The organism is Actinoplanes ianthinogenes, from assembly GCF_018324205.1.
Classification (GTDB): domain Bacteria; phylum Actinomycetota; class Actinomycetes; order Mycobacteriales; family Micromonosporaceae; genus Actinoplanes; species Actinoplanes ianthinogenes.
The window spans coordinates 5,222,150-5,276,889 of the sequence record NZ_AP023356.1 but is presented as its reverse complement, the minus strand read 5'-3'; the positions used below and the strand labels follow the sequence as shown (position 1 = coordinate 5,276,889).

General features: G+C 70.8%; 57 protein-coding genes and 1 riboswitch (2 of these 58 running past the window's edge). Of the genes, 32 read left to right on the top strand and 25 right to left on the bottom strand.

What is annotated here, in order from left to right:
* Window positions 1-233, bottom strand: partial view of a hypothetical protein gene (locus Aiant_RS23815; protein ID WP_189329078.1) — the 5' portion only. Its footprint begins 82 nt before the window's first position; the window shows 233 of its 315 coding nt (coding positions 1-233); the start codon lies at window positions 231-233; the stop codon falls past the left edge of the window.
* Between the two features lie 328 nt (window positions 234-561).
* Here Aiant_RS23815 and Aiant_RS23810 point away from each other — a divergent pair, with 328 nt between their 5' ends.
* Both Aiant_RS23810 and Aiant_RS23805 read left to right on the top strand, forming a co-directional pair.
* Window positions 562-1,350: a lantibiotic immunity ABC transporter MutE/EpiE family permease subunit gene (locus tag Aiant_RS23810; RefSeq protein WP_189329077.1), complete on the top strand. Its 789-nt coding sequence runs from the start codon at window positions 562-564 to the stop codon at window positions 1,348-1,350.
* A gap of 2 nt (window positions 1,351-1,352) precedes the next feature.
* Window positions 1,353-2,063, top strand: coding sequence for an ABC transporter ATP-binding protein (locus Aiant_RS23805; RefSeq protein ID WP_189329076.1), 711 nt, complete (start codon window positions 1,353-1,355; stop codon window positions 2,061-2,063).
* A gap of 340 nt (window positions 2,064-2,403) precedes the next feature.
* Here Aiant_RS23805 and Aiant_RS23800 read toward each other — a convergent pair whose 3' ends face one another.
* The 7 genes from Aiant_RS23800 to Aiant_RS23770 form a co-directional block, all read right to left on the bottom strand.
* On the bottom strand, window positions 2,404-2,895 hold the full coding sequence (locus Aiant_RS23800; RefSeq protein ID WP_189329075.1) for a helix-turn-helix transcriptional regulator: 492 nt from the start codon (window positions 2,893-2,895) through the stop codon (window positions 2,404-2,406).
* Window positions 2,896-3,191: 296 nt separating this feature from the next.
* Window positions 3,192-3,554, bottom strand: coding sequence for a DUF2511 domain-containing protein (locus tag Aiant_RS23795; RefSeq protein ID WP_212846510.1), 363 nt, complete (start codon window positions 3,552-3,554; stop codon window positions 3,192-3,194).
* Window positions 3,551-4,435 carry an ABC transporter ATP-binding protein gene (locus tag Aiant_RS23790; RefSeq protein WP_189329074.1) on the bottom strand — a complete coding sequence of 295 codons (885 nt, stop codon included), beginning with the start codon at window positions 4,433-4,435 and terminating at the stop codon, window positions 3,551-3,553. Before Aiant_RS23790 ends, Aiant_RS23795 begins: the two co-directional genes overlap by 4 nt.
* Before the next feature lie 52 nt (window positions 4,436-4,487).
* Entirely contained in the window at window positions 4,488-5,279 is a 792-nt protein-coding gene (locus tag Aiant_RS23785; RefSeq protein ID WP_189329073.1) for a hypothetical protein, read from the bottom strand.
* A 1-nt stretch (window position 5,280) separates the two neighbouring features.
* Window positions 5,281-5,826, bottom strand: coding sequence for a hypothetical protein (locus tag Aiant_RS23780; protein ID WP_189329072.1), 546 nt, complete (start codon window positions 5,824-5,826; stop codon window positions 5,281-5,283).
* A gap of 32 nt (window positions 5,827-5,858) precedes the next feature.
* Entirely contained in the window at window positions 5,859-6,722 is an 864-nt protein-coding gene (locus Aiant_RS23775) for a hypothetical protein (protein WP_189329071.1), read from the bottom strand.
* 26 nt (window positions 6,723-6,748) lie between these two features.
* Window positions 6,749-7,303, bottom strand: a complete 555-nt coding sequence (locus tag Aiant_RS23770; protein WP_189329070.1) for an RNA polymerase sigma factor — start codon at window positions 7,301-7,303, stop codon at window positions 6,749-6,751.
* Between the two features lie 244 nt (window positions 7,304-7,547).
* On the opposite strand from Aiant_RS23770, the gene Aiant_RS23765 reads away from it, so the two are divergent.
* The 9 genes from Aiant_RS23765 (at window position 7,548) to Aiant_RS23725 (ending at window position 16,675) form a co-directional block, all read left to right on the top strand.
* Window positions 7,548-7,727 carry a gallidermin/nisin family lantibiotic gene (locus tag Aiant_RS23765; protein ID WP_212846509.1) on the top strand — a complete coding sequence of 60 codons (180 nt, stop codon included), beginning with the start codon at window positions 7,548-7,550 and terminating at the stop codon, window positions 7,725-7,727.
* A gap of 83 nt (window positions 7,728-7,810) precedes the next feature.
* Window positions 7,811-10,954 carry a lantibiotic dehydratase gene (locus Aiant_RS23760; protein ID WP_189329069.1) on the top strand — a complete coding sequence of 1,048 codons (3,144 nt, stop codon included), beginning with the start codon at window positions 7,811-7,813 and terminating at the stop codon, window positions 10,952-10,954.
* The gene (locus Aiant_RS23755; RefSeq protein ID WP_189329068.1) at window positions 10,951-12,345 is read left to right on the top strand and encodes a lanthionine synthetase C family protein; all 1,395 of its coding nucleotides are present in this window, start codon (window positions 10,951-10,953) and stop codon (window positions 12,343-12,345) included. Before Aiant_RS23760 ends, Aiant_RS23755 begins: the two co-directional genes overlap by 4 nt.
* On the top strand, window positions 12,345-12,893 hold the full coding sequence (locus Aiant_RS23750) for a flavoprotein (protein ID WP_189329067.1): 549 nt from the start codon (window positions 12,345-12,347) through the stop codon (window positions 12,891-12,893). The genes Aiant_RS23755 and Aiant_RS23750 overlap by 1 nt, the downstream gene beginning before the upstream one ends.
* On the top strand, window positions 12,890-13,813 hold the full coding sequence (locus tag Aiant_RS23745; RefSeq protein ID WP_189329066.1) for an ABC transporter ATP-binding protein: 924 nt from the start codon (window positions 12,890-12,892) through the stop codon (window positions 13,811-13,813). Before Aiant_RS23750 ends, Aiant_RS23745 begins: the two co-directional genes overlap by 4 nt.
* Complete coding sequence (locus Aiant_RS23740) at window positions 13,813-14,604, top strand: ABC transporter permease (protein ID WP_189329065.1); 792 nt, start codon at window positions 13,813-13,815, stop codon at window positions 14,602-14,604. Before Aiant_RS23745 ends, Aiant_RS23740 begins: the two co-directional genes overlap by 1 nt.
* Before the next feature lie 2 nt (window positions 14,605-14,606).
* Window positions 14,607-15,632, top strand: coding sequence for a DUF6895 family protein (locus Aiant_RS23735; protein ID WP_189329064.1), 1,026 nt, complete (start codon window positions 14,607-14,609; stop codon window positions 15,630-15,632).
* Entirely contained in the window at window positions 15,613-16,347 is a 735-nt protein-coding gene (locus tag Aiant_RS23730; protein ID WP_189329063.1) for a hypothetical protein, read from the top strand. The genes Aiant_RS23735 and Aiant_RS23730 overlap by 20 nt, the downstream gene beginning before the upstream one ends.
* A gap of 10 nt (window positions 16,348-16,357) precedes the next feature.
* Window positions 16,358-16,675 (top strand): MoaD/ThiS family protein, encoded by a 318-nt coding sequence (locus Aiant_RS23725; RefSeq protein WP_189329062.1) that lies wholly within the window; start codon window positions 16,358-16,360, stop codon window positions 16,673-16,675.
* Window positions 16,676-16,824: 149 nt separating this feature from the next.
* Here Aiant_RS23725 and Aiant_RS23720 read toward each other — a convergent pair whose 3' ends face one another.
* The 3 genes from Aiant_RS23720 to Aiant_RS23710 form a co-directional block, all read right to left on the bottom strand.
* The gene (locus Aiant_RS23720; RefSeq protein WP_189329061.1) at window positions 16,825-17,379 is read right to left on the bottom strand and encodes an RICIN domain-containing protein; all 555 of its coding nucleotides are present in this window, start codon (window positions 17,377-17,379) and stop codon (window positions 16,825-16,827) included.
* Between the two features lie 312 nt (window positions 17,380-17,691).
* Window positions 17,692-18,114, bottom strand: coding sequence for a contact-dependent growth inhibition system immunity protein (locus tag Aiant_RS23715; protein ID WP_189329060.1), 423 nt, complete (start codon window positions 18,112-18,114; stop codon window positions 17,692-17,694).
* Complete coding sequence (locus tag Aiant_RS23710; RefSeq protein ID WP_189329059.1) at window positions 18,111-18,800, bottom strand: alpha/beta fold hydrolase; 690 nt, start codon at window positions 18,798-18,800, stop codon at window positions 18,111-18,113. The genes Aiant_RS23715 and Aiant_RS23710 overlap by 4 nt, the downstream gene beginning before the upstream one ends.
* A gap of 111 nt (window positions 18,801-18,911) precedes the next feature.
* On the opposite strand from Aiant_RS23710, the gene Aiant_RS23705 reads away from it, so the two are divergent.
* The 10 genes from Aiant_RS23705 to Aiant_RS23660 all read left to right on the top strand — a co-directional run bounded on the left by Aiant_RS23705 (window position 18,912) and on the right by Aiant_RS23660 (window position 28,329).
* On the top strand, window positions 18,912-19,739 hold the full coding sequence (locus Aiant_RS23705) for an SAM-dependent methyltransferase (protein ID WP_189329058.1): 828 nt from the start codon (window positions 18,912-18,914) through the stop codon (window positions 19,737-19,739).
* A gap of 153 nt (window positions 19,740-19,892) precedes the next feature.
* Window positions 19,893-20,078 carry a hypothetical protein gene (locus Aiant_RS23700; RefSeq protein WP_189329057.1) on the top strand — a complete coding sequence of 62 codons (186 nt, stop codon included), beginning with the start codon at window positions 19,893-19,895 and terminating at the stop codon, window positions 20,076-20,078.
* 34 nt (window positions 20,079-20,112) lie between these two features.
* Window positions 20,113-21,318 carry an MFS transporter gene (locus tag Aiant_RS23695; protein ID WP_189329056.1) on the top strand — a complete coding sequence of 402 codons (1,206 nt, stop codon included), beginning with the start codon at window positions 20,113-20,115 and terminating at the stop codon, window positions 21,316-21,318.
* Window positions 21,299-22,339, top strand: coding sequence for a thioesterase domain-containing protein (locus Aiant_RS23690; protein WP_189329055.1), 1,041 nt, complete (start codon window positions 21,299-21,301; stop codon window positions 22,337-22,339). Before Aiant_RS23695 ends, Aiant_RS23690 begins: the two co-directional genes overlap by 20 nt.
* Window positions 22,340-22,358: 19 nt before the next feature.
* Entirely contained in the window at window positions 22,359-22,838 is a 480-nt protein-coding gene (locus Aiant_RS23685) for an SAM-dependent methyltransferase (protein WP_189329054.1), read from the top strand.
* A 20-nt stretch (window positions 22,839-22,858) separates the two neighbouring features.
* Window positions 22,859-24,322 (top strand): radical SAM protein, encoded by a 1,464-nt coding sequence (locus Aiant_RS23680; RefSeq protein ID WP_189329053.1) that lies wholly within the window; start codon window positions 22,859-22,861, stop codon window positions 24,320-24,322.
* A gap of 11 nt (window positions 24,323-24,333) precedes the next feature.
* Window positions 24,334-25,332, top strand: coding sequence for a PLP-dependent transferase (locus tag Aiant_RS23675; protein ID WP_189329052.1), 999 nt, complete (start codon window positions 24,334-24,336; stop codon window positions 25,330-25,332).
* Complete coding sequence (locus Aiant_RS23670; RefSeq protein WP_189329051.1) at window positions 25,332-26,294, top strand: OsmC family protein; 963 nt, start codon at window positions 25,332-25,334, stop codon at window positions 26,292-26,294. Before Aiant_RS23675 ends, Aiant_RS23670 begins: the two co-directional genes overlap by 1 nt.
* Window positions 26,284-27,024: a class I SAM-dependent methyltransferase gene (locus Aiant_RS23665; protein WP_189329050.1), complete on the top strand. Its 741-nt coding sequence runs from the start codon at window positions 26,284-26,286 to the stop codon at window positions 27,022-27,024. Before Aiant_RS23670 ends, Aiant_RS23665 begins: the two co-directional genes overlap by 11 nt.
* Before the next feature lie 24 nt (window positions 27,025-27,048).
* Entirely contained in the window at window positions 27,049-28,329 is a 1,281-nt protein-coding gene (locus Aiant_RS23660; protein ID WP_189329049.1) for an ATP-grasp domain-containing protein, read from the top strand.
* A 4-nt stretch (window positions 28,330-28,333) separates the two neighbouring features.
* On the opposite strand, the gene Aiant_RS23655 is transcribed toward Aiant_RS23660, so the two are convergent.
* Window positions 28,334-29,365 carry a LuxR C-terminal-related transcriptional regulator gene (locus tag Aiant_RS23655; protein ID WP_189329048.1) on the bottom strand — a complete coding sequence of 344 codons (1,032 nt, stop codon included), beginning with the start codon at window positions 29,363-29,365 and terminating at the stop codon, window positions 28,334-28,336.
* A 142-nt stretch (window positions 29,366-29,507) separates the two neighbouring features.
* Between Aiant_RS23655 and Aiant_RS23650 the strand changes: the two genes are divergently transcribed.
* The 3 genes from Aiant_RS23650 to Aiant_RS23640 all read left to right on the top strand — a co-directional run bounded on the left by Aiant_RS23650 (window position 29,508) and on the right by Aiant_RS23640 (window position 32,337).
* Window positions 29,508-30,941, top strand: a complete 1,434-nt coding sequence (locus tag Aiant_RS23650; RefSeq protein ID WP_189329047.1) for an amino acid adenylation domain-containing protein — start codon at window positions 29,508-29,510, stop codon at window positions 30,939-30,941.
* A gap of 21 nt (window positions 30,942-30,962) precedes the next feature.
* Entirely contained in the window at window positions 30,963-31,538 is a 576-nt protein-coding gene (locus Aiant_RS23645) for a nucleosidase (protein WP_189329046.1), read from the top strand.
* A 355-nt stretch (window positions 31,539-31,893) separates the two neighbouring features.
* Window positions 31,894-32,337 (top strand): hypothetical protein, encoded by a 444-nt coding sequence (locus tag Aiant_RS23640; protein ID WP_212846508.1) that lies wholly within the window; start codon window positions 31,894-31,896, stop codon window positions 32,335-32,337.
* Between the two features lie 93 nt (window positions 32,338-32,430).
* Here Aiant_RS23640 and Aiant_RS23635 read toward each other — a convergent pair whose 3' ends face one another.
* The 6 genes from Aiant_RS23635 to Aiant_RS23610 all read right to left on the bottom strand — a co-directional run bounded on the left by Aiant_RS23635 (window position 32,431) and on the right by Aiant_RS23610 (window position 38,518).
* A complete protein-coding gene (locus Aiant_RS23635) occupies window positions 32,431-33,624 on the bottom strand; it encodes an ABC transporter permease (RefSeq protein ID WP_189329044.1) in 1,194 nt (397 codons plus the stop codon).
* Window positions 33,614-34,339, bottom strand: coding sequence for an ABC transporter ATP-binding protein (locus Aiant_RS23630; RefSeq protein WP_229829870.1), 726 nt, complete (start codon window positions 34,337-34,339; stop codon window positions 33,614-33,616). Before Aiant_RS23630 ends, Aiant_RS23635 begins: the two co-directional genes overlap by 11 nt.
* Window positions 34,336-35,865, bottom strand: coding sequence for a peptidoglycan-binding protein (locus Aiant_RS23625; RefSeq protein WP_189329043.1), 1,530 nt, complete (start codon window positions 35,863-35,865; stop codon window positions 34,336-34,338). The genes Aiant_RS23630 and Aiant_RS23625 overlap by 4 nt, the downstream gene beginning before the upstream one ends.
* Window positions 35,866-36,786, bottom strand: a complete 921-nt coding sequence (locus Aiant_RS23620; RefSeq protein ID WP_189329042.1) for a hypothetical protein — start codon at window positions 36,784-36,786, stop codon at window positions 35,866-35,868.
* A gap of 74 nt (window positions 36,787-36,860) precedes the next feature.
* The gene (locus Aiant_RS23615) at window positions 36,861-37,991 is read right to left on the bottom strand and encodes a hypothetical protein (RefSeq protein WP_189329041.1); all 1,131 of its coding nucleotides are present in this window, start codon (window positions 37,989-37,991) and stop codon (window positions 36,861-36,863) included.
* A 2-nt stretch (window positions 37,992-37,993) separates the two neighbouring features.
* Window positions 37,994-38,518, bottom strand: coding sequence for an RNA polymerase sigma factor (locus tag Aiant_RS23610; RefSeq protein ID WP_189329040.1), 525 nt, complete (start codon window positions 38,516-38,518; stop codon window positions 37,994-37,996).
* Window positions 38,519-38,733: 215 nt separating this feature from the next.
* On the opposite strand from Aiant_RS23610, the gene Aiant_RS23605 reads away from it, so the two are divergent.
* The gene (locus Aiant_RS23605) at window positions 38,734-39,237 is read left to right on the top strand and encodes a SigE family RNA polymerase sigma factor (RefSeq protein ID WP_189329039.1); all 504 of its coding nucleotides are present in this window, start codon (window positions 38,734-38,736) and stop codon (window positions 39,235-39,237) included.
* A gap of 9 nt (window positions 39,238-39,246) precedes the next feature.
* A complete protein-coding gene (locus tag Aiant_RS23600; protein WP_189329038.1) occupies window positions 39,247-40,446 on the top strand; it encodes a hypothetical protein in 1,200 nt (399 codons plus the stop codon).
* A 28-nt stretch (window positions 40,447-40,474) separates the two neighbouring features.
* Here the strand turns inward: Aiant_RS23600 and Aiant_RS23595 are convergent, their stop codons facing one another.
* Entirely contained in the window at window positions 40,475-40,846 is a 372-nt protein-coding gene (locus Aiant_RS23595; RefSeq protein WP_189329037.1) for a winged helix-turn-helix transcriptional regulator, read from the bottom strand.
* A gap of 98 nt (window positions 40,847-40,944) precedes the next feature.
* Between Aiant_RS23595 and Aiant_RS23590 the strand changes: the two genes are divergently transcribed.
* The gene (locus Aiant_RS23590) at window positions 40,945-41,310 is read left to right on the top strand and encodes a DoxX family protein (RefSeq protein ID WP_189329036.1); all 366 of its coding nucleotides are present in this window, start codon (window positions 40,945-40,947) and stop codon (window positions 41,308-41,310) included.
* A gap of 8 nt (window positions 41,311-41,318) precedes the next feature.
* On the opposite strand, the gene Aiant_RS46595 is transcribed toward Aiant_RS23590, so the two are convergent.
* Entirely contained in the window at window positions 41,319-43,058 is a 1,740-nt protein-coding gene (locus tag Aiant_RS46595; protein WP_189329035.1) for an ATP-binding cassette domain-containing protein, read from the bottom strand.
* Between the two features lie 154 nt (window positions 43,059-43,212).
* Window positions 43,213-43,932, bottom strand: a complete 720-nt coding sequence (locus Aiant_RS23580) for a GntR family transcriptional regulator (RefSeq protein WP_189329034.1) — start codon at window positions 43,930-43,932, stop codon at window positions 43,213-43,215.
* A 70-nt stretch (window positions 43,933-44,002) separates the two neighbouring features.
* Between Aiant_RS23580 and deoC the strand changes: the two genes are divergently transcribed.
* From deoC to Aiant_RS23565, 3 genes are all read left to right on the top strand, one after another.
* A complete protein-coding gene (deoC, locus tag Aiant_RS23575) occupies window positions 44,003-44,698 on the top strand; it encodes a deoxyribose-phosphate aldolase (protein ID WP_189329033.1) in 696 nt (231 codons plus the stop codon).
* Window positions 44,699-44,881: 183 nt separating this feature from the next.
* Complete coding sequence (locus Aiant_RS23570) at window positions 44,882-46,180, top strand: VWA domain-containing protein (RefSeq protein ID WP_425322711.1); 1,299 nt, start codon at window positions 44,882-44,884, stop codon at window positions 46,178-46,180.
* Window positions 46,180-46,956: a peptidase gene (locus Aiant_RS23565; RefSeq protein ID WP_189329031.1), complete on the top strand. Its 777-nt coding sequence runs from the start codon at window positions 46,180-46,182 to the stop codon at window positions 46,954-46,956. The genes Aiant_RS23570 and Aiant_RS23565 overlap by 1 nt, the downstream gene beginning before the upstream one ends.
* A 309-nt stretch (window positions 46,957-47,265) precedes the next feature.
* Here Aiant_RS23565 and Aiant_RS23560 read toward each other — a convergent pair whose 3' ends face one another.
* Complete coding sequence (locus tag Aiant_RS23560) at window positions 47,266-48,261, bottom strand: ribonucleotide-diphosphate reductase subunit beta (RefSeq protein ID WP_189329030.1); 996 nt, start codon at window positions 48,259-48,261, stop codon at window positions 47,266-47,268.
* The gene (locus tag Aiant_RS23555) at window positions 48,261-50,690 is read right to left on the bottom strand and encodes a ribonucleoside-diphosphate reductase subunit alpha (RefSeq protein WP_189329029.1); all 2,430 of its coding nucleotides are present in this window, start codon (window positions 50,688-50,690) and stop codon (window positions 48,261-48,263) included. Before Aiant_RS23555 ends, Aiant_RS23560 begins: the two co-directional genes overlap by 1 nt.
* A 112-nt stretch (window positions 50,691-50,802) precedes the next feature.
* Window positions 50,803-51,008: riboswitch (cobalamin riboswitch) on the bottom strand.
* Window positions 51,009-51,480: 472 nt separating this feature from the next.
* On the opposite strand from Aiant_RS23555, the gene Aiant_RS23550 reads away from it, so the two are divergent.
* Window positions 51,481-52,479: a hypothetical protein gene (locus Aiant_RS23550; protein WP_189329028.1), complete on the top strand. Its 999-nt coding sequence runs from the start codon at window positions 51,481-51,483 to the stop codon at window positions 52,477-52,479.
* A 22-nt stretch (window positions 52,480-52,501) separates the two neighbouring features.
* Window positions 52,502-52,750: a hypothetical protein gene (locus Aiant_RS23545; protein WP_189329027.1), complete on the top strand. Its 249-nt coding sequence runs from the start codon at window positions 52,502-52,504 to the stop codon at window positions 52,748-52,750.
* A 49-nt stretch (window positions 52,751-52,799) separates the two neighbouring features.
* Here Aiant_RS23545 and Aiant_RS23540 read toward each other — a convergent pair whose 3' ends face one another.
* On the bottom strand, window positions 52,800-53,987 hold the full coding sequence (locus Aiant_RS23540) for a glycosyl hydrolase (protein WP_189329026.1): 1,188 nt from the start codon (window positions 53,985-53,987) through the stop codon (window positions 52,800-52,802).
* Between the two features lie 128 nt (window positions 53,988-54,115).
* Window positions 54,116-54,740, bottom strand: partial view of a sugar isomerase domain-containing protein gene (locus Aiant_RS23535; protein WP_425322613.1) — the 3' portion only. The gene runs 140 nt beyond the window's last position; 625 of the gene's 765 nt are visible here — the last part of the coding sequence; the start codon falls outside the window, past its right edge; its stop codon occupies window positions 54,116-54,118.

Genomic DNA, 54,740 nt, shown 5'->3' with positions numbered 1-54,740 from the left:
GCCTGCTCGGTGTTGCCGCTGCCGTCCGCCCGCTCGTAGGCGACGACGTTGTTGTCGCTGATCCGGACGATCTGGCACTGCACCGTGGCGTGGTAGGTCCGCAGGATGCTCACGTCGGTGGCCGCGGCCGCGGCGCCGGCGGACGTGGTGGTGCTGGCCATGGCGGCCGGGGCACCGATGCCGGTGAACGCGAACGCGGCGATGGCGATGACGGCGGCGCGACGCATCTTCATGGTTCCTCCGTGCTGGTGGATGAGGCCGCCGGGGCCTTTTCGCTCGGCTTCCCGTACGGCTTGCTCGATGCCGATGACCATTGCAGACCAATCGCCGCATTCGCATCTGCTGACAGGTTTACTGGCAGTCCCGTGTCAGCGCCCGGCGGCAGCTTTTCGCCGTATTCACCTCGCCTTATCGGGGTCGGCGTCGGGCGGGTGATCGGGGCGTCGGGCGGCAGGTCCCTGCCATAAGGATTCTTTGTTCCGAGAATCCGTGAACCTGTGCCGTGCGGCCGGCTACGTACATGCCGACACCGTTTCTTGCGTACCGGAAAGTGAGTTCGTGATGACCGCTTCTGCAGCCCTGCGAGGACGGCGGGACAACCCGTCGGTCTGGGTGGTGACCAGTACCGAGCTGACACGGCTGCGCCGTGGATTCATCGCCTGGTACGCGCTGCTCGCGCCCGTCGTGATCGCCGTCCCGCTGTTCATGGGGTCGCTGTTCGCCCCGGACGGGCCCGGCGAGCACACCTGGAAGGTGTTCAGCACCTCCACGCTGAACCTCTGGGGAATGTTGGTGCCGATGAGCGCCGGCCTGCTTGCGGCGTTGTCGATCCGCTCCGATCAGGACTCCTGGCGACTGATGCTGTCGTACGCGGTGCCGCGGCACCGGTACTTCACCGGCAAGGTGGCGGCGCTGTCGCTGCTCGGCCTGGTCTCCAGTGTCGTGCTGTTCGCCATGCTGCTGCTGGCCGCGGCGATCAACGGCCAGCTGGCCGACGCGGTGGGGCTGGCGGCCGGGGCGGCGTTCCTGCCCTGGCTGGTGGGCCTGGCCACGACCGGTATCGCGGTCCTGGTCGCGGCCGCCTGGGGCCTGGGTCCCAGCATCGCGGTCGGGGTGGTCGGCATGTTCGGCGGCCTGATCGTGGCCGACAAGTCGTTCTGGTTCGCCGTGCCGTTCAGCTGGCCGATGCGCATCCTGCAGTCGGTGGCCGGGGTCGGCACGAACGGTATCCCGCTGCCGGGCGGCGGCTCGTCCGGACATGCCATCCCGGTGGCGGTGGCGCTCTCTGTCGTGGTCCTCGTGCTGGTGCTGCTGGCCGGTGGCCGTCTGATGACCCGTAAGGAGGTCTGACCGTGCTCGCGTTGGACATCAAGAATCTGCACAAGCACTACGGCGCGCACCACGCTCTCGACGGCGTCGACCTGGCGGTGCGCGAGGGCGAGATCTACGGTCTGCTGGGCCCGAACGGGGCCGGTAAGACGACGCTGATGAAGACGGTGCTCGGGTTGCAGCGGCCGACCAGCGGGTCCATCACGTTGTTCGGTGAGCCGCACAGCCGGGCGCTGCTGGCGCAGGTCGGCGCGCTGATCGAGATGCCCGGGCTGTGGTCGCACCTGGACGCGGTGACCCACCTGCGCCTGCACGCGAAGCTGCGCGGGGTGCCGCTGGAGCGCATCGAGACCGTCATCGACCAGGTGCAGCTCGGCGAGGTGCGGCACCGGCGGGTGGCGAAGTACTCGCTCGGCATGCGCTGGCGCCTGGGCATCGCGATCGCGCTGCTGGCCGACCCGCGGTTGCTGATCCTCGACGAACCGACCAACGGTCTCGACCCGATCGGGGTCCGGGAGATGCGCGGGATCATCCGGTCCCTGGCCGCGGCCGGCACCACGGTCCTGATCTCCAGCCACCAGCTGTCGGAGATCGCGCAGATCTGCGACCGGGTCGGCGTGGTCGTGGCGGGCCGGACCCGCTATGAGGGCTCACTGCAAGGGTTGGCCGCCGGTGGTGATCTCGAGGCTGGCTTCTTCCAGCTGGTCGAGGTGGCCGGCGCAGGGGTCCGCTGACCGCGCAGTGAGGCAGGCGGTGCTCAGATTCCTCCTCTGAGCACCGCCTTTGCCGCGTCTGCGGCCGAGCTCACCACGAGGCGGCCGCGCCGGGGTGGTCACGGGTGCGGCGGTGCCGATGGGGGGCTGTACCCATGGACCGGATCTCTTCACGGTCCACGCGGACGGCAACACTGAACACGGAAGCCGGTGACTGAACCAGTGCGCCACGAAGCTCCGCCGGAGCCGCTGCCCATGTCAGACATGAGAAGCTCGATGCCGGTTCGTGAACGTGGCTCGACGCGATGGGGGCACGACAAACCCTGCGGGACCGCGAAGGGTCACCGCAGGGCTGGGAGGATCACGCGGCGGGGTGCACCCGGTGGGTGGTCTCGGCGAGCACCACGCGCAGTTCGGTACGGCCGGGGACCTCGAAACGGTCGTAGAGCTGGCGGACCCGGCGGTAGATGGAGCGTTCCGAGCAGTAGAAGCTCTTGGCGATCACCGACATGGTGTCGTTGCCGCACAGCAGCTTGAGCAGCGCGCGCTCCTCGCGGCCCAGGTCGGAGAGCACCTGCCGCGGCTGCCTGTCCGCCGTCGGCAGGGCGACCAGGCCGGCGCGGGGCTGCGGCACCCGCGCCAGGGCCGGCTGCCCGGCGCTGAACAGCACCGAGCGCAGCGAGTCGGCCTGCTTGTCGGCCGGCACCATAATGTTGAAGACACAGGTGGCGCCGTGCTTGATGGCCATGTACGTCTGGTAGCCGTTGACGTCGTTGACGATCGCGATGATCGGCGTCATGCAGGCGCTCTGCCGGATCGTGTGCACGAACTCGGCCTGGAACTCGTTGGTCACCGGCACGAAGATCGGCCACGGGTCACCGCCGGGCTGAGGCAAGGATTGCGGATCTACGAATTCGAAGAACACATCGAGGTCATCGAATGGTTCCTGACCCTCGTTAATGATTCCCCGAAGCCCGTTGTGTATGCGCACTCTGACTGTGCCGCTCAACGAAACTTCCCCCGTTTCGCACAATTTACAGCTTTGAGGATCCGCGATCCTCGCTTACCCTTCTTGACGAATCTTATCGTAAATGAGCGATATTCGCTGCTGCTGATCTCAACGAATGTGTGATTTTATTGCCGATTATGTCAGCACAGTTTCATGGCCTGGGTGAGCAGGGCGCCCGTGCTGACGTCGCCGGCGCCGCTGCCCTGGGCGCGGATGTCGTCCACGCTGCGGATCCCGGCCTGTTCGGCTTTGCCGTTGAGCGCGTACTCGGTGCCGTCGGCGGTGACGAAGACGGCCTGGGTGCCGGGGCGGCACTCGATGGTCCCGTGATCGACCGACAGCGGCCAGAGGTGCCCGAAGTTCTCGGCGGCGACCTGCTGGGTGGTCGAGCTCGGCGCCGGCAGCGGCACGGCGGGATCGGCGTCACGGGTGCCGGCGCCGCAGCCGGCCGCGGCCAGCAGCACGGTCGCAGCAGCGGCGGTCACCATGGTGGTCTTGATCATCGGTGGGTCTCCTGAGTCTCGCGATGGGTTTGCAGCAGTGCCACGTAGCCGTCTTCGAGGGTGGGTTCCACACGGCGGGCGCCGGCCGGGGGCGGGTCGCCGACGATGCGGTACTCGGTGCCCGTGGCCGTGGTGGTGGCGTTGACCACGGTGCAGCCCTCCGGCGCCGGCCCGTCGGAGTGCACCAGATAAGTCCGGTCCTCGGCGGCGTCGGTCAGTCCGGTGGTGCTGCCGAAATAGACCAGCCGGCCGGTGTTGAGCACGGCCACCTGGGGGCAGCTCTGCGCGACATCGGCCAGGATGTGGGTGGACAGCAGGACGGTCCGGTCCCCGCCGAGGCTGGCCAGAAGCGTACGGAAACGCATGCGTTCTTCGGGGTCGAGGCCGCTGGTGGGTTCGTCGACGATGATCAGGCGCGGGTCGCCGAGCAGGGTCTGTGCGATGCCGATGCGGCGTTTCATGCCGCCGGAGTAGCCGCCGATGCGCCGGTTCGCCTGGTCGCTGAGCCCGACCCGGTCGAGCAGCAGGTCGATCTGCCGACGCCGGGCGCCCTTGTCGTCGATGCCTTTGAGCAGGGCGATGTAGTCGAGGAACTCACGGCCGGTCAGTCCGGTGTACAGGGGAAGTTCCTGCGGCAGGTAGCCGAGCATCCGTTTGACGGCGGTGCGCCCGGCGGAGGTCGCGAGGTCGTGACCGCCGATCGTGATCCGTCCGGAGGTGGGACGCAGGACGCCGGCGAGAATCCGCATCAGGGTGGTCTTGCCGGCGCCGTTGGCGCCGAGCAGCCCGATCATGCCGGTGCCGACGGTCAGGTCGATGCCGTCGAGGGCCCGGTGACCGCCCTTGTAGTCCTTCGACAGGTTCTCGATCGTGACGTTCATCAGTGTGCTCCGATCCCGGATGTGCCGGATGTGGCGGACTGAGGCCGGCCGGTCATGGCCGCCGGCCGGCCACCAGCCGGGCAATGGTGAAGAAGGCCGCGGCCAGCAGCAGGACCAGGGCGAGGTTGGCCAGGATCGCCGGGCCGGTGACGGCCGGGCTCAGCGGGCCGTCGTGGAAGCGGTGGGCCCAGACGGGGTCGGCGTGCAGCCAGCCGGCGGCCGGGTACCCGCCGGCCGGGGACAGCAGGCTGCCGGTGATGGTCGGCACCGGCACCAGTGACGGGGTCAACACGGTCGCCCAGAACCATGTGACGACCACGATGACGCGGGCCACGACCGCGGGCAGCAGCAGACCGAGCAGGGCGGCGAGGCTGGTCAGCGCCAGCGCGCCGGGCAGGATCACGGTGAGCACGGCAGCGGCGGCGGCCAGCAGCGGCGCCGGGGTCGCCGCGGTGATGCTCCACCAGACACCCAGCAGGATCAGCATCAGCGCCGCCGGGGCCAGGACCACCGCCAGCGGACCGGCCAGGGTGCCCAGCATCCGGGTGCCGCTGCCGGCCGGGGTGGCGTCGAGCAGGTCGGCGATGCCCTGACGCCGCATGACGGCGAACCGGTCGGTGAGGGTGACGGCCACGCCCGGGGTACCGAAGATGCTCAGCACGAGCGCGGTGGTGCCGATCCGGGCGACCGGGTCCGCCAGGCCGGCCACCTTCTGCGACACCAGGACCAGCAGCAGCATCAGCATCGTCAGCGGGATCAGCGACAGCCACAGTCCGCGGCGGCGCATCACCAGCCGGGTCTCGTAGCGCAGGGTGCCGGTCACCGCGGTCGGGAGCAGCGTCATGTCATTCACCTTCCTGGTGGATGAGGGCCTCGCCGTCGCGCAGCCGCAGCACGGTCAGCAGGATCAAGCCCGCCGCGGCGACCAGCAGCGGCACCGGTTGCAGGCCGCCGGGCAGCATCCGGTCGACGACGAGCAGCTTGCCGAGCCAGACACCGAACACCGCGGTCGAGGCGGTGCTCACCGAGCGGGTCGCCACCGCCGTGTACGCGGCAGTGGCGATCAGCAGCGCGGCGGTGGCCCACACGTAGTCGCGGACCGCCAGCAGGGTGGTGGCCGCCAGCAGCAGCCCGGTCAGCAGGATCAGCCGGCGGCCGAGGGTGCGGGCCAGCGAGGTCGGCAGGCTCAGGTGCAGTTCGGCCAACGGCTCACGGGCGACGATCGCGGCCGCGCACAGTGCCGCGGCCAGCGGCACCAGAGCGGCGGTGAGCCAGGAGCCCCAGTACACCAGCGGGGCGGTGAACCACAACGCGGCGGTGACGGCCAGCAGCACGCACAGCTGCCGACCGCACCGCCGCGTGTCGTACCACCAGAGCAACCACCCGTCCATGCCTAGTAGGTAGCGGCCGGGGCGGCGAAGGTTCACGCCACAGAGGGCTCGAGTTGCGGAGATTTCATCGCCCGCAGCGCCACCGCGATCAGGGCGGCCGAGGCGACCAGCGTCCACGGCGTGGTTCCCCAGATCTGCGACACCACCGGCTGCAGGCGTTCGGCCAGCACCCCGCCCGGCATGGTGAGCACCGAGCCGGTCAGCCACAGCGCCGCGCCGGTGACCGCTCCCCACGCCGCCGAGCGCCACACCGTCACCGCCACCGCGGCCGCGCTGGCCAGCAGCGCCTGCCCGAGCCAACCGGACACGATCGCCGCCATGCCGGCCCCGGCGCCGGCGGCGGCCGCACCGGCGGACGCGGCCAATGCCATGGTCAGGCTGCTCAGCAGGGCCAGGACCAGCCGGGCGCCGAACACCGCGCTCGGCGAGACCGGCAGGGTGAACGGCAGCTCCATCCGCGGGTCGCTGCGCCGGGAGCAGGCCACGGTGACGCTGAGCAGGATCACCAGGGTGACCACCGAGGCGAACAACCGGTTGGCGGTCTCCGGCACGCGGGTCGCCGCGGCGACCGCGACCGCGGCGGCGAGTCCGGCGGCGGTCAGCGGCAGCAGGCTGCGCGGCACGAGCCGCCACTGCGCGGCCACCAGCGAACCGGCCAGCCGCCAGGACGTACCGAAGCCGGGCCGCACCACCGGGACAGGCTGCGCGGCCGGCCGGGCCGGCAGCATCCCGCCCAGCAGGGCGTCGAAACCGGGGACCGCGACCGGGCCGGTCATCTCGTCGGCGGCGACCCGGGTGGCGGTGGCCAGCTTGGTCCAGGCGGATGCCTGCTGCCGGCACTGCGCGCACTCGCTCAGGTGGGCGGCAGCCGCCGCGTCCGACGCCTGCCCAGCCATCGTGAGCTGCTCAAAGGCGAGGTGAGTCATCGTTCGCCAACTCTCTCCGAGACGGTCGTCAGTACGGCTGCCAGCCGCTTACGGGCATGCGACATGCGGCTCTTGACGGTGCCGACCGGGATGTCCAGGGCGGCAGCGACTTCCTGGTACGGCAATTCCTCCACCAGCACCAGCACCAGCACCTCGCGCAAATGTTCGGGCAGGTCACGGATCGCGTCGGCCACCTGCTCGGCACGGGCCTGCGCCAGGACCTGCTCCTCGACGCCCGGGGCGGTGTCCGCCGCGTCGGTGCTGTCGTTGAGCTCCACCGTGGTCAGGCTCGCCTTGCGCAGCCGGTTGTGGGCCTGCCGCCGGGCCACCCCCAGCAGCCAGCTGCGCACCGGTGCCTCGCCGCGGAAGGTGGCAGCCGACTGCCACACCGCCAGCCAGCTCTCCTGCAGACACTCCTCGGCGACGCCCTGATTCTGGGTGAGCCGGCGGATGAGTCGCAGCATCACCGCGGCGTGCCGTTCGTACAGCACCCGCAGGGCGTCCTGATCACCGCCGGCGACCGCGCTCATCAGCATCTCGTCTTGCTCCACACGATTGTGTGTAGCAGGCGGGGGCGCCGAGGTTCACAACGGACGCAATCTCTTTCGCCGGCCCCGGTCCGCGGGCTTCCGTACGGCCTGTCACGGCCCCTGCCGTTCCTGCCACAGTTGCGCTCATCGATTGCCTGATCGCGGCGGGAACTGGTCTGGTGGGTCTCGGCCGGGGAGCACAACGGTTCACCGGCCCCCAACCACCGCACGGTCCCATCCCGGGACCCGATCAAGGAGGAACACCTTGTCCATCGACCTGATCACCAAGCCGCAGACCGACATCACCGTGGACGACCTGTTCGACCTGGACGTCGACGTGAACATCGAGATGACCACCGCGTCGCCGATGATCACCAGCGTCTCGCTGTGCACCCCGGGCTGCACCAGCGCGGGTGGCGGCTCGCAGTGCAGCTTCTGCTGCTGACAAACCCTTGCCGGGGTCGGGGCTGGCAGGCCCCGACCCCCGGCACCACCTTGTCTCTGTTCAGGTTACCGGGGGTGTGAACGATGTCTACCCGAGCGCTGCGTGCGTGGGACAACTTTTTGGTACGGGCGCCGCTGGCGGCAACGTCCGCCGCGACCGGCCTCGAGCAGAACACCGACCCGGCCGACGGGCGCGCCGGCTACCTTGCCGTGCTGCACGCCGCGAACCGCGACGCCCGGCTGGTCGAGGCGCTGACCCTGGCGACTCCCACGCTGACCGCGGTCCTGGACCGGGTCGCCGCCGGGCAGGCCGACACGCTCAAACTCACCCAGCTGCGCCGCGCGGCCCTGGCGGTGCTGCGCTACGACATCCGGATGCGGACCCGGCCCACCCCGTTCGGCCTGTTCGCCGGCGTCACCAGTGGACGCTTCGACACCACCGCGAAAGCCGAATGGCATGAGCGGCACCGGTCCCGCACCCACGCCGACATGGGCTGGCTGCTGAAACTGGTCCGGCGCTTCGAGACCGACCCGGCGATCCTGCGGTATCTGCCGCTGCAAGCGCACCAGGCGCTGGTGCGGCGCGGGGACCGAATCGTGCTGGACGTCCCGTCGACCCCCGGGGTACGGCCCGGCGAGACCAGCCGCGCCTCGGTGTCGATTCGCAACTCGCCGATCGTCGACGCCGCCGTGCGGAGCGCGCGCCGGCTCATCCCGTTCGCCGATCTGAGCGCCGCGCTGGCCGCCGAGTTCTCCTCCGCGCCCGCCGAGCGCATCGACGCACTGCTCATCACGCTGGTCGAGCAAGAGGTGCTGATGACCGGGCTGCGGCCGCCGCTGGACGGCGGCGACCCGCTGGAGCACGTCATCACCGTGCTGGAGCGAGCCGCCCCGGCCGCCGCCGCGCCGCTGCGCGCGTTCGACCAGCGCCGCCGCGCCTACGACATGGTGGCCGTCGGCGCGGGCCGCGACGCGCTCACCGGACTGCTCCAGGCCGCCGAAAGGTTGCAGGAGCACACCAATCCGCTGCACATCGACCTGGCCATCGACGCCGACTTCCGCCTGCCCGAGGCGGTGCGCGCCGAGGTGGAGTCGGCCGCCGACCTGCTCTGGCGCATGTCGGCGCCCCGGCTCGGGATGCGGCCGCTGCGGGCGTACCACATGCGGTTCCTGGAGCGCTACGGCGCCGACCGGGTGGTGCCGCTGCTCGAACTGCTCGACGGCAACCGGTCGCTGGGCGCGCCGGCCGGGTACGAGTGGCCGGCCAGCGAGGCCCCGGCCGACCCGCCGGACGAGCCGGTCTCGATCGCCCGCAACCGCCGGATCACCCTGCTGGCCGCGGAGGCGATCCGGCAGCGCCGCCGCGAGATCGTCCTGGACCCGGACAGCGTCCGCGATCTGCTGCACGACGACGCCGACCCGGCCGACCTGCCCAACTCCTGCGAGCTGTACGTGCACGTCGTGGCTGCCTCCCAGGACTCGCTGGCCGGTGACGACTTCCGCGTCGTACTGTCGCCCAGCCCCGGCTCGCACCACGCCGGCGCCACCATGGCCCGGTTCGCCGACCTGCTGCCCGACAGCCGGCAGCTGACCGATGAGCAGCGGCGTCGCCCGCAGCACGTCGCCGGGGCGATCACCGCCGACCTGGCGTTCACCCCGCGTTCCAGCCGGGCGGCGAACCTGGCGCACACCACGGCGCACACCGGCCGGCGCATCAGCGTCGGGCTGCCGGACGCCCCCGGGGTGGAACAGATCGCCCTCGACGACATCGGCGTCGCCGCGACCCTCGAGCGGATGTGCGCCATCCACCTGCCGACCGGCCGCGAGATCATCCCGCAGCTGCCCAGCATGGTCAGCCCCGCCGTGCAGGCGCCCAACGCCGCCCGGCTGCTCTACGAGATCGGCCTGGAGGGTCAGCGGCTCTGGGAGCCGTGGAACTGGGGGCCGATGGCCGACGCGCCGTACCTGCCCCGGGTCCGCTACGGGCGTACCGTGATCGCGGCCGCGACCTGGCGGGTCGACCCCCTGCGCGCCGACCTCGACGACCCGGGTCGCTGGGCCGCGGCCGTCGAGGCGTGGCGGCAGGCGTGGGACGTGCCGCGCCGGGTCATGGTGGTCAGCACCGACCAGCGGCTGGTGCTGGACCTGAGCAACCCCTGGCACCTCGAACTGCTGCGCGACGAGGTCCGCAAGGACGCCGGTCTGGTGGCCCAGGAGGTCGCCGGGGAGTACGAGGGCTGGCTCGACCACGGCACCGGCGGGCACACCGTCGAGATCGTCGTGCCGCTCTCGCGCCGGCGCACCCCGCCGTCGCGTCCCGGGCACGTGGCCCACCTCGACGGTGACCGCACCCCCGGCCCGGCCACCGGGGAATGGCTCTACTTCCAGGTGTACGGAACCCGCCGCGGCCAGGACGACCTGCTGCGCGAGCAGCTGCCCGCCCTGGTGCAGACCGCCGCTCAGCACGGCGCCGACCGGTGGTTCTTCATCCGCTACACCGACAGTCAGGGCCACCACCTGCGGATCCGGCTGCACGGCACCCCGTCGGCGCAGTGGGCGCAGGCCGGCACCGCGGTCGGTGACCTGCTCGCCCAATGGCAGCACGCCGGCATCGCCGGCGGGCACCGCCTCGACCAGTTCGACCCGGAACTGGAACGCTACGGCGGCGCGGCGGCCCGCGACGCCGCCGAACTGATCTTCCAGCAGGACAGCACCGCGGCGATCAACCTGCTGCGGCTGGCCAAGGACCCACATTTTCCGTACACCCTGGACGAGCTGACCGTGTTCTCCACGGCCGCGCTGGCGCAGGCGTTCGGCCTGCCGCTGCCCGGCGCGCGCTGGGTGGATGAGCAGTACGCCGACGACCCGGCCGCCGCCTGGCTGTCCATCACCGGGTCCCGGCGCGACCTGCCCGACGCGTTCCGCAAACGGGCCGGCTGGTGGCGCCAGCGGGTCGACCCGGACAGCGGGTTCACCGCCCTCGCCGGTGAGCCGGCCGGGCAGAGCGTGCTGCGGGTGCTGCACCAGCGCGACGAAGCGGTCCGGGCGTTCGCGCAACGGCTGCGGGACACCGCGTCACGCACTCCGCAGGCCCGCGTCGCCGGCAGCCTGCTGCACATGACATGCAACCGGCTCATCGGCGGTGACTCCGCCCGCGAGCAGGAGATCCTCGGCATCGCCCGGGGCGCCGTGCAGGACAACCACGCCCGCAGGAGGCACACCCGATGACCGTCACCGACCTGCCCACCCCGCCGGTGACGGTGCTGCCCCGGGCCCGTGAGGCGGTGCTGCTGGTGGCCGACCGGCTGGCCGACCCGGACACCGTGGCCGCGATCGCCGATGACGACGGCAACCGGGAACCGATTTTCAACGCGTCGCTGTGGGGGCCGCTGACCCTGTCCAACGGCCTGCCCGGCGTCGCGCTGCTCTACGCCGAACTGGCCCGCACCGACGCCCGATGGTTGTCGGTCGCGCACCGGCACGTGCAGCGGGCCGCGCAGCTGATGTCCTCGTCCCCGGCACGGGGCCTGCACGCCGGGCCCGCCGCGCTGCTGACCGCCGCACAGAGCTGCGCCGCCGCCACCGGCAGCGGGCAGTATGCGACGCTGCGCCGCAACCTGGCCGGCTGGCTCGCCACCGACCAGCAGCGCCGCCTCGACGAGTTCGCCGCCCGCACCGACCACGGCGTGCCCTGGGCCGCCTACGACGTGATCAACGGGATGTCCGGGACCGGCCGGCTGCTGCTGGACGTGGTCGACGACCCGGCCGAGGACTCTCCCACCGCACGGCGGGCCCTGGACCGCACGCTGCGCCACCTGGTCCGGCTCAGCGAGCCGATCACGGTCGACGGCGTCGAGACGCCCGGCTGGTGGGTCCCCGCCGACCTGCAACCGATCAAGCAGGACCAGGAGACCTACCCACGCGGCGACTTCAACCTGGGACTGGCGCACGGCGCCGCCGGGCCGCTGACCCTGCTGGCGCTCGCCGCCCGCCGCGGCCACGAGGTTCCCGGCCAGCGCGCCGCCGTCGAGCGCATCGCCACCTGGTTCACCGGCTGGACGCTGACCGACGAGCACGGCGCGTACTGGCCGTGCCGGGTCTCCTGGGACGAGCAGGTCGCCGCCGACCGGCCCGGCACGGCGTTCACCAGGACGGCCTGGTGCTACGGCGCCCCCGGCGTGGCCAGCGCCCTGTACCTGGCCGGCGACGTCTACGCCGTCGACAGCTGGCGGCAGGCCGCCGTCGCGGCGCTGCACGCGGCACTGGCCCGGCCCGAGCAGCGCTGGCATCTCGACGGCCCGACGGTGTGCCACGGCTCGGCCGGGTTCGCGCAGGTGCTGTGGCGCGTAGGCACTGCCTCGGGTGACCCCGGGCTGCTCACCGGCGCCGCCCGCGTCGCCCGCCGGACGCTGGAGTTCCTGGACCCGCAGGCACCGTTCGGCTTCGCGCACCTGGTGCCCGACTCGCCGCGCGGCTGGCAGGACGCCACCGGTTACCGGTCGCTGAACGTGGCCGGCGCCCTGGAGGGCGCCGCCGGGGTGGCCTGCACCCTGCTGCCGTTCACCGGTGACATCCCGGGCACCGACCGTGCCTGGGACCGCTGCCTGGCGCTGAGCTGATGTCCGCGGTCACGCTGCCGCAGCGGCTGCTCATCGGGGTCAGCGGATCGGTCGCCGCGCTGAACCTGCCCGCGTACCTGCACGCCCTGCGCGTCGCCGGCGTCCAGCAACTGGTCGCCGTCCTCACCCACACCGCGCAGCAGTTCACGCCGCCGGCCACCCTGAAACTGATCTGCGACGCCGTCTACACCGACGACGACCACGGCCGCGGGCACGTCGCCCTGGGCCGGTGGGCCGAGCAGATCGTCGTGCTGCCCGCCACCGCGCACCTGCTCGGCTGCCTGGCGCACGGCCTGGCGCCGAACCTGCTGGCCACCACCCTGCTGGCCACCGACGCCCCGATCACCCTGGTCCCGGCGATGAACGAGGTGATGTGGCGGCGCCCGGCAGTACGCCGCAACGTCGACACGCTGCGCGGTGACGGTCACCGGGTCGTCGAGCCGCTGCCGGGCAGCACGTACGAGGTGGCCAGCCGGTCGATCGTGGCCGGGCTGACCACTCCCCCGCCGGAATCACTGGTCCAGCTGCTGGGCGGGGTGACCGCGTGACCGCCGCCTTCGACATCGACACCCTGCGGGTCACCTACGGCGAGGTGGTGGCCGTCGACGGGATCAGCCTGCGCTCCGCACCCGGGCGCATCACCGCGCTGCTCGGGCCCAACGGCGCCGGCAAGTCCAGCCTGCTGCAGGCGCTGTCCACCGCGCTGACGCCGGCCGCGGGCAGCATCACCATCTTCGGGCACGACGTACGGCAGCAGCCGGCCCTGGCCCGGCGCCGGCTCGGCCTGGTCTTCCAGGAACGCACCCTGGACCAGGACCTGAGCGTGTGGCAGAACCTGTGGTTCCACGCCCGCCTGTTCGGCCTGTCCCGCCCCGACGCCCGACAGGCCATCACCCGGCTGCTGGAGCAGTTCGGCCTCGCGCACCGCGCGGGCGACCCGGTCAGCGCGCTCTCCGGCGGCCTGTCCCGCCGGGTGGAGATCATCCGGGCCCTGGTGCACCAGCCCAGCCTGCTGATCCTGGACGAGCCGACCACCGCCCTGGACCCGCAGGCCCGCCGGCAGGTGTGGGACGACCTGCGCCGGCTGCGGGCCGAGGCGGGCACCACCATCCTGTACTCGACGCACTATCTCGACGAGGCCGAGTACGCCGACGACGTGGTGATCGTCGACGGCGGCACGGTGGTCGAACAGGGCTCCCCGGCCGTACTGAAAGCGGGTCTTGGCTCTTCGCGGGTTTTGCTGTCCACCGGCGACGACACGCTGGCGCTGACCACGCTGACCGCGGCCGGTTTCGACGCCGTGCCGCACGGCGGCGGGATAGCCGTGCCCTGCGCCGAGCCGGAACGCCGGATCGCCGCGATCATCGCCGCGCTCACCGTGCCGGTGCTGTCGGTGTCGGTGCAGCACCCCTCCCTGGACGACGTCTTTCTCGCGCTCAGCGCCGCCGGCGCGGAAGTGAGGCTGTGATGGTCACGACCACGGCGGTCGCCCCCGCCGGCGAAGCCGCGCTGGTCACCAGCGCCCGCGCCATCCTGATCATCGCCCAGCGCGACCTGTTCCGGCAGGTGCGCCACCCCGGCGTGCTGGCCGCCCAGGCCGTCCAGATCCTGTTCTTCGTGCTGGTCTACGCGGTCGGGTTCGACGGCATGATCGCCCCGGTCGACGGTGTCGCGTTCAGCGCGTACGTCTATCCCGGGATCATCGCGGTGCAGGTGGTGACCGTCGGGATCAGCTCCGGGCTCACCTACGCCTGGGATCGCGACTACGGGGTGCTGCGCGAGATGCTGGTCGCCCCGGTGCCGCGGATCTGCCTGCCGCTGGGCAAGGTCGCCGCCACGGTCGCGCTGATGGCCGCGCAGAGCGCCGTCATGCTGGCCGTCGCACCGCTGCTCGACCTGCCGCTGAGCGTGCTCTCGTTCGCCGCCGGCGTCGGCGTGTACGCGGCGACCGCCGCGGTGTTCAGCGTCATCGGCCTGCTGCTGGCCACGGTGATCGCCTCGGTGCAGACCTTGCAGGCCGCGGTCCAGATGGGCATGTACCCGCTGCTGTTCCTGTCCGGGTCGGTGTTCAACCCCGATCAGGTGCCGTCCTGGCTGGCGACCGCGATGGCGATCAACCCCATGACGTACGCGGTGGACCTCGCCCGGCACGCGCTGCTGGCCACCCCCTCCGGGCTTCCGGTATGGCTGGACCTCGTCGTGCTGGGCGCACTGTTGGCTATCGCGGGCACCGTCCTGCGCGCCCGAGTCGGGAGCTGACCATGAGCGAGCTGAGCATGCCGGACAGCAGTCTGCGCGGGCAGGTCATCGGCCTGCCCGCCTGGCCCGCGCTGATCCCGGAACTGCCCGCCACCCCTCGCGGCCAGGCCCCGGCGGTGATCCTCGACCAGGCGCTGACCTGGCTGTCGGGCAACCTCGGCTGGCTCGACCCGCACCGCTGGGAGCAGCACCTCCGGGCCCGCCCGTTCCCCGGCACCACCGTGCTGGAACTGCTGGTGCTGTGCCGGCGGCTGCCCGCCGGGCCGCTCACCCGCCGGGTCACCGAGCAGTGCCTGGACGCCGCGCAGGCCATCACCGCGGAACCGGACTTCGTCGCCGGCCTGTACCGCACCGACCCGGTCTTCACCTACCGGGTCTGGCTGCTGGCGCTGCTGTCGGAGTTCGGCCGCCCGGTCCACGAGCTCAACGACGCCGTACAGACCCTGCTCGACACCGGATGCGGCGACCTGACCAACCTGGGCCGGCAACCGTTCGCCGCCCTGGAGCTGCGCTACGCCCTGGACCTGGGCGGATTCACCAGCACCCTGCCGGACCTCAAGCAGCTGTACTCGCGCACCATGCTCGCCCACCGCGCCGACCCGCTGTACGTCAGCGACACCGAGGCGTACGCGATCACGCACATCCTGTTCTACCTCAGCGACTTCGGCCGCCGCGCCCCGTTCGTCGGTGACCCCGCCGGCCTGGCCCGGCTGCGCGGCCTGATCGGCACCCTGCTCGGCATCTACCTGGCCCGCAACGACCTCGACCTGAGCGCCGAACTGATGCTCTGCGCCCAGCTGGTCGGCATGGGCGAGCACGAGCTGGTCCGGCACGGCTGGCGGCGCCTGGCCGACGCCCAGCGCGACGGCGGGCAGATCCCCGGACCGCTGTACCGCCAGAGCACCCGCGACGGGGTCGACGGCGACAAGGCAGACGCCTACACCTTCGGCACCTGCTATCACACCACGGTCGTCGCGGCCCTCGCGGCGGCGGAACGGGAGCGGAAATATGGCAGTGAACCTCACTGAACGCGCCGGCGCGGCGCTCACCCGCGCACATGGGTTCCTGCACCGCCTGCCCACCGCCGCGGTGTCCGCGCACGGGCCGGCCGCCGCCGTCAGCCGGCGCGCCGGCCTGGCGATCTGCGAACTGATGTGCCCGGAGCTACGCGCCCGCCGCCCGACCGGCGACCCCCTGCCCACGCTCGCGTTCGCCGGCGCCGACGAACCCCTGCGCCGGCTGGCCACCGGGCGGCGCCAGCCGTTCCCCGACACCACCGCCCCGGCGGGTCCGGACGACATGCCGGCCTGGGCGCTGGGACTGCTGCGCGCCGACCCGCAGGCCCTGGCCGGACTCGCCGAACGCGCCGCCCTGGACTCCCTGTGGGGATGCACCACCACGACGATGGCAACCCGCGACCGCGCCGGCTGGTCCACCGCCCTGCCGGTCGCCCTCGCCCTGGCCGCCCAGCACCGCGACCTCGCCCTGCTCCCGGCACTGATCCGGGCGATCGGCTACCTGGCGCTGAACGAACACCCCCTCACCACCACCGCGACCGCACTGCTGATCTCGCAGCAACAACCCGACGGTGGCCTGGGCATCCTGCCCACCGGCGCCGATCCGCACCTACAAACCCGCATCCGGTTACGCCTGACCGTCAGCTTCGCCTGGGCCCTCGCGGAGATGACCGAACCGGGCTTCACGGCCGCTGTCATGAGCGGGGAAGTCGCCTACGACACCTGATTGGACCGCTATGCCCATCACTGTGCACCTGCCCACCGCCCTGCGGGTCTGCGCCGGCGGCCGGCGCACCGTCGAAGGCGCCGGCACCACCTTCCACGACCTCCTCGACGACCTGGACAGCCGACATCCGGGCCTACGCGACAAAGTCCTCACCCCGGAGGGTGCCCTGCACCGCCTCGTCCGGATCCGCCTCAACGATGACAAGCACACCCTGCGTGAACCACCGACCCGCTTGACTGACGGCGACGCGGTGACGTTGCAGTCCGCTGTGGATGGTGGCGCGCTCGGCTTCGCGGCGGCAGCCGCACTCTTCGGGTCCCTGGCCTGAGCGGAAGCCGCTCCGGCGGCACCTGCTCTGGCCGGCCCGAGACCCGGCTCGCCGGCAGCTTCGACGCCCCGGCCACCGTCAGCCCCGGCGGCGAACCCTGCCTGAACGCGACCGCCGGAATCCGAACCGGCCAGATGAACGGCGGCAGCTCAAACCGCTCCGGTCTCTTCGAACGTCCACAACTGCTGCCGGTTGCTGTCATCGGAATCAGCCGGCTTCACAGCGATGCCGTCGGCAGCTGCCTGGATGACCGTGCCTGCTCCCTGGTTGTACAGCTGGAACGTCGCGAGAGCGCCTTCCTGGCCGACTCGCGAGATGCCCCACTTCTGGCTGAGGACTCCGGTGTAGTGCGTCTGCACGGCGTCCGTGGCGGCCAGGTCGAGCACCAGACCGCTGTGCCGGGCGACGAGCTTGTACTGCCAGTTTGCCGCGCAAATGGCTCGCCATTGCTCGTTGGTGCCGCCGGCGTACGTCCACTGGATGACGGAGGCGCCGCTCACCCTGGACTTGCGGGCGACGTTGAGCGACTTCCCGGTCGCCACGTTAGTGATCTTGTAGTAGACGGTGGGGTTCGGTCCGCGCAGGCAGATCGGCTCGTCGGCGGCCACGGCCGGTGCCGCGAGGAGGCCGAGCGATACGCCGACGGCGATAGCGGCGCAGAGGAGCCGGGCGCCGGCCCGCAGGCCGGGGTTCGGGAAATGCATTGATTCACCTCGAAGGTCGGGACACGGATGACGCATTGACGGCCTTCCGGCAAGCGCCGCGCCGCTCAACGTCTTGGCGGCTGCCGACGCTTATCGGCCAGCCGTGACGGCAGCGCTCTACGACGCACATGTTAGCGCTAACTAAACATCCATCAATGCCTGGGCGCCGCCCGTAGCAGCTAGTTCACTTTGGGTGCGCTCCCATTCGGCAGGCTTCCCGAAAAGGCGAGACCGTGGCCTGCATTGTCCACCCAAGTCGCCGCGTCGAACCAGACTCAGGGTTGTTAACGCTAACTTAAAATGACAGAGTTTTTAGGATGAGCGAGACGACCCCGACCGGCCCATGAAGGCGACAACGGCGGCCCGCAGCGGGTCATCGTCGACTTCCGCCGGCTTGATGGTGTCGACCAGGGCATGCAGGCGAGCCGCCTCGCCGGGATGGGCAGCCCAGTAGTCTGCCGGGACGCGGTTCAGGACGGCGTTCAGCAAGTCGCCCGGGTAGTAATCACCCTCGGCCAACGGGTCGTGTTCGAGGATGTCCAGTGCCCGCGGCACCAGTACCGGGACACCTTCCCGCTGGCCGAGCAGGACTCGCAGATCCTCGACCTCCAGCGAGCCGATCGGTTTGCGGCGCAGCTCGTGGACCGTGGCGATGAGCTTGGTGGCGTCGGCCGGCGCAGCACCCCAGACGTCGCCTTCGATCTCTTCGAGGGACTGCTCCCATCGCGGCTTCATCCGGCGGCCGGGAGGCTTCGATAGAAATCGGCGATCAGGCCGGTCAGGTGCGGGGTGTCGCGGTAACAGGTGGCGTGGGAGCCGGAGATGTGCCGGTAGGTGAGAAGAGGGCTCTGGCGGGCGAGCAGCTCCTTCTCCTCGGCGGGGGAGATCGTTCCGCTGTCGGGGGAGGCCAGAACCAGCACCGGGACCTCGAGGAGCTGCAACAAGTCGAGCATGTGGGTGAAGTCGTAGTGCCAGCGCAGGAGGCTGCCCTCGACCCACTCGTCGACCTCGTGCTCCTCCGGGTGGGCGGCGAAGGACTGGTCGATCACGACGAGACTGCGGATGCGGCGGGCGCCCCACGTCGTCGCCGAGATGGCGCTCACCAGGGCGCCGTACGAATAGCCGACGGCATGGATTTCCTGGGGGAAGACGTCGGCGATGCGGTGCAGGTCGGCGGCGAAGTCCAGGACCGAATAGCCCCAGATCGGCTTCGGGCTGGCGCCGTGAGCTCGCAGGGACGGGTAGAACGCTGCCGAGCCGGCCGGGCAAAGGGCGTCGCCCAGTTCACGGAGCTGGTTCTTGTCGCCGCCGAAGCCGTGGACCAGGAGCATCGAGCCGGGGGCGGAGCCGGCCGCTGTGCCCGGGACGCGGTCGTAGTCGGGCAGTTCGATGAACGGGTGTGCCGCGAGAGCCGGTTCCATGGTGCGCCAGGCTAACCGACCGTCCGATGTGACGCGACAGGCGGTGATCTTGCCTGCCGGCGGGTCGCGACGGTAGGACCTAGAGGACTCATTCTTCACAAGGGAGACTTCATGCCGGTAATCACCCTGCTCTCGCCGGACGCCAGTCCCGGCTCCGCCGCCCTGGCCCGGATCGCCAAGGCGGCGACCGACACGCTCGGCATCGCCCCGGATCGCTGCTGGGTGACGTGGCAGCGGCTGGACCGCGACGCCGCGTACCGGCCGCAGTGGCAGGGGGACGGGCCGTATCCGCCGATCGGCTTCGTGACCTGCAAAGCGTCGTATCCGGCCGCTCTCGTCGGCGACCTGCTCCGGGCGGTGCAGGGGGAACTCGCGGCGGTCCTGGGGATCCCCGGGTCGGACATCTACCTGGCCGTGCGCCGGGGTATCGAGGGAGAGCTGCTGGTGCGTGACGAGATCTGGAACGGGGACGACGTGCCGGCGGTGACGGCGCAGCCGGTGGCGCACGTGGTCGGGGGGCGCGAGGAGGTCTTCGACGACGCGTGGGACGGCGTGGAGGCGGTGATCCGGCTGGACGGCTCGCGATTCGGGCCGGAGGCGCTGTACGGGCTGGCCGACTTCTCCCACCTCGAGGTGGTGTTCCAGTTCGACCGGGTGCCACTGTCCAAGATCGAGACCGGGGCCCGGCACCCGCGCGGCAACACCGAGTGGCCGCTGGTCGGCATCTTCGCCCAGCGCGGCAAGAACCGCCCGAACCGGATCGGGGTGTCGCGCTGCAAGCTGCACCGGGTGGACGGGCTGGACATTCACGTGAGCGGCCTCGACGCGGTGGCGGGCAGCCCCGTGCTCGACATCAAGCCGTACATGGCCGAGTTCGGGCCGCGCGGCACGGTCCGTCAGCCGGCCTGGACGGAGGAGATCATGCGGGACTACTACTGAGCGCGTACCCAAAATTGGGTTTTGTCTGATTTGGGGGGCGTCGTAATCGCGCCAAGCGCCATCACGACGCCCATCACTGTCACCGTCGGCTCCTCGGCCACCACAAGATGTCAACGGGTTCAGCGATCGGGCTGAGCCGCTGACTTTCGGCTGATGGGCGAAAAGCTGATGCGTGGAAAGATGATTCACCGCCGGGTGTGGCTGTGCCTCCTCGGCGGTGCCCTGGCGGCTGTCATGGTGGCCGCGGGTGTCGGTGCCGCTGAGATCGCACCCACCGTGGACCGCGTGACCGCCGGCGGCAACGTCGCCCTGTGGACCGCCGACCTGGGCTGGGGCTGATCCCGTGGCGGTACTTGCGGGGCGGGGATCGCAAGTGCTGAACCCCGGCCGCACCCTCGTTCTCGCCCAGTTGATCACCAACGTCGGCAACGGGGCGTTCGCCACCTGTTCGGTGCTCTACCTGACGCGGGTCGTCGGGATCTCACCCGCGATGCTCGGCCTGGGGCTGAGCATCGCGGGGGTGGCCGGGGTTCTCGCCGGCGTTCCGGCCGGGCACCTGGCCGACCGGCGCGGCCCGCGGAACGTCGCGGCGCTGCTGATCGGCCTGACCGGCCTCGCCTCGGCCGCCTACATCGTGCTCGGCTCGTTCCCCGCCTTCGTGGCCGTGGCCTGCTGTTACGCGGTCTTCGACCGGGGCGCGTACGCGGCCCGGCAGGCCCTGATGGCCTCGGTGCTCGCCGGGGAGCATCTGGTGCGGGCGCGGGCACGCATGCGGGTGGTGACGAACATCGGCATGTCCGTGGGTGCCGGCCTGGGTGCGCTCGCGCTGCTCGTCGATCGTCCGGGCGCCTATTACGCGGTGCTGGCCCTGGACGCCGTGACGTTCTTCGGCTGCGCGCTGCTGGTGCTGCGGCTGCCCGACACGAGGCCGACGGCCGCGCCGTCGCGGCCGGACGAGCCGAAGCTGGCCGTGCTGCGGGACGGGCCTTACGCCACGATCACCGTGCTCAACATGATCATGTCCCTGCACATGCCGTTGCTCGACGTCATCCTGCCGCTCTGGATCGTCCACCACACTCAAGCGCCGACCGCGCTGGCGGCCGTCCTGGTGGTCCTCAACACCGTGACCGTGGTGTTGCTCCAGGTCAGGGTGACCAAGAACATCGACACCCTGAATTCTTCGGTACGCGCGTCCCGGCTCGCCGGCCTGGTCCTGCTCGGCGTCTGCGTGCTCTTCGCACTCTCCGAGGGCCGTTCGGCCCTGGCGGCCACGGCACTGCTGGTCGCGGCCATGGCACTGCACGTGTACGGCGAGATGGTCCAGTCCTCGGCCGGCTGGGTGCTCGCCTACGAGCTGGCCCCCGCCGACCGGCAGGGCCAGTACCAGGGACTGTTCAACTCCGGCATGGCCGTCAACCAGATGATCGCCCCGGCGATCCTGACCGCGCTGCTGATCGCCTGGGGCACCCCCGGCTGGATCGTGCTGGGCGCGCTCTTCGTCCTCGCCGGGCTCGCGGTCCAGCCCGCCTGCCGCTGGGCCGTTTCTGTGAAGGAGACCCATGAACCACAGTCCGCGTGACTCCTGTGAATTTCAGATCTGTGACATCTGGCAGCAGGCGCTGGGCGTCGCCGAGGTCGGCGTCCACGACGACTTCTTCGAGGTCGGCGGCCACTCGCTGCTCGCCATCGAGGTGGTCGTCCAGATCCGCCGCCGGTTCGGCGTCGACATCACCGCCGGGGAGTTGCTGGAGGCGAACACCATCGCCAAGCTCGCCGAGATCGTCCGGCGGGGCCATCGGGAGACGCCCGCCAGCCCGCTGATCCGGTTGCGCGGCGGAGATCCGGACCTGGCCCCGGTCTACGGCCTGCCGCCGGTCTCCGGCTCGACCGTGGTCTACGTACGCCTCATGCAGGCGCTCGGCCGCAATCGTCCGTTCTGGGCGCTCCAGTCCGTCGGCCTGCTCCCGGGCGAACAGCCGCTCACGTCGGCCGAGGAGGTGGCCGCGGACTTCATCGTCCGGGCCCGCGCCGTCCACCCGGACGGGAAACCCTGGCACCTGCTGGGCTATTCGATGGGCGGCGTCTACGCCTACGAGGTCGCCAAGCAGCTCCGCGCCGCGGGGGAGACCGTCGGCCTGGTCGGGCTCCTCGACACCCGGCCCACGATCGAGGCCGGCGCCGACAACGACTTCGCGCTGCAAGCCCTGGTGGAACGGGCCCTCAAGATCGAAGTGGATCTGGACATGGTCCGTTCCCTCGATCCCGAGGCCCGCGCCGAGCTGCTGCTGAAGGAGGCCGTGGCGGCGGGCACCCTCCCCGCCGACTTCGACAGCGACCGGCTGCTGCGCATGGTCGACATGTACCAGATCAACCTCGACGCGGGCAGCGCTTACGACCCGTCCGGTTACCCGGGCGACGTCACCCTGTACCGGGTCCTGGACCGTGCCGTCGAGTCGGTCGCGCTCCCCTACGACCTGGACTGGACCGCCCGCGTGGGCCGGCTGGAGATCCGCGACGTGCCCGGCCACCACTACAGCATGATCGAGCCCGGGAACGTGGAGACCCTCGCCGCCCTGGTCGACGCCGCGCTGCCGGACTGACCAGGGCGGAAGGAGAACCATGACACCGCAGGCCCGATATTCGGTGGAACCGATCGGTTTTGTGCGGAGCCCGCGCGCCGTCCCCGACGACGACTTCTGGGGCCGGGTCACCGCCGTCATCGAGCTGGACGACACCCAGCTCACCCCCGAGGCCGTCACCGGCATCGGCGACTTCTCGCACCTCGAAGTGATCTTCCGTTTCCACCTCTGCGACCCGGACGAGGTGCTGCGCGGCGCGCGACCGCCCCGCAACCGCCCGGACCTGGCGCCGGTCGGCGTGCTCGCGCACCGGATCAAGGAGCGCCCGAACAACCTCGGCGTCTCCCGCTGCGAACTGGTCGCGGTGGAGGGTCTCCGGCTCCATGTCCGGGGGCTCGACGCGATCGACGGCACGCCGGTACTCGACGTCAAGCCCTTCCTCAGCGCGATGGTCCCCCCGGCCGGTGCGGTACGCGAGCCCGCCTGGGTGCCGGACGTCATGCGGTCCTACTACCGATGAACCTCGAAGGAGACTTTGTCATGAGCACGGTCGCCGACTCCCCTCACCAGCCGCTCGAGTTGAACCTCGGCGCGCTGCTGGAGCGCAACCCCCAGCTCCAGATCCCGCGGGATCAGTACAACATCAACGTCACCTCCAACGACGGCGCCCAGCTCTCCGCAGAGAGTCTGGCCGAGGAGATCGCCGGCTTCGCCGGCGCGGGCGAGCCCGCCCACCTCTACTTCCACCTGCCGTTGTGCAACTACATCTGCCACTTCTGCAACTACGTGAAGCGGCTGGTGCCGCGCGGCAAGGAGGACGCCTCCCTGCGCCTCTGGCAGGACCTGCTCATCGAGGAGTCGCGCCGCTACCTGGACCGCTTCGACTGGATCCCCGAGGCACGGATCGAGTCCTTCTACATCGGCGGCGGGACCGCGGCGCTGCTGCTCAACAGCCGCGAGACGATCGCGCCCCTGGTCGAGCACGTCCGCTCGCAGTACCGGCTCACCGACAGCGCGGAGTTCAACATCGAGGGCAACCCGGAGAACTTCACCCGGGACAACCTCCTGCTCGCCCGGGACCTCGGGTTCAACCGGTTCAGCCTCGGCGTCCAGTCCCTCCAGGACGAGGTGAACGAGTTCACCAAGCGCCGGCACACCGCCGCCGAGTCGCTGGAGGCGATCCGGAACCTGATCGCCACGGACTGCCCCTTCAACGTCGACATGATGTTCGGCCTGCCCTACCAGACCCCCGAGTCCGTCCGGCAGGACCTGACCACGCTGGTCGAGCTGGGCGTACCGACCATCACCATCTACCGGCTGCGCAACGCGGACCGCGAGGAGATGGGCATCGGCAACCGGGCGGTCTGGAACAACCCGGCGGTACGCGACCGGCTGGTCCGCGAGGGGTACTTCCCGGATCTGGAGACGACCTACCTCATGCGGCAGGCGGCCGTCGAGGTGATGCTCGACCACGGGTACTACCCCAGCCCCTGCGGATGGTGGAGCCGGCCCGGGACCTACGAGAACGGGAACATCCCACAGACGTCGAAGAACAAGTGGGAGCAGTACAACACCATGATCGCGTACGGCCCGGGGGCGTACGGCTGGCTCAGCGGCAACCGGGACTCGTTCGTGCAGACGCACAACAAGACCGACATCGCCGCCTACGTCCGGCACATGCAGAACGAGCCGGGCCTGCCGCTCTCGCACGGCCGCAAGCTGGACGGGCACAAGGCGATCGGCACGGCGCTCGGCTTCAACTTCAAGGCCAACCAGCCGATCGTGCTCGACCGCTATCTGACCCAGTTCGGCGCCGACCTGCTCAACGCCGAGCCGTTCGCCTCGGCCTTCACCGACCTGCTGGAGCGCGGTCTGGTCGAGATGGTCGACGACGGGCGTGCGATCAAGCCGACGCTGGATGGCGAGGCGCTGCACGAGGAGATCATCTACCACTACTTCCACGAGCGGATCGGCCTCTCCGACGCGCCGGTCTGCCGCCGCTGAGGGGCGCGCCGATGCCCACCCTCGATGCACCCTGGCTGCACCAGGCCGCCACGCAACGCCCCGCGACCGGGGAGGCGGCGGCCGAGAGCCGGATCGCCGAACTGCACGGGGCCGAGACCGCCGCGCTGCTCGCCGGCGGCGCCGCGGCGGCGACGCAGACCGTCTGCGCGCTGACCAACCCGGGCGGTCACGTCATCGCCTCGGCCGGGATCTCCGGCCCGGTCCGGGAGTTCCTGGAGGACTCCTTCCGGCGGCTGGGGCGGACGGTGTCGTACACCGACTGCGCCGACGTCGACGCGGTGGCCGGGGCCGTCCGGCCGGAGACCCAGCTGATCGTCACCGAGTCGCTGTCGGATCCGGCGATGCGCCTCATCCCGGTCAACGAGCTGGCGGAGCTGGCCCACAGCACCGACCTTCAGCTGGTGGTCGACAACACCGGGCTCTCCCCGGCACTGCTGCGCCCCCTGGACCTGGGGGCGACGGTGGTGGTCGAGACCGTCGACCCGTACCTGGACGACCACGCCGCGCTGGACGCCTCGGTCGTGTGTGGACCGCGACGGCTGGTGGAGCGGGTGACCGCCCAGGCCGCTCACGCCGGTGGCCGCCCGGACGGGTGGACCGACCGTCTCCTGGCCCAGGCGCTGCGCACGCTCGACCTGCGGATGGCGGCGCACACGGCGAACGCGGACCAGGTCGCCGCCTTCCTGCGCGGCCACCCGGCCGTGACGGTGGTGCACCGGCCGAGTTTCGACGACAGCCCGTGGGCGATCGAGACGCACGGCGGTTTCGGCGGCCTGCTCTCCTTCGAGTCCCGGACACCGCTCGCCGTCCCGGATCAGCCGGGTCCGGTCAGCATTCCGGTGCTCCGCTCGCACGCGGGGGTGAGCGCACGGCGACGGGAGCAGGCCGGTGTCACGCCCACCCTGGTCCGGGTGGCCGCCGGGATCGACAGTCCGAAGCCGCTGATCGCCCTGCTCCAGGGGCTTCTCGCGGAGAAGGGGGCAGCCTGATGCTCGCGGGTGTGAATCTGGACGGCTGGCGGGACCTGGTCGTCGCCAGCCGGGCGGCCTCCTGGGAGGCGCAGCTCGCCCTGGAGGCGTCGGCCACCACGGCCGCCGACGGAACCCAGCGGGTCCGGCTGCTGCCGATGCGGCTCGGGCCGACCCGGGTGGTCCGGCCCTTCACCGTCGGGCTGCGGGCGCCGGAGTCGGCGAACCGGGAACTGCTGACCCCGGTGGAGGCGGTCCTGACGGCGCTCGGCGCCTCCGCGGCGGCGACGGCCGCGACGGCGCTGGCGCTCCAGGGGGCGCAGCCGCAGCGGATCTCGGTGCGCGCGTACGCGGACCGGGACGGCGGACTCGGTTACGAGCTGGACCTCTCCGGCGACCTGACGGCCGAGCAGATCCTGATCGTTGTCGGCCAGGTTCAGGCGTACAGCGTCGTTCACCGCACCCTGGCGGAAGGCTCGCCACCCCGGGTCCTCGCGGCGTCGGCCGACGGCAGGCACCTGGCGATCCCCCCGGGTGGCGACGGCGCCCGCGACGACCGTACGCATGAGGTGCGGGTCGAATGGGAAGCCGGCGCGTTCTCCGTCGCCACCGCGGGCCAGGCCGGTGTCGAGATCGATCAGCCCAAACAGCTCTTCGGCGCCGACCGGGCGCCCAGCCCGGAGGATTACCTGCTCGCCGCCCTGGCCGCGGAGGCCCTCCAGTGGCTCTCGCCAGGGCCGGCCGAGATCCACGTCTCGGCCCGGCGCGACCTGCGCGGGGAGCTCGGCCTCGACGACGCCCGGGTCGCCCTGCGCGACATCCTGATCCAGTGTCTGCTCCCCGGCCACGGCACCGACGACGACGCCGAGCCCACCCGGCTCGCCGCCTGGTCCGCCGGGGGCAGCGCCGTCGACCTCGTCCGGAATCCCCGGACGATCACCGTCACCATCCGACCGAAACCGGAGACCCCCCATGCCCCGTGAATGGGACGCCAAGACCTACGACTCGCTCCCGCTGCCGCACAAGTTCTGGGGCAAGCGCACCCGGGATCGCCTCGTCCTGCGGGGCGACGAGACCGTTCTGGACGCGGGCGCGGGCACCGGCCGGGACACGGCCGCCCTGCTCGACCTGCTGCCGACCGGCCGCGTCGTCGCCGTCGACGGATCGGCCAAGATGCTGGAGCAGTTGCGCGCCAACCTCGGTGACCGGCTGGACCGGGTCGACGTGATCAACGCCGACCTGACGAAGCCGCTGCCGGTGGCGGAGCCGGTGGACGCGGTCTTCAGCGTCGCCACCTTCCACTGGATCCACGACCACGGCACCCTCTTCACCAACATCGCCCAGGTGCTGCGTCCCGGCGGCCAGTTCGTCGCCGAGTGCGGCGGGCAGGGCTGCAACACCCGGGTGCTGACCGCGGCCGCCGAGGTGCTCGGGCGTCCCGCCGACGCGGCGCACTTCGCCGGGATCGGGGAGACCGAGGTCCTGCTCAAGGAGGCCGGATTCCGGGACGTCCAGGTGGACCTGCTCGACGACCCGGCGCGCCTGGAGCCCGGTGAGCAGCTCTGGAGCTTCCTCGGCACGGTGATCCTCGGCCCGTACCTCGACCAGCTGCCGGCCGAGGAGCACCGCCCCTTCGTCCAGGAGGTCGCGGCCCGGCTCACCGAGCCGGTCGTCGACTACGTCCGCCTGAACATCACCGCCCGTCGCTCCTGATCTCACGACTCGGAGGCAACCGTCATGGAACGTGCCCGACTCGCCGTGGTTTATGACACCGGCTCCGCGTCGCCCCTGGAGATCAGCCGGGTGGCACGGATCTTCTCGCCGATGGCCATCGTCCTCGGCGAGTCGGCGCACGCCGCCGGCATGGCCGGCTTCTTCCAGGACGCCGACCTGGTGACACCGGCCGGCGCGACCCTCGCCGAGCAGGCCGAGCTGCTCTCGGAGTGGAAGCCCGACGGGATCGTGACCTTCAGCGAGCGCATGCTGCGCCGGACGGCGACCCTCGCCGACGGCCTCGGCCTGCCCTTCCACGGCCCCGGCACCGCCGAACTGCTCACCGACAAGTACCGCCAGCGCGCCGCCCTCGCCGAGGCCGGCGTGAGCCCGGTCCGCAGCCGCTTGCTGACCTCCCCGGAGCAGTGGGCAGAAGCGGTCAGCCACACCGGCCTGCCGGCCGTCCTCAAACCCCGCTCGGGTGAGGGCAGCCGCAACACCTTCCTGATCGAGGGGGTCGAGGAGGGCGAGACTCGGGTACGCGCATTGCTGGCCGGCCCGGAAGACGAACTCGTGGTCGAGGAGTACCTCACCGGACGCCCGGAACCGTTGTACGGCGACTACGTGTCCGTGGAGTGCGCAACCGTCGCCGGGGTGGTCCACCCCATCGCCGTGACCGGCAAATACCCCCTCACCCCGCCCTTCCGCGAAGCCGGGAACTTCTGGCCGTCGCACCTCGGCGCGCACGAGGAGGACGAGGTCACCGAGCTCGCCGTCGCCGCCGTCCGGGCCCTCGGCATCACCGGCGGCCTCAGCCACATCGAGATCAAGCTGACGCCGGACGGCCCCCGGATCATCGAGGTCAACGGGCGGCTCGGAGGCAGCATCGCCGAACTGGCCCGCCGTGCCACCGGCGTCGACCTCGTCGAGGTGGCGTGCCGGATCGCGCTCGGCGAACGGCCGCAGATCGAGCGGGCCCGACCGGCTCAGGTCTACTTCCAGCACCTGACGCTGACGCCGAGCTATCCGTGCACGGTCGCCGAGATCCGGGGTGTCGCCGACGCCGCGCGTGTCCCCGGCATCCGCCAGTTCCGGCCCTATGTCCGCGCCGGGGAGGCGCTGCCCGGCGGCGTGCACACCGGGGAACTGGACCTGCTGGCCGGTGACGCGCCCGACCACGCGGCCATGTCCCGGACGCTGGCCGACGCGCTGCGGCGGGTCACCTACGTGCTCGACACCGAGGAGGGCCGGCGCGAGGTGCCCGCCGCGCAGCTCACCGCCGCCTGTGGCTCCGGCCGTGCGTGACCGGCTAGTCGAGCTCCTGCTGGGCGATCAGATAGCCGGCGTGGAACCGGTTGCGCGCGCCGAGCTGGGCCATGATGTCGGCGATGTGCCGCTGACAGCTGCGCAGCGACATCCCCATCTTGCGGGCGATCGCCTTGTCCTCCAGCCCCTCCACGAGGAGCCGGGTGATGCGGCTCTTGATGTCCTGCGTCGTCCACCGGGTCCGCTCCCGGTCGATCGCCGTGGCGAACGGCGTCGCGTCGACCCAGGCCCGGTCGAAGACCTCGGCGGCGAACCCGGCGATGCTCGGCTCCCGCACCACCAGCGCGCCCACCGGATCGTGCAGCAGCGGCAGCACCGCGACCTCGCGGTCGAAGACGATCATCTGGTACATGCCTTCCGCCGACGTCCGCACCTGTGCGCCGAGCGCCGTGACGCGCTCCACATAGGAGACGGTGACCGGGCTGTACTGCGCGGTGTGCTGGTAGATCGTGCGCATCTGCACGCCCCGCTCCAGCAGGTGCGTCGTACGCGGCAGCGACTCCTGGAGGATCTCCTCCGAGCGCGGGCCGCCGGGCTGCGAGGTGAGCACCTCGCCCCGGCACCGCCCGGCCAGGTCGGTGATGGCCTGGTGGACGCTGGCCAGATCGTGCAGCCGCTCGACGGAGTTCTCGCACACCCGCCGCAGCAGGCTGGCCCGGTAACCGGGAAGCAGGTTCTCCATGTCCAGCCGCGCCCGGTCCACCTCCTGCTGAAGGCCGGCCATGTGCTCGATCACCGGGGCCAGCAACTGGATCCGCGCGGTGTCCGGCGGCACGGCGCTGAAGCGTTCCTCCAGCGCGGAGCCGCGCGGGTCCATCCTGCCCGCCGGCCGCAGCAGCCCCGCCGCGGAGAGCCGCTCCACCGCCCGGATGGCGGCCTTCTCCTCGACGTCCAGCGACGCCGCGATCTCGGTCGTGCTCACATCCGCCCGATTGGTGGCGAACTCGTAGACGCGAACCGCTTCGTCGTCAAGATGCTCCCAGTGAAAAATGCCACCGACGCCGTCGTTTTCCATCGTCGTTCCCCCGTTGTGGTGCGGGCCCCCGGAATGCAGGGCCGTAGTCGGGCAGCAAATCTGTCCGAGGAAGTGCTGGTTTAAATTGTTGATACACAAGGTAATAGCCGCACACGCCGCCGAACAGCCTGAGGCCGTCGCTGTGATCCATCGCGGATCACGCGTCGACTACCGGACCCTGGACGCGGCGGCCGACGCCTGCGCCGCCGAGCTGGCCGCACTCGGGGTCGGACCGGGAACGATCGTCCCGGTCAGCCTCGGACGCTCCGCCCACCTCGCGATGACTCTGCTCGCGGTGCTCAAGTGCGGCGCGGCCTACGCCGCCATCGACCGGCGCTGGCCGGCCGAACGCGTCGGCGTCCTGCTCCAGCTCCTCGCCCCACCAGTGCTGATCACGGATCAGCCCGCCCCGCCGGGGACGCCGGTCTGTGATCCGACCGGTCGTGGCCTGGACGAATGGGCCGCTGCCGGGGGCACCCCGCCCGAGGCGGAGATCACCCCGGACGCGCCCGCGTGCGTCTTCTTCACCTCGGGCACGACCGGCGTACCGAAAGGGGTCCTCTCGCCGCACCGGGCGACCACCCGGCTCTTCGCCCCGTCCGGGCCGCTCGCCTTCGGGCCCGGCCGGGTCATGTGCCAGGCATCGCCGCCCGCATGGGACGCCTTCAGCCTGGAGCTGTGGGGCATGCTCACCACGGGCGGGACCGCGGTCGTCGCCGACGACGATCACCTGCTCCCGCACGTGCTGCACCGGCTGATCGCCGAGGAGAACGTCAACACGCTCTGGCTGACAGCGTCACTGTTCAATCTCTTCACAGATCTCGAGCCGGAATGCTTCACCGGCCTGAAGCATGTGATAACGGGTGGTGAAAGGCTTTCCCCGGCACATGTCGAGCGATTCCTCCGTCGCTATCCGGACATCACGCTGGCCAACGGTTACGGCCCGGTCGAAAGCTGTGTGTTCGCCACGTACCACACCATCACCAGGGCCGATCTGGAGCGGACCGACGGGATTCCGCTCGGCCGCCCGGTCCCCGGCACCGGGATCCACCTCGTCGACGACGAGATCTGCATCAGCGGCGACGGCCTGGCTCTGGGATACCTCGGGCAGGAGGAGCTGACCGCCGAGCGTTTCGTCGAACGGGTCGTCGACGGCCGCCCGGTACGGGTCTATCGCACCGGCGACCTGGGACGGCGCGACGCCGACGAACTGCTGCACTTCCGGGGGCGGGCCGACCGGCAGGTCAAGATCCGCGGATACCGGATCGAACCGGCCGAGATCGAGGTCGCCGCCCACCGCATCGACGGCCTTCACCAGTGCGTGGTGGTCCCGGTGCCCGCCGCGGACGGGCGGCCCGGCTCCTACGACAAGCTGGCCCTCTTCTACACGACGGCCACCGCCGTCGAGCCGCCCGCGGTGCGCCGCCTGCTCGCCTCCCGGCTACCGCACTACTCCGTCCCCGACGTCATCCGCCAGGTCCCCGCCATCCCCGTGACCACGAACGGCAAGACCGACGCCCGGACTCTGCTCGACACCCTCACCGCCTCCGTCGCGGCCCGCCTCACGGCCCCCTGAACCAGGACCGAGGAACAGCCCATGCAAAGCGGCACCATTCGCCCGGACCGCCCCCTGCTCGTCGTCGCCCTCTCCGACGAAGCGGAGATGCTCGACAGTGACCTGCCCATCCTCATCACCGGCATGGGAAAGGTGAACGCCGCCCTGGCCCTGACCGCCGTGCTGGCCGCCGGTCCGCGCCCGTCCGCTCTGATCAACCTCGGCACCGCCGGCTCGCTGCGCGGCGGCATCACCGGCACCCACGAGGTGAGCAGGGTCATCCAGCACGACATCGACGCCCGTGCGCTCTACACCCTGACCGGCCACCTGGTCGGCCCGCCACTGACGGTCGCCGAACGCGGCCTCACCCTGGCCAGCGGCGACCAGTTCGTCGCCGAGGAGACCACCCGCACCCGCCTGGCCGACCACGCGCATCTGGTCGACATGGAGGGCTACGCCCTGGCCACCGTGGCCAGCCACTTCTCCGTACCCATCCGCCTCATCAAACACGTCAGCGACCAGGCTGGCTCCACCGCGGCCGCCACCTGGCAGCAGAATCTGCACCAGTGCGCCCGCGCGCTGGCCACCTGGCTCCGCGACAACCGTCACCACCAGTAGGGACGCCCACGCGGCACCTGATCCGCCCGACCGGCCCGCAGCATCAACTGATGTCGGGCCGGTTTTGTTTTCCGGCTTTCAAAAATGTCCGGGAAAACGTTCTCGCCAGCATACCGTCACGCATGTCCGAGCAGATTCGCCATGTGCCCGTACGGACAACTCAGACATTCATAGACGTCTATGGACAGCGGGTATCCACGGACAGTTTCCCACTGCTAACTTCAGGTCAACGGATTCCACATTGGATCCGCTGATCCGGGGAGCGGGGGCCACCTGGGAATGACGGCTCGTATGGTCGGCCGGCCGATCTGCGGCCGCATCACATTTCCGTTCAGCTGCTTTCTCGCATTCCAGGATGACCCTATTCGAGAATCGGGGATTCATCGTCATGTCCATCACCCTCAAACGCATCGCCGCCGGCTTCGGCGTCGCTGCGGCCACCGCCACCGTGCTGGTCGGCGTCTCGGCGTCACCCGCCATGGCCGACTGCAGCGGCGTCGGGAACCCGTATTCGCCGTTCAACCTGTGGATCGGCGGCATCCTCCGGGGCCAGGAGGCGGTGCAGTACGCCTCCACCTGTGACGGGGACAGCAACTACCGCGGCAAGGTGAACGACACCTACACCGACGGCTACCAGAACTGCATCAAGTACTACGACCCGGGCACCACCACGCAGGGCTGCAGCGGCGGGAGCTGGGTGAACTTCCAGTTCTACGACCAGCAGAGCAACTCCGACGCCTACTGGGCCGGCTGCGCCGGCTCGACCTGCACCGTCCGGATCCACAACTGGGGCTTCTAGTCCCACCGCACAGCGAGGCCGCAACACTCGCTGAGCACTGACGGGCCGCTCTCGCACGAGAGCGGCCCGTTCCACGAACGGACCGGTCATCCGTCAGGCCTGCGCCCGGAGCGCGGCGATCGGTTCGATTTTCGCCGCGCGCAGCGACGGATAGAGCCCGGCGAGCAGTCCGACCACCGCTCCGACCAGGACGGCGGCCGGCATGATCCAGATGTTGAGCACCGGCGTCCATTGTTTGACGGCGCCGACCAGAACCACCGCGAGAATGCCCGCCGACGATCCCAGAATTCCGCCGATCAGGCCGATCATGCTCGATTCCAGAATGAAGAGCGAGGCGACCGAGAATCGGGTCCCGCCCAGGCTCCGGCGCAGACCGATCTCGCCGATCCGCTCGAGCACGGAGACAAGTGTCGTATTAGCGATTCCGACGCCTCCGACGACCAGTGAGATGACGCCGAGCAAGACGAAAAGCGCGCGGACGTCCTCGGCCACTTTCGCTTTCGTGGTGGTCGGTTCGGGTGGCCGCTCGGCGGTCAGCAGTTCCGGTTTCTGCGGGGCCAGCGCCACCGGCGCCTGGGACGCGATCAGGGCGGCCGCGCCGACCGCGGTGTCGATGACGACCGACTCCGGGGCCTTGAGGCCGAACACCCGGCGGGCCGTTCCCTCCGGCAGGATCATCGCGTCGAGCAGGCCGGCGTTGCGGCGAGTGTCGACCAGTACCCCGATCACCGTGAAGGACTGGCTGCCCACGAAGATCGCCGGCCGCTGCCGCAGGTCGGCGAGGTGCAGCGAGTTGGCAAGGTTCCGGCCGACCACCGCCACCCGGTCCGCGCGGCGATCGTGACCGGCGTCGAAGAAGCGGCCGATGACCCGGCCCTCCACGGCCGCCGCCAACTCGGGTGACCCGGCGACCACAGTGGCCGCCGCGCCTTTCGCGGCGAGCGGATCGACCACAGTGGTCGCGGTGATCTTCGCGTCGGGCAGGCGCAGGGTGGTCATGGTCGCCGCCGCCTCGACACCGTTGAGCCGGCTCAGCCGGGCCGGAGCGTCCCACGGGATCGGGCTCTCTCTGGCCTGCGGCCCGTCCTCCGGGGTCGGCGCGACCGTCACGGTGGTGGCGGCCAGTTCGTCGAACCGGCTGACGATCTGCGCGCCGGCCGTGTCCGCCAGCCCGGTGGTGATCACCAGCGTGGCGGTGCCCAGCACCGTGCCCAGCGCGGTGAGCGCGGTCCGTCCGGGCCGGGCCAGCACTCCGGCCAGCGCCTCGTCCCACAGGTCACGCCACATGCCCGGCCTCGCGGGGCAGATCCTCGACGACCAGCCCGTCGGTGATCATCAGGCGCCGGGGCATCCGCGCCGCGACGTCCTGATCGTGGGTCACCACCACCAGCGTCTGGCCGTCCCGGTGGATGGCGTCGAACAGCTGCAACACGTCCTCCGCGGTATGCGTGTCGAGGTTGCCGGTCGGCTCGTCCGCCAGCAGCACGGCCGGTTCGATCGCCAGTGCCCGGGCGATCGCGACTCGCTGGCGCTGGCCGCCGGAGAGCTCGCCGGGCAGCGCGTCGGCGCGGTCGGCGAGCCCGACCCGGGCCAGCGCGTCGAGCGCGCGCTGCCGGCGTCGCGCCCGAGGCACGCCGCGGTACATCAGGCCGAGCCGGACGTTCTCCTCGACGGTGCGGTGCGCGATCAGGTGGAACGACTGGAAGACGAAGCCGATCCGGGAACCGCGCAACCGGGTGCGCTGCCGGTCGGTCATCGCGGCCGTGTCCACGCCGTTCAGCCAGTACTGCCCCGCGGTCGGGCGGTCGAGCAGGCCGAGCAGTTGCAGGAGGGTGGATTTGCCGGACCCGGACCGCCCGGTGATGGCCACCGCGTCCCCGCGCAGGACCGCCAGGTCGGTGGGACGCAGCGCCACGATCGGGCTGGCACCCGGATAGACGCGGGAGGCGCCGGCCAGCTCGATCACCGGGGTCTCCGGGACGGCGAGCACCTCGGTGGTCACCACTGCTGGCCCACCACGACCAGGTCGCCCTCCGCGAGCGGGGCCCCGCCGACCGGGGTGACCTCGGCGAACCCGTCGGCGGAGAGACCCGCGGTGACCGGGACGTCCGCATCGGCTCTCCCCCGCCGGACCCGCACCGTGGTGGTGCCGGCCGCATCGGTGACCAGCGCGGCGACCGGCACGGCGAGCACCTCGCCGTCGGTCGACTCGATCGGCATGGTGACCCGCAGGTTCAGCCCCTCGATCCGTTTCGGGTCGACACCCCGCGGGTCGATCCGGACGTAGTAGGTGCCGGCCAACGCCCCGTTCGTCCCCGCCGTGTCGGCGATCTCGGCGACCACGCCGGTGAACTTGACGTCCGAGGAGGTGTCGTCGACCTGCACCTCGGCGCCGGCCTTGAGCACCTTGCGCTCCTCCTCACTGATCGACGTGTCGATCCGCGCGGTGGTCGCGGTCAGGCTCAGCGCCGCGCCCTCGACCGCCTGGCCGAGCTTGGCCTCCACTTTCTGCACCCGGCGCGGGAGGGTGGGCACGAAGACGATCTCACCGCGCGGCAGGCGGGCGCCGGACGCGGCGCGCACCTGGGTGAGCGCCGTCCGGGCGGTGCGTTCGGTGGCCTGCGCGGTGGTGACCGCCCGGCGCAGTGACGTGGTGTCCGTGGTCGCCGTCAGCTCCGCGAGCTGGGCCTCGGCGACGGCCAGCGCGTTCTCCGCGTCGGCCAGGGCGTTGTCCAGCCGGGTCAGCGTGGCGGTGTCGGCGCCGGTGCGTTTGGCCGTGTCCCGCTCCGTCCTGGCCAGGTCACGGGCCCGGCGCGCGGAGTCGACCGCACCCTCGGCGGCGAGCACCTGCGATCGGGGCGGGCCGGACCGGGCCGCGGCCAGCGCCTGCTGCGCCGCGACGGTCTGCTGGTGCGCGTCGGTCACCCGCTGCTCGGCCGCCTCGACCTGCTGCGTCTCGTCCGGGGTGGGCGCGACCGGGTCGTAGCCCACCGCGTCGTAGAGCCGGTTGACCGCGGCGGTGGTGGCCGCGTCGAAGGTCCCGCTGGGCCGCCCGGCGAGGTGCCCGAGCCGGCGCAGCGCGGTCTGCAACTGGGTGACGTCGGCGCCCTTGGCACCCGGCTTCAACGCCCGGTACATCGGCAGCGTGCCCTGCAACGCGATGATCGGCCGGCCGGACACCTCCAGGGCGACCGTGCCCTCCTTGAGGGTGCTGCCGCTGCGGGGCAGCCGCCCGGTCACCACCGGCGTGGTCGTGCCGGCGCCCTGGCCCACGTCGGGGTCGGGGACGACCGCGTACTCCTCGGAGTACTGCACGTCGCCGCGGACCACGATCGAGGTGGCGATCACCCGGCGCTCCACCGGCACGGTGATCGGGCTGGCCGCGGGCGGCGACGCCCGCCGCGCGGCGTCCGCCGGGGACTCGATCCGGTGCCCGGCCCAGACGCCGGCGCCGGCCGCCCCGGCCGCCACGGCGAGCAGGACGGCAAGCCGGCGGCGCCGGGAGCCGAGGCGGGAACGGACAGCCACCTACTTCTCCCCGCGCAGCAACTTCTGCAGGTACTCGTTGAAGACCTTCTTGTACGCCTTGTCATAGGCCGACTGGCACGGTGACGTCTCGACCGCCATCGCGATCTCCCGCTTCTGAATCTTCTTGAGGTCGGCCATCTCGTCCGCGGTGAGCACGTCGGTGATCTTCAGCTTGTCGCTGTTGCGACCGGCCGCCTCCATCTCGCCCGCTTTGTTCTCGAACTTGACGATGTACTTGTCGGCGGCGGCGGAGATCGGCTGGGTCAGGTCCTCGCCGGCGGTGAAGCCCTTGCCCTCCAGGCATGTCGAGCGGTCCGCCTGCGCCGCTTTCACCCGCTGGTCGGTGTTGGTCTTGGCGACCACCCCGTCCATGGCCTGCTGATCCTTGGTGCTCATCTTGATCGCCCCACCGGACGGCGGCGGCCCGATCTTGTCCTGCGCCCGCTGCTGGCACTCGTTGGACTGCTTGCCGTACGACGCGCGGGCGGCCTTGTCGAGCTTCTGCACCGCGTTGATGTTCGGATCGACCCGTTGCGAGCCGGGGGCCAGATAGTCGATCAGGGTGCTGATGCCGTAGCCGTACTGACGGGCGAACTGCTCGTCGGTCAGGCCCAGGGACATCTTCTTGTCGGTGGTCGGGATGTAGTCCCGGTAGTCGAAGCCCTGCTCCTTCATGCAGGTCTTCATGATGTCGTTGAACTTGACGTAGTAGTCGTCGACGTCGGCCTGCTTGGGCTCCTTCTCGGTCTGCTGTGCCATGAAGGAGGGCAGGTTGGAATCGGGCACCGGCTGCGCGTCCGCCTTGTCCCCGCCACAGCCCGACAGCGAGAGCAGGACCGTGACACCGGCCACGGCGGCCAGCAGCCTGACCGGGAACCCCCGGTCCGTACCTGGAATGCGGCCGCGTTTGACGAAGGTCACGAGCTCCCCCTGAAGATCGACAGACATCAATGGATGTGGATCGGGTCCCGGCCGGAGGCGGTCGGAACGGTGAATCAGCCCACGGAGACGGTGAAGGGCTTGAGGTCATGGGTCCCGGACGCGACCGGGACCGCCACGGCACGCAGGGTCCGGTCGTCCTGCCAGGCGATGATCACCTGCGGACCGGCCTTGGCCTGCACTTTCCGCTCAGTGCCGGCGACGGCGCGATCCGCCATCACCGTGCCGTCGGCGACCCGGATCAACGCGATCCGGAAGCCGTGCTCCACCGCCGACGACTCGTAGGCGGCGGCGAGGACAGCGCCGTCCGGAGACAGCCGGAGGGCGGTCACCCGGCGGCACCCGGCGCCGGACAGTGGAAGGCTGACGACCGCGGCCCGCGCGGCGGTGTCGAAGACCCGGGGCACGCAGGAATCACGCTGGGCGGCCAGGACGAGCCGGTCACCGGCGAGATCGGCCGCCTGGAGCGAGCCGTCGAACAGGTTGGTGCGGACATCGAGCGTCGCGGGCGGCAGCAGCACCCGCTCCTGCCCGGAGCCGAGGTCGTGCGCCACCAGGCCGGCCGGGCGCCACAGATAGGCCGTGGTGCCGGTCGCGGTCAGCAGGCTGACCGCCTCGCCCGGGTGCCGGACATCCCGCTCGAGCCGGACCGCGCCGTCCGCGCCGACCACCACCAGGTTGATCTCCAACCCGGCCACGCCGGTGCCGTCCTCGCGGTCGGTGCCGGGCATCGTGTCGTGTGCCCCGAGCGCGACCAGGCCCCCGCCGGGAAGGCCGACGAACCGGTCCCAGCCGTCGGCGCCGACCACGTCGTGGGTGATCAGACGCCCGTCTGGGGCCAGCTCGCCGACCAGCTCCCGGCCGTCCAGCGTCACCGGCGACCCGGCCGCCCGATAGCTGCCGGCGACGCCGTCCAGCAGCAGACGCTGCGCCGGCTCGGCCCGTGGGGCGACGACCTGGCTGGTCGCGGCCGTCGGTGTGGCCGAAGGCGCGGGCTCCCGCCAGGCACCGATCCCGGCGCCGATCGCGGTGAGCACGACGACGACACCGGCGAACGCGCCGGCCGCCTGCCGTTTGCGGTGCCGCCGGGCCCGCTCGCGCACGTCGTCGAGGTCGCCGGCATATCCCTTGGCCGCCTGCGCCGTGGCGCGGACCGCGTCGGCCACGTCGCGCGGAATCTGTTCCATGGTCACTCCTTGCCGTCCACGGCTGACCGCAGCGAGCTGAGACCGCGGGAGAGCCGGCTTTTCACGGTGCCCTCGCTGATGCTTAGAGCGGCGGCCGTCTCGGCGGTCGTCAGGTCGAGCAGGATGCGGCACGTGATCACCGCACGCTGCGGGGTCGGCAGCTGGGCCAATGCCTCGCGAACGAAGATCGCGCTCTCGGTGAGCTCCGGGCCGGGGTGGGCCGCCTCGTCGGCCGGGGGACGCTCCCGGCGCACCTTGCGCCACCAGGACGTGGCGTAATTGAGGCCGACCCGGAAGACCCAACCCGCCGGATTGTCCAAGCGGCTCACCACTGACCAGCGCGTATAGGCTCGCGCCATGGCCTCGGCGGTGGCCTCGCCGGCCAGCTCGTCGCGGCGCAGCGTCACCGCCAGCGCGCGGTAGACCCGGTCGACGTTGGCACGGTAGAACGCCTCGAATCCGTCTCCCTCGTGCGCCGTGTCGCCGGGGAGCGGACGATCGTCGACCGCCGCCACTGAAACCGCCATGCCCCGTACACGCGGCACCCCGCGCCGAGGTTCCCGCCACTTCCCAAGTTTTTTGCCGGGCACCCGATCATGATGGTCGATGCACCCGGCGGGTGGCGACATTCCGTAGCGGAACGAGCACACGCCGGCCGGCTTGAAGGAGTCGCAGAACGATGACAACCGGATGCGCGGCCGCACCCGTCTGAGGGGTGATGACCCGACAGGAGGGTGACGCCATGCGGGATGGTGCCGAAGAGGAGTACACCGAGTACGTCGCCGCCCGGATCCCGGCGCTGCGCCGCCTGGCGTATCTGCTCGCCGGTGACGAGCACCGCGCCGACGACCTGGTCCAGCAGACCATCACCACGCTCTACGTGAAATGGCGGCGGGCGAGTGCCGCCGCCAACCTCGACGCCTACGTGCGCACCATGCTGGTGCGCACCTATGTGGACGAGAAACGGCTGGCGTGGGCCCGGGTCCGGCTGTTCCGGCAGTCGCCGGAGCCACCACCGGTCGAGTCCAGCGGCGTCGAGGACCGTCAGCTGGTCCGGGCGGCGCTGGGCCGGTTGCCTCGCCAGCAGCAGGCCGTGCTCGTGCTGCGCTATTTCTACGACCTTTCGGTCGACGATGTCGCCACGACGCTCGGCTGCTCCACCGGCACGGTCAAGAGCCACACCTCCCGCGGGCTGGCCACGCTGCGACGACTTCTCGGCGAGCCGGAGCTCGCCGCCGCGAATTGAGGAGCCGACATGCCATCCGATTTCGATCTGCTGCGTCCTCTCGACACCGAGCCGCGCACCCCCTCCACGGTGGACGTGCGGCGGGCGATCACCGACGGCCACCGCAGGGTGCGCCGCCGCACCGGTTACGCGGGTGCCGCCCTGACCTTCGTGGCGGTCACCGGCGTCACGATCGCCTCCGGCGCACTCGACCACGCCGCGCCGGGCCGGCCGACACCTGGCGTGGACACCGCCGCCACGAAATCCGCACCGGCCGCGCCCGCACCCACGAGCTGCACCGTGCAGCAGCTCGCCGCGCCGCGGAACGCGCCGAAGGCGCTGATCAGCGGCGCCGACCCCGAGGGGACATACTTCGTCGGCCGCTCCTACCCGCAGGCCGGTGGATACCAGGCGGTCATCTGGCACGACGGCGCCGGGACCGAGGTGCCGCTGCCGGGCGACGAGGAGGAGTCGCTGACCGACGTCACCACGACCGGCACCGCGGTGGGCTGGTCCTACCTCCACCACAAGAAGACCCCTTTTGTGTACGACGACGGCCGGGTGTCACAGCTCCGCGGCGTCACGGACGGGTCGGCCGAGGCGATCAACGACAGCGGTGCGATCGTCGGGAACGACGGTGACCACCCGGTGTTCTGGTCGTCGGCGACAGCCACGGCACGCCGGCTTCCGATGCCCGCCGGCGCGCAAGCGGCCATGGCGGTCGACATCGACGAGGACGGCACGATCGTCGGCACGATCGACAACAAGACGCCCTACGTCTGGCTGCCGGACGGCTCGCACCACGCTCTCAGGACACCGGATCTCGGCGGCAAGCCGGCCGAGGGCCGGGTGTTCCACATCAGCGGCGGCTGGGTGATCGGTGTGGTGAACGAAGCCGGTGGTGGCCAGGCGTCCGGGAAGGCCCGGGCGAAAGGCGAGATCGAGACGGCCCGGTGGAACGTGGGCACCGGGGAGGTGCAGGTCATCGACGGGCTCGACGGCATGCCGGACGCGGTGAACGCGCAGGGCTGGCTGACCGGGATCGACCGGCACACCGGCGCCGTGCTGCACGCGGACACCAGCACGATCGAACTGCCCGGCCTGGCGCCTCAGGGCGCCGGCACGCTGGCCGACATCGCCAACACCGTGAGCGCCGACGGCAAGACCATCGGCGGCCAGTCGGACGACGCGAACGGGGTGATCCAGCCGGTGGTCTGGCATTGCCGCTAGACCCGCCCGTCCCGCTGGGGCCGAGGCTTCAGCGGGACCGGTAGGCCGCTCGGCTCGCTTCGATGTGCGGAACGTGTTCGATCGCCCAGCCGGCCAGGGCCAGGGCGGGTGGGATCAGGCTCTTGCCGACCGGGGTCAGGGTGTATTCGACGCGGGGCGGGACTTCCGCGTAGACCTTGCGGTGGACCAGGCCGTCGCGTTCCAGGTTGCGCAGGGTGAGGGTGAGCATGCGTTGCGAGATGCCCGGGATCTGCTGGACCAGGTCGGTGAAACGGAGGGTGCCCTGATCGAGCGTGGCCACGATGAGCAGCGTCCACTTGTTGCAGATCTGGTCGAGGATCGCCCGCAGGGTCTGGCCGCCGTCGCCCCGGATCATGCAGGTGTGCTCGTACTCGGACATGCAGCCCCCTGTGCCTGAGGCACACGCGTGTGCCTTTTGTAAGCCTCTCGATGGTGACCCATGATGTGGCCGATCACGGCTGCTTCGAAGGAGCACACATGGAGATCGCGTACTGGATTCTGGCCGGTCTGCTCGCGCTGTTCTACCTCTACGCCGGTGGGCTCAAGACGGTGCGCAGCCAGGATCAGCTGCGGCCGATGATGGGCTGGGTCGACCAGATCCCGATGCCGCTGGTGCGGACCATCGGCGTCCTGGAGATCCTGGGCGCCGTCGGCCTGATCCTGCCGCCGCTGACCGGGATCGCGACGGCGCTGGCGTTCGCCGCCGCGATCGGCCTGGTCCTGATTCAGATCGGCGGGATCATCACCCACGTCTCGCGCGGCGAGACGAAGGTGATCGGGCTGAACATCGCCCTGCTGGCCGCCGCCGCGGTCACCGCCTGGCTCGCCACGGTCTGGCTCTGACCGAGCTGTCAGCTCAGCGTCAGCTCCGGCCAGGAGGCGAGGTCGGCGCGTAACCGGCGGTCGTGGGTGGCGACCACGACCGCTGCCGGGGTTCGCAGCAGGCCCTCGGTGAGCTCGTCCACCAGCGCGATCGACAGGTGGTTGGTGGGTTCGTCGAGCAGCAGCACGTGCGGTTCGGCGGCGAGCAGCGCGGCCAGGTCCAGACGCCGCCGCTGACCCGTCGACAGCGGCCGCCCCAGATCCGCCGCCGACAGCAGACCGAAAGCGGTCGCCGCGCCGCGTTCTCCGGCCGAGTCCCGCGGCGGCGGGCCAGCTGATTCCCACGGCGGCGGGCCGACTGATTCCTGCGGCGGCGAGCCGGCTGATTCCCGCAGCGGCGGGCCGATTGGTTTCCGCGGCGGCGGGCCGGCTGGTTCCCGCGGCGGCGGGCCGGCTGAATGCTGGGTCGGCGGGCCGGCCGATTCCTGCGAGAGCAGGCCTATCCGGATGGCTTCTGCCCGGTGCACCGTGCCGGAGGTGGGTTCGAGCCGGCCCGCCAGCAGCGCCAGCAGGGTCGACTTCCCGGTGCCGTTCGGGCCGGTGATCAGCAGTTTCGAGCCGGAGTCGAGGGTCAGCGTCGCCGGGGTCCGCAGCCGATCACGCCGTTGCACGCGGTCGGCCGCCAGCAGGGTGACTCCCGGCAGGCTCGGCAGCATCGGCATGCGGAAGCGCCGGGGCGGCTCCGGGGCGGTGACCGCGTGCCGGCGGAGTTCGTCCTGGCGCCGGTGCACCGAGCGGACCAGGGCGGGGGCTCGGGTGGCTCGTTGATGCCTGCCGGTCCCCTTGTCCGGGCGCCAGCCGTCGACCAGTCGGTCCTGGGCCTCGGCCAGCGCGCCGGTCAGCCGTTTGCCGGTCTCGGCCTGCTGCTCGTACGTCTGCTCCCAGCGGGCCAGCGCGGCTGCCCGCCCTGTTCGGTAACCGGCGTATCCGCCGCCGTAGACAGCGGGCCGGCCGTCCACAGTGGGGTCCAGGTCCAGGATCGTGGTGGCCACGTCGTACAGGAGCGCCCGATCGTGGCTGACCAGCACGACGCCGCCGGGGTGGGAGCGCAGGCGTTCGGTGAGAAAGGCGAGACCGGCGGCGTCCAGGTGGTTGGTCGGCTCGTCCATCAGCAGGAAGTCGTGTGCGGCACCGAGGAGGCAGGCCAGCCGTACTCGGTAACGCTGGCCGACCGAGAGGGTGGCCAGCCGCCGGTCCCGGTCGGTGACCGCGCCGAGGTTCTCCAGGGCGAGGTCGATACGGCGGTCGGCGTCCCAGGCGTCGAGCAGTTCGGCCGCGTCGAGCGCCCGCGCATAGTCGGCAGCCGCGCCGGCCTGGCCGGCGGCGAACCCCGCCGGCCCAAAGGACTCCCGTGCGGTGAGTGCGGTGAGGGACTGTGCGGCTTCGTCGAGGGCGCGGAGGACGGCTCGGGTGTCGGCGAGGGCGGTGTCGATCAGGGTGCCGACCGTGTCGGCCGGAGCGAAGGCGAGTTCCTGGTCGGCGACGCCGAGAGTGCCGGTCAGCCGGACCGTGCCGGCGTCCGGGGTCAGAGCTCCGCTGAGCAGGCGGAGCAGGGTGGTCTTGCCGCGGCCGTTCTCGCCGATCACGCCCCAGCGCGAGCCGGGCGAGACGGTGAGATCTATATCGGACAGGTGCGCTCGGTCGGCGCGAAGCCCGGCGGCTACGAGCTGGGCTTGGGCGCGCGCGGGCAGGGTGATGGTGGCAGGCATGCGGATTCTTCCCCTGAGCGGAGGGCTGTGCTGGACAGCGGCGAGCCGCCCGCGGCGCGATGCGCTCGGCGGGTCAGGCTCGGGCGAGCTCAGAGGTAGATCTGATATGCCACGGCGACGAGGCTACCCGGACACATCCGGGCCGCCGACCGGTTTATTGGTGGGGCTCGACGCCGAAGGCCACGTCCAGGCGGTACTTGGTGCCGGAGTAACGGGACTCGCTCAGCTCCAGGGGGCGGCCCTCCTGGTCCAGGATCAGGCGTTCCTCGACCAGCAGGGCGGTGCCGGCCGGGACACCCAACTCCTTGGCGTCCTCCTCGTTCGCCGGCTGGGCGGTGATCGTCGAGGTGCCCCGGGTCGGGATCCGGCCCAGGGCGACCAGTGCCTCGTGCACCGACCCGGAGAGGTCGAAGTCGAGCAGCGCGCTCAGCGCTCCCGGATAGCAGGCGTGCTCGAAGGCGAACGGGTCGCCGTCGGCCTGCCGGACGCGGTAGATCGCCACCACGTCGCCGGCCCGCTGCCGCAACCGGGTGGCCTCGATCACGGTGGCCGGGCGCAGCTCGGCGCTGACCACCCGGGACGACGGGACCTTGCCCTGCTTGCGGATCTCCTCGCTGAGGCGGATCAGGTTGTCCGCGCGGCGCGGGCCGGTGGGCACCGCCACGAACGTGCCGCGACCGGGCGCACGGTACGCCAAACCGTCGTTGACCAGCTGGGTGACCGCGGCCCGGGCGGTCATCCGGCTCACCCCGAACTCGCGGGCCAGCTCCGGCTCGGAGGGCAGCGGATCGTGCGGCCGTGCCTTGGCGATCCGCGCTCGGAGCTCCTGCTCGATGCGGAAGTATCGCGGCGCGAAGTCTGGTCCGGCGGACATGACGCACACCCTACCGATACGGCCAACCTGTCTAGACAGGTGGCTGTCTAGACAGGTACGGTTCAGTGCCATGGATTTCACGGTGTCGCAGATCGCCCGCATGATCGACCACTCGATCCTCCAGCCGCAGTTCACGCTCGAGGACGTGCGGTCGGGCTGCGCCATTGCGGCCAAATACCAGGTCGCCTCGGTCTGTGTGCGGCCGTCCGACGTGCCGGTCGCGGTCGAGCTGCTGCGCGGCACCGAGGTGCGCGTCGGCACCGTGATCGGCTTCCCGCACGGGGACACCAGCACCGAGGTGAAGGTGGCCGAGACCGAGCAGGCCGTGGAGCGCGGCGCCACCGAGATCGACATGGTGATCAACATCGGCTGGCTGCGCTCCGGCGACATCGCGGCGGTGGAGACCGAGATCAAGGAGATCGTGCGGGCGGCCGGTCCGGCGCACGTCAAGGTCATCCTGGAGACGGCGTACCTGACCGACGAGGAGAAGCTGGCGGCGTGCTGGGCCGCGGAGCGAGCCGGGGCGGCGTTCGTGAAGACGTCGACCGGGTTCGCCCCGACCGGCGCGACCATCGACGACCTGGCCCTGATGCGCTCGGCGGTGTCGTCGAAGGTGCAGGTCAAGGCGTCCGGCGGGATCCGCAGCCTGGACACGCTGCTGGCGATGGCGGCGGTCGGCGTGACCCGGTTCGGCTCGTCCGCGACCGCCGAGATCCTGGACGACCTGGCCCGCCGGCAGGTGACCACGTACGCCCGCCGTGCCTGAATCACGGCGGCGAAAGGCGGCGAAAGCACTGATCCGCTGGCGGGAGAGCCGCCGGCGGACGCTTCGCCTGGACCAACGCGCCACAAGCGCGATGCCCGCGAGCCGGGCCCCACAAGGGCCCGGCTCGGCGGTCACCCCTCCATCCACCATGGATGGCGGCTGCCTTTATGATCTTGGCGCGTGATCCACAAAAGTCTGTCCATAGTGGTAGCAACGGGATTGATCGGCGCAGCCACCCTGCTCGGCGCCGCCCCGGCAAACGCCCGCGAGACCGAACCCTCCGAACCACCCCGCGTTGAGCTGGTCCTCGACGTCAGCGGCTCGATGCGTGCCGCCGACATCGACGGCGAGACCCGGATCGCGGTGGCCAAGCGCGCCTTCAACAAGGTCGTCGACGCGCTGCCGGAGAACACTCAGCTCGGCATCCGGGTGCTCGGCGCCACCTACCCCGGCAAGAACAAGAAGATCGCCTGCAAGGACACCCAGCAGATCGTCCCGGTCGGGCCGGTCAACGCGGTCCAGGCCAAGAACGCGATCGCCACGCTGAAGCCGACCGGGTACACCCCGATCGGCCTGGCCCTGAAGAAGGCCGCCGAGGACCTCGGCGACACCGGTTCGGTACGGCGAATCGTGCTGATCACCGACGGCGAGGACACCTGCACCCCGCCCGACCCGTGCGAGGTCGCCCGGGAACTGGCCGCGCAGGGCACTCACCTGGTGGTCGACACGCTCGGCCTGACCCCCGACGAGAAGACCCGCAAGCAGCTGGTCTGCATCTCCACCGCGACCGGCGGCACCTACGCCGCGGCGAAGAGCGAACAGGAGCTGACCGACCGGGTGCAGCAGCTGGTCGACCGCGCCGCCGTGCCGCCGCCGGTGCAGCCCGCCGTGGTCACCGGCACCGCGGACTGCACCAACGCGCCGCTGCTCGCCCCGGGCGTCTACACCGACCGGGAGAAGATCAGCGAGCACCGTTACTACCGGGTGGCCGTGCAGCCGGACCAGGAGCTGCGCGCCTCGGTGAGCATCTCGCTGGACCGGGCGCTGAACCCGGACTACGGCGTACTCCTGAAAGCCGCGAGCAAGGACGGCCGTGAGCTGGTCCGCGGGGTCGATGCGGGCAGCGGCCGCGCGGACGTCCTGTCCGCGGGCCTGCGCTGGTCGGCCGACGAGCAGAAGGCGGACGCCAGGGCGTCGGCGGAGGCCGCGGACAGCGACGCCGACGAGCACGGGGAGACCACGTCGACCGAGCTCTGCCTGATCGTGAGCAACTCGTTCGCGTCGACGGCGACCGCCGCGGACGCCCCCGGCATGCCGGTCGAGCTGAGCATCGACCTGGTCGACGCGTCACACGCCCCGGACGCACCCGGCCTCGGCCGCGGCTTCCTGTTCCTGCTGGTCCTGGCGATCGCCGGACTGGTCGCCGGCGTGCTCGCCGGTTGGATCACCCGCTACTGGGTGGCCACCTGGAGGGAGAACTGATGCGGATCAAGCACCTCGCCGCGACCGGCGCCCTGATCGTCGGGATCGCGGCCGTGCCGGCGCCGGCGTTCGCCGACGACCCGAAACCGATCGCCCCGGTGAAGACGGCCGGCACCTCGTTCCTGACCGCGGTGCCGATCAGCGCGGACCAGCCGGTCGAGGTCGGCGCGGTCACCGGTGACTACCTGTACTGGCAGTTCACCGCCGGGGCCGGACAGCGCCCGGACCTCAGCACGACGGTCACGCTGCCCGGTGACGGGCGCAGCGGCGACGAGTCGTGGATCATCGAGGTCTTCGACGGGCTGCGCCGCCGCCAGGCGTGCGTGGCCGGTGAGCAGAGCCCGGTGGCCGGCAAGGGCGACGCGCAGGTGACGCTCGGCTGCCGGCTGCGGCAGGTCCGTTCGTGGGCCGAGCCGCAGGACGGGGATCCGCTGCCCGGCACCTATTACGTGCGCCTGTCCACCACGCGGGTGCCGGAAACGGATCTGGGTCTGCCGCTCAAGGTCAGCCTGACCCTGCGGACGCCGAACGGTGACCAGGACGCCGACCAGGGCGAACTGGCCAAGCCGCTGGTCCCGGACAACCAGCCCGGCACCGTGCTCACCGCGCCCGCACCGGCCGCGTCGGCCGGTGCCGACACCGAGAAGAGCGGCTTCAGCATGGACTGGCTGCCGGACTTCTCCGGCCGCTGGTTCTGGACCGCCGGCGGCGGCATCCTCGCCGCGCTGACCGGGTTGTTCGGCTTCTCGCTCACCCGGCGCCGCCGCCGAGCCTGAGGGGAAGAAACCCGGGACCGGCACGACCGGTCCCGGGTTTCTTCTTTTCCGTGAGCACCCACGGGCATTGAAGGGTGCGGCGATTGTTTTGGACGCGGAGCTGACTGGCTCCGCTGCGCTCCGCGGCAAAACGCCTGGTAACCGGTGACGAGGCAGCTGATTCCCCGCCACCGGCAAACCCCACCGGCGTCGGGGAATCAGTTGCCTCGTCACCGGCGGCGTTTTGCGGCGGCCAGATCGCCGTACCCGGCCCGCGCGGGAGCATGCGATCCGCACCCCAGCGGACGCGCGTATATGAAGGTCTTGAATTTAGAAGTCGTCGTCGAAAGTAACGCTCCCGGTAACCCCCACCTGGTAGGCCGAGACGCGGCGCTCGAAGAAGTTCGACAACTCCTGGACGTCCTGGAGCTCCATGAAGGCGAACGGGTTCTTGCTGCCGTAAACCGGCTCGATGCCCAGCACCTGGAGGCGGCGGTCGGCGACGTGCTGGAGGTATTCCCGCATGTCGGCCAGGGACATTCCGCTGACGCCCTGGTCCAGCAGGTCGGCCGCGAACTGCACCTCGCATTCCACGGCCTCGGCGAGCATCTCGCGGACCTGCTGCTCCATGTCCGCGTCGAACAGATCCGGCTCCTCGCGGCGGACCTGCTCGACCACGTCGAAGGCGAACGCCATGTGCATGCTCTCGTCACGGAACACCCAGTTGGTGCCGGACGCCAGCCCCTGGAGCAGGCCGCGCGAGCGCAGGAAGTACACGTACGCGAAGGCGCCGTAGAAGAACAGCCCCTCGATGCACGCGGCGAAGCAGATCACGTTGAGCAGGAACGCCCGCCGGTCCGCTTTCGTCTTGAGCGCGCGCAGTTCGAAGACCGAGTCGATCCACTTGAAGCAGAACTCGGCCTTGCGGGCGATCGACGGAATGTTGTCGACCGCGGCGAATGCGGCCGCGCGCTCGTCGAGATCGGGAACGTAGGTGTCCAGCAGGTTCAGATAGAACTGGACGTGCACGGCCTCCTCGAACAGCTGCCGGGAGAGGTAAAGGCGCCCCTCCGGGGAATTGACGTGCTGATAGAGGTTGAGCACGAGATTGTTCGCGACGATCGTGTCGCCGGTGGCGAAGAACGCGACCAGCCGGGACACCATGTGCTTCTCCGCGTCCGACAGGACCGCCAGGTCGGCCAGGTCGGCGTGGAGGTCGACCTCCTCGACCGTCCAGGTGTTCTTGATGGCGTCCTTGAAACGGTCGAAGAAGTGCGGATACTTCATCGGCCGCAGGGTCAGGTCCATTCCAGGGTCGAGCAGCATTACTGGCAAGCCTCACAGATGTCGGGGTTCTCAAGGGCCGCGGCGAGCGCGCCGCCGGTGTCGCCGAGCAGGTTCACGCCGAACGAGGCGACCTCGGGACCGGTTCGAGCGGGCGGGACCAGCGGCGTCGTCGCTGACGGAGCGACGGCGGTGGTGGCCTGCTGGATGCGCGTCGCGGGGCGCGAGCGCAGGTAGTACGAGGTCTTCAGCCCGGACTTCCAGGCGTAGAGGTACATCGACGAGAGCTTGCCGATGGTCGGCGCGGCCAGGAACAGGTTCAGCGACTGCGACTGGTCGATGAACGGCGCCCGCGCGGCGGCCAGGTCGATCAGAGCGCGCTGGGGCAGTTCCCAGGCCGTACGGAAGATACCCTTGATCTCGGCCGGCAGGCCGGCGATGTCCTGGACCGAACCCTCGGCCCGTTTGATCGCCTCCCGGATCTCCGCGGTCCACAGGCCGCGCGCCTTCAGCTCGCGCACCAGGTAGGTGTTGATCTGGAGGAACTCGCCGGACATGGTCTCCCGCTTGAACAGGTTGGAGACCTGCGGCTCGATGCACTCGTAGCAGCCGGCGATCGACGCGATCGTGGCGGTCGGCGCGATCGCGATCAGCAGCGAGTTGCGCAGGCCGTCCGCCGCGATCCGCTCCTTGACCGCGGCCCAGCGCTCGGGCTGGCCGAGCGGCGCGCCCCACAGCTCGGGGTGCAGGTCGCCCCGCGCGGCGCGGGTCTCGGCGAAGGCCGGATGCGGCCCGAACCGCGCGGCGAGCTCGGCCGACGCCTCCAGCGCGGTCAGCAGGATCTCCTCCTGCACCCGGGTGGACAGCTCCTTGGCGGCCGGCGAGTCGAACGGCAGGCGCAGCGTGAAGAACGCGTCCTGGAGGCCCATCAGGCCGAGGCCGACCGGACGCCAGCGCGGGTTCGACGCGGCGGCCTGCTGGGACGGGTAGTAGTTGATGTCGATCACCCGGTCCAGGAAGACCACCGCGGTGCGCACGGTCGCCCGCAGCCGCTCCCAGTCCACGCCGCCGGCGGTGGTGTGCGCGCCCAGGTTGATCGAGCCGAGGTTGCAGACGGCCGTCTCGTCGTCGCTGTTCACCTCGAGGATCTCGGTGCACAGGTTGGAGAGGTGGATCGTGTTGCCGGGCGCGCCGGTCTGGTTGGACAGCGCGTTCGACCGGTCCTTGAAGGTCATCCAGCCGTTGCCGGTCTGCGCCAGGGTGCGCATCATCCGGCCGTACAGATCGCGGGCCTTGACGGTCCGGACCGCCTTCTTCTCCGCATTCCGATAGGCCTCGGTGAATGCGTCGCCGAACAGGTCGGGCAACTCGGGGGCGTCCGACGGGTCGATCAGCGACCACTGTTCGTCAGCCTCCACCCGACGCATGAACTCGTCCGGGATCCAGTTCGCCAAATTCAAGTTATGCGTACGCCGTGAGTCCTCGCCCGTGTTGTCCCGCAGCTCCAGGAACTCCTCGACGTCGGGGTGCCAGGGCTCCAGGTAGACGCAGGCCGCGCCCTTGCGCCGGCCACCCTGGTTGACCGCGGCGACCCCGGCGTCCAGGGTCTTCAGGAACGGGACGATGCCGTTGGACTTGCCGTTGGTGCCGCGGATCAGCGCGCCCCGGCCGCGGACCCGGGACCAGGCGATGCCGATGCCGCCGGAGAACTTCGACAGCTTGGCGACCTGGTGGTACCGCTCGTAGATCGAGTCCAGCTCGTCCTTGGGCGAGTCGACCAGGAAGCACGAGGACATCTGGGTGTGCCGGGTGCCGGAGTTGAACAGGGTGGGTGAGCTGGGCAGATAGGCGAGGCTCGACATGAGGCGGTAGAAGCCGATCGCCTCGTCGGGGGTTTGCGACAGCCCGCAGGCCACTCTCAGCAGCCAGTACTGAGGGGTCTCGATGGGGACGCGCTTGGTGGGGTGGCGCAGCAGGTAGCGGTCGGCGACGGTGCGAAGGCCGAAATACTCGAAGCGCAGGTCCGCGCTCACGTCGATCGCCACGTCCAGTTTGTCCCGAAATTTCGTTACAAAGGCTAGAGTGTCGTCGCCGATCAGGCCTTCAGTGTGGCCCAGCGTGATGGACTCGCTGAACGTCGTGACGCCCTGCTCGCGCACCTCCTGCTCGACCAGGTCGATGAGCAGCCGGGCGGCCAGCTTCGAATACTGCGGCTCCTCGCCGATCAGCTCGGCGGCCGTCTGGATGGAGAGTTTGTCCAGCTCCTCGGTGGTGGCGCCGTCGTAGAGGCCGCTGATCGTCTTGGTCGCCACCCGCAGCGGATCGACCTCGTCCAGCCCGGTGATCCAGCGCTCCACCGCCGCCACGATCCGATTGACGTCGACCGGCGTCAGCTCGCCGTTGCGCTTGCGCACCTGCATGACCTGCCGGCGCTGTCCCGGCACGCTGGTTTTCTCCGGTGTGAGCGTCATGGCCCTCATCCCTCGCGAGTCGCCGCGCGGGAAGACACCGACACTCCCCTCCGGGCGCACGGAGGTCGCGAGGGCGTCAGCCGTCCCACGCGGCCTTCGACCGCCGCACACGGTCGTGTGCGGCGCGCTGGCAGGTCTTCGGACTCGTGGGCGTTTCGCACGTGCCTACTGGCCGTCGCTTCCCAGGCTCGCACCCAGTGCTTGTGTGACGGCGGTCGTTCCCACTCACCGCTGCGGGGCAGTCCCGGTTTCCCACCGGGTTCCCTGTTGCCTCGACCGTCCACTAGGGATGGGCGAACCAGCTGCGAGGGACACTATATATGGGCACGGTCCGCGACACGCAACGCCACATGGTGTGTCGCACATCCGCCGCCCGAGCACGCCGAGACGATTAGTTGAGTTTCCAAAAATTATGCATCGGATCCCTTTCGTCGAATTGTCATACATCACAATGATCGTCGCCGACCCCCGGTTCAAAACGGTCGGGCGGGCACGAACCATCACCGCCGGCATGCGGAACATGCCGATCAAACCCAATTCTTCGGTACGGCCGATTGCTGCCTCAGCAGTGCTGACTGTCCGAAAGCACCGAATCGGCGGCGGGCAATGGGTTGCTAACGTCCCTGGCGTCGCATCGGGAGGTACGGGGGCCCGCATGCGGCAACGCATCCACTAGGTATCTGGCCTGTGACGATGCTGCTCGCTTCGGATCTCCAACGCTCGAACCCGGGCATCGCCATGCCCAGAAGCGGCACCAGAAAAGCCTCCTCGTCATACCGAGATCGGGACCATGAACCTCATCAAACCTGCTGTCGCCCTGCTCAGCACCGCTGCCATTGCTGCCACGCTGCTGTCCGGGCCTACCGCCGCGTCGGCCGCACCGCTCGGGACCGAGTCCCCGGAGGCGACCGCTTCCGTCGTCCGCGCCGCCGGCAACGACCCGTCCGCGCCGGTGGTCCGCCTCTCCTCGACAGGCGATACCTTCACCGGCGCCGCGGTGTCCGTCAGCAAGGACGCGGACAGTCCGGTCGTCATCGGCACCGGTACGGCTGACACCATCGCGCTGACGCTTCCCAAGGTCACCGGGAGCGCCACGGTGCAGACGGCGGACGGCACCCTGGTGCGTCCCGGCCGCAGCGCCTCGACGGCCGTTCAGGCGCTGGCCGACGGCCACGTCCGCGCGCTGGTGACGCTCCACGACGCCAAGGCGCCGAAGGCGTACGACTTCGACTTCGACCTGCCGTCCGGCGCGAAGCTGGAGCCGGCCGGCGACGGTGGCCTGGACATCGTCACGGCGGACGGCGCCGTCGTGCTGGGCGCCGTCGCGGCGCCATGGGCCAAGGATCGCACCGGCAAGTCGCTGCACACCTGGTACGAGGTTGACGGTGGCACGGTCACGCAGCACATCGACACCGCGGGCGCCCTGTACCCGGTCGTGGCCGACCCCGACGTGGTCAAGTTCTGCGGCGGCGTGACCTGCTCGTTCTACTGGAAGCGGTCGGCTACGAAGGCTCTCCAGGGCACGCTCGGCGCGGGTGGCAGCGCCGCCGGCATCATCGCCGGTGCCACCGGGTGCGCCAAGATCCCGGTGCCCGTCGCTGCCGGAGCCTGCGCCGCCGCCGTAGTCGTGTCCGGTGTCGCGGCCGCTTACGAGATCAACAAGGCGGCGAACCGGAAGGGTTGCTTCGTCGTTCGGATCAACATGGTGCAGGCGGTGCTGCCGACGCAGCAGATCGCGGCGGTCAGCTTCGACGACGTGCCCTCCACCAACAAGAACTGCAAGGCCTAGGAGCACGCGGAGGTTCAGTCAGATGAAGTGGACCATGGCATTCCTGCTGTTCGCCGTGCACATGTGGGCGCAGCAGGCGGCACCGTCTGATCGGCCACGTGCCTGGGCCGGCATCGCCGTCTACGCCGGCATCGCGGGCTCGGTGGGAGCGATCCTGCTGTCCCTCATCGCGCTCGTATTCCGGGTGGACCTGCTGGACGCGGCCATCTACGGCTTCTGCGTCTCGGGCATCGTCTGGTCGATCGGCTGGCGGTACAGCAAGCGCGGGTGAGGAGAACGGCGGGGCGCTTTTCGAGAAAGCGCCCCGCCGTTGCCTCAGATCACGCGCAGGGGCCGAGGTCCTGCCACTGCTCGGTCCAGCCCGGCTCCGAGCCCTGCGTCCAGTACCGCGCCTTCCAGAGGTGCTTGCCCTGGCCGGACGGCGGGCCGCTGGGGTCGCCGTACTTGCTCTTCTCGTGCTTGACCAGGTTGCCGCCCAGGTACACCGAGCTGAACTGCCACTCCGGCGCGTCCGAGCATCCGGTCGCCGGCGGCTGCGAGGTCGGCGGGGTGGACGACGGCGTCGAGGACGGGGTCACCGGCGGGGTGGTCGGCGTCGAGCACGTGCCGCTGGAGGCGACGGTGTCCAGGAACGCCTTCCCGCCCGACCGGTAGGCGGCCGCCTGCGCGGTGGCCTGGGCCGGCGACAGCACCTGGTTCTTCGCGAACAGCACCCAGTCGATCTGCTGGTTGTAGGTGCTCTTCCCGCCGGTGTGCGTGGCCAGGTCGATGAACCACAGGTTCCAGTTGATGGTCATCGTCTGGCGCGGGAAGTACTTCCCGCCGTGGTCGCCGACCTGCACCCCGTCGATGTAGTAGACGACGTGCCCGTTCGCCACCTGGGCGACCAGGTCGTGCCAGCCGTCCAGGCTGGACCGCTGCGAGGAGTGCAGGTTGTCGGCGTACCAGGGGTCGTTCCGGTACGTGTACCAGGTCGTCTGGTAGTTGATCGGCCCGGTCTCGCCCCAGCCGCCGTTCGGCAGGTACTCGGAGATGTCCAGCTCGCTGTAGGTCGGGTCGAGATCCCCGTTGAGCGGGCTGATCGTGAAGAACGTCTCGTTGATGTGGTCGCCGTCCGCCCCGGACGCCGGTGCGTCGGTGAACTTGATCCGGCTGGCGTAGGTGCCCTCCAGGTACCGCTTCTGGGTCGAGTACAGCTCGGCGTGCCCGGTACCGGTCGCGGTGCCGTCGGTGTACGCGGTGAGCTGCGCGACCTTGTCCCCGTTCGCGGTGGGGAAGGTGATGTTGGCAGGCGACCAGTTCGCCCCGGCCACGCCGGGACCGCCCTGGTAGCTGCGCGGCGTCCAGCCGTTCGCGGTCAGCGCCGCGTCCGAGGAGGTGTTGTAGTGGAAGTCGTCGAACAGATATCCGCAGTCAGCGGCCGCGGCGGGCGAGCCGGAGCTCAGGGCGACGATGCCCGAGGCGGCCAGTACGGCCGCGGCTATCCCAGCGAATTTCTTGCCAAGCACGGGGGACTCCTTTCCGAGGAGCTACTTGACCGCGCCGGTGGTCACTCCGGTGCGGAGGTGCCGTTCACAGCGGCGGCCCTGGCTGACCGTCAGGGTGGCCAGACCCTGCGCCAGGGCATACCGGGCTCTCAGGCGGTGCGCCGGATCCGACCGGCGTACCGTGCTTCCAGTTCCGCGTTGTGTTCCTTACCGCCGGGCACGTTGTCCGACAGGTAGACCGGCGGGGTGATCCCCGCCGCGAGCAGGTTGGCGACCACGTCGGTGACGAGCTGCTGGGCCAGCAGCGCCGCGGTGATCGAGGAGACCGCGCCGACCGCGCCGCCGCCCGGGATCGGGAGGATCGCGTCGCCGTACGGCGCCCCGTTGTCCAGCACCACGTCCGCGATCTCGCCGAGCTTGCGCCCACTCGGGTGCCGGGAGGCGACGCCGGCCGTGTGCGCGGCCGAGGTGATCGCGACGAGCGGGTGGCCGCGCTCCTTGACCAGCAGCGCCATCTCGACGACCGCACCGTTGATCCCCGAGTTCGAGGCGATCACGAACGCGTCGTCCGGTTTGACCGGGGCGAGGTCGTAGAGCCGGTGGGCGATCGCGGTGTTCCGCTCGACCATCGGGTCGGCCAGCGTGTCGAGCGAGTCACCGCCGTAGAGCACGATGTCGCGCAGCGCGATCCGGTTGGTCGGAACCAGGCCTCCGGCTCGGCCGGCGATCTCCATGGCGAGCGCCTCGGAGTGGCCGCAGCCGAAGGCCTGGATC

Excerpts from the sequence above, each read along its gene's own strand:
- Aiant_RS23785 (WP_189329073.1), bottom strand. The coding sequence starts at position 5,279 with ATGACGCTGCTCCCGACCGCGGTGACCGGCACCCTGCGCTACGAGACC.
- Aiant_RS23635 (WP_189329044.1), bottom strand. The coding sequence starts at position 33,624 with ATGTGGCGTGACCTGTGGGACGAGGCGCTGGCCGGAGTGCTGGCCCGG.
- Aiant_RS23675 (WP_189329052.1), top strand. The coding sequence starts at position 24,334 with ATGCCCACCCTCGATGCACCCTGGCTGCACCAGGCCGCCACGCAACGC.
- Aiant_RS23710 (WP_189329059.1), bottom strand. The coding sequence starts at position 18,800 with ATGGAACCGGCTCTCGCGGCACACCCGTTCATCGAACTGCCCGACTAC.
- deoC (WP_189329033.1), top strand. The coding sequence starts at position 44,003 with ATGGATTTCACGGTGTCGCAGATCGCCCGCATGATCGACCACTCGATC.
- Aiant_RS23600 (WP_189329038.1), top strand. The coding sequence starts at position 39,247 with ATGCCATCCGATTTCGATCTGCTGCGTCCTCTCGACACCGAGCCGCGC.
- Aiant_RS23680 (WP_189329053.1), top strand. The coding sequence starts at position 22,859 with ATGAGCACGGTCGCCGACTCCCCTCACCAGCCGCTCGAGTTGAACCTC.
- Aiant_RS23590 (WP_189329036.1), top strand. The coding sequence starts at position 40,945 with ATGGAGATCGCGTACTGGATTCTGGCCGGTCTGCTCGCGCTGTTCTAC.
- Aiant_RS23690 (WP_189329055.1), top strand. The coding sequence starts at position 21,299 with ATGAACCACAGTCCGCGTGACTCCTGTGAATTTCAGATCTGTGACATC.
- Aiant_RS23660 (WP_189329049.1), top strand. The coding sequence starts at position 27,049 with ATGGAACGTGCCCGACTCGCCGTGGTTTATGACACCGGCTCCGCGTCG.
- Aiant_RS23560 (WP_189329030.1), bottom strand. The coding sequence starts at position 48,261 with ATGCTGCTCGACCCTGGAATGGACCTGACCCTGCGGCCGATGAAGTAT.
- Aiant_RS23740 (WP_189329065.1), top strand. The coding sequence starts at position 13,813 with ATGGTCACGACCACGGCGGTCGCCCCCGCCGGCGAAGCCGCGCTGGTC.
- Aiant_RS23780 (WP_189329072.1), bottom strand. The coding sequence starts at position 5,826 with ATGGACGGGTGGTTGCTCTGGTGGTACGACACGCGGCGGTGCGGTCGG.
- Aiant_RS23810 (WP_189329077.1), top strand. The coding sequence starts at position 562 with ATGACCGCTTCTGCAGCCCTGCGAGGACGGCGGGACAACCCGTCGGTC.
- Aiant_RS23580 (WP_189329034.1), bottom strand. The coding sequence starts at position 43,932 with ATGTCCGCCGGACCAGACTTCGCGCCGCGATACTTCCGCATCGAGCAG.
- Aiant_RS23610 (WP_189329040.1), bottom strand. The coding sequence starts at position 38,518 with ATGGCGGTTTCAGTGGCGGCGGTCGACGATCGTCCGCTCCCCGGCGAC.
- Aiant_RS23755 (WP_189329068.1), top strand. The coding sequence starts at position 10,951 with ATGACCGTCACCGACCTGCCCACCCCGCCGGTGACGGTGCTGCCCCGG.
- Aiant_RS23715 (WP_189329060.1), bottom strand. The coding sequence starts at position 18,114 with ATGAAGCCGCGATGGGAGCAGTCCCTCGAAGAGATCGAAGGCGACGTC.
- Aiant_RS23685 (WP_189329054.1), top strand. The coding sequence starts at position 22,359 with ATGACACCGCAGGCCCGATATTCGGTGGAACCGATCGGTTTTGTGCGG.
- Aiant_RS23645 (WP_189329046.1), top strand. The coding sequence starts at position 30,963 with ATGCAAAGCGGCACCATTCGCCCGGACCGCCCCCTGCTCGTCGTCGCC.
- Aiant_RS23750 (WP_189329067.1), top strand. The coding sequence starts at position 12,345 with ATGTCCGCGGTCACGCTGCCGCAGCGGCTGCTCATCGGGGTCAGCGGA.
- Aiant_RS23545 (WP_189329027.1), top strand. The coding sequence starts at position 52,502 with ATGAAGTGGACCATGGCATTCCTGCTGTTCGCCGTGCACATGTGGGCG.
- Aiant_RS23565 (WP_189329031.1), top strand. The coding sequence starts at position 46,180 with ATGCGGATCAAGCACCTCGCCGCGACCGGCGCCCTGATCGTCGGGATC.
- Aiant_RS23605 (WP_189329039.1), top strand. The coding sequence starts at position 38,734 with ATGCGGGATGGTGCCGAAGAGGAGTACACCGAGTACGTCGCCGCCCGG.
- Aiant_RS23720 (WP_189329061.1), bottom strand. The coding sequence starts at position 17,379 with ATGCATTTCCCGAACCCCGGCCTGCGGGCCGGCGCCCGGCTCCTCTGC.
- Aiant_RS23670 (WP_189329051.1), top strand. The coding sequence starts at position 25,332 with ATGCTCGCGGGTGTGAATCTGGACGGCTGGCGGGACCTGGTCGTCGCC.
- Aiant_RS23655 (WP_189329048.1), bottom strand. The coding sequence starts at position 29,365 with ATGGAAAACGACGGCGTCGGTGGCATTTTTCACTGGGAGCATCTTGAC.
- Aiant_RS23730 (WP_189329063.1), top strand. The coding sequence starts at position 15,613 with ATGGCAGTGAACCTCACTGAACGCGCCGGCGCGGCGCTCACCCGCGCA.
- Aiant_RS23700 (WP_189329057.1), top strand. The coding sequence starts at position 19,893 with ATGGGCGAAAAGCTGATGCGTGGAAAGATGATTCACCGCCGGGTGTGG.
- Aiant_RS23725 (WP_189329062.1), top strand. The coding sequence starts at position 16,358 with ATGCCCATCACTGTGCACCTGCCCACCGCCCTGCGGGTCTGCGCCGGC.
- Aiant_RS23795 (WP_212846510.1), bottom strand. The coding sequence starts at position 3,554 with ATGATCAAGACCACCATGGTGACCGCCGCTGCTGCGACCGTGCTGCTG.
- Aiant_RS23640 (WP_212846508.1), top strand. The coding sequence starts at position 31,894 with ATGACCCTATTCGAGAATCGGGGATTCATCGTCATGTCCATCACCCTC.
- Aiant_RS23595 (WP_189329037.1), bottom strand. The coding sequence starts at position 40,846 with ATGTCCGAGTACGAGCACACCTGCATGATCCGGGGCGACGGCGGCCAG.
- Aiant_RS23735 (WP_189329064.1), top strand. The coding sequence starts at position 14,607 with ATGAGCGAGCTGAGCATGCCGGACAGCAGTCTGCGCGGGCAGGTCATC.
- Aiant_RS23550 (WP_189329028.1), top strand. The coding sequence starts at position 51,481 with ATGAACCTCATCAAACCTGCTGTCGCCCTGCTCAGCACCGCTGCCATT.
- Aiant_RS46595 (WP_189329035.1), bottom strand. The coding sequence starts at position 43,058 with ATGCCTGCCACCATCACCCTGCCCGCGCGCGCCCAAGCCCAGCTCGTA.
- Aiant_RS23555 (WP_189329029.1), bottom strand. The coding sequence starts at position 50,690 with ATGACGCTCACACCGGAGAAAACCAGCGTGCCGGGACAGCGCCGGCAG.
- Aiant_RS23705 (WP_189329058.1), top strand. The coding sequence starts at position 18,912 with ATGCCGGTAATCACCCTGCTCTCGCCGGACGCCAGTCCCGGCTCCGCC.
- Aiant_RS23665 (WP_189329050.1), top strand. The coding sequence starts at position 26,284 with ATGCCCCGTGAATGGGACGCCAAGACCTACGACTCGCTCCCGCTGCCG.
- Aiant_RS23760 (WP_189329069.1), top strand. The coding sequence starts at position 7,811 with ATGTCTACCCGAGCGCTGCGTGCGTGGGACAACTTTTTGGTACGGGCG.
- Aiant_RS23790 (WP_189329074.1), bottom strand. The coding sequence starts at position 4,435 with ATGAACGTCACGATCGAGAACCTGTCGAAGGACTACAAGGGCGGTCAC.
- Aiant_RS23615 (WP_189329041.1), bottom strand. The coding sequence starts at position 37,991 with ATGGAACAGATTCCGCGCGACGTGGCCGACGCGGTCCGCGCCACGGCG.
- Aiant_RS23775 (WP_189329071.1), bottom strand. The coding sequence starts at position 6,722 with ATGGCTGGGCAGGCGTCGGACGCGGCGGCTGCCGCCCACCTGAGCGAG.